Source organism: Streptomyces sp. NBC_01808 (genome assembly GCF_035917395.1).
Lineage (GTDB): Bacteria > Actinomycetota > Actinomycetes > Streptomycetales > Streptomycetaceae > Streptomyces.
Genome location: NZ_CP109072.1, coordinates 3,878,403 through 3,934,341, shown reverse-complemented (window position 1 = coordinate 3,934,341; position 55,939 = coordinate 3,878,403). Strand labels below are relative to the sequence as shown.

The following is a 55,939-nucleotide window of genomic DNA, read 5'->3' as shown; positions in this document are numbered from 1 at the left end:
CGCTCCTTGGTGACCTTGTCGTCGAGCGCCTTGTCGACGGCGGCGTCGTAGCCGCGCAGCAGCCGTACGGGGCCGGTGGCCTCCGCGAGGTGCTCGGTCAGCTTGCGGACGTCCTTGACGGGGAGGCCGAGCAGCTTCTCGTTCTCGGTGAGGCTGTTGCGCCGGCCGACCCACAGTTCGCCCTGGCCGGAGAGCCAGAACTCGCCGTTGGTGCGGTCGGAGCGCGGCAGCAGGTACGCGGTCGCCTCGTGTCCCGGGGTGCCGTCGCCGGTGGTGACGGGCTCCAGGACGAGCACGCCGTCCTCGGTCTGGTCGCCGGTGAGGTAGGCGTAGTCGGAGGAGGGCCGGAAGGGGTATTCGGTGTCGTTGGCCCGGACCTTGAGGTTGCCGGCGGGGATGACGAGGCGTTCGCCGGGGAAGCGCGCGGAGAGCGCGGCGCGGCGCTCCGCGGCGTACGGGGCCTGGGGGAGGAGCTGGAGGTCGTGGCGTTCGGTGTCGGCCCAGCCGGACTTCATGTTCTCGGCGAGCTCGTCGGAGAGGGCCCCGTACAGGCCGTTCTTGCGCTGCTTGACGGGCTTCTCCTCGGCGCCCTCCGCGCCCTCGGCGCCCTCCGCGCCCTCGGCGCCCTCGGCGCCCTCCGCGCCCTCGGCGCCTTCCGCGGTCGCTCCGGGCGCGCTCTCCGCGGGTTCCGCGGTCTCCGCGGTCTCGGGCGTCCGGGTCTGCGGCTGCTCCTGGGTCACGGCTTCCTCCTCTGCGATGCGTCGGCCGCTCCCAGCGTACGGCCGGGGGCGCGCCGCGAAGACCCTGCGAGCAGTGACGTTTCGAACGACGGGGGCCGAGCCGCCGTCCTGCGGGCGGCCGGCCGGTGGCCCGGGGGCGGCCGGTGGCCCGGGGGCGGTCAGCCGGTGAGCTGTACGGCGAGCAGGACGACGTCCTCCGGGTGGTCTGCGCCGTTGTGGGGACCGGCGGGGAGCAGGCGGGCGAGGACGTGGTCGGTGAGCGCTTCCGGGTCGTCGCGTACGGGTGCGGGGGCGGTGGCGGCGGCGTGGTGGAGGCGGGTCATGGCCTGGTCGGTGGGCCGGCCGGTGCGGTGGAGGAGGCCGTCGGTGTAGAGGAGGACGGTTTCTCCTGGCGCCGGGTCGATGGTGACGCTGGGCGCTTCCCAGCAGGTGAGCATGCCCAGCGGCGCGGACAGGGTGGTCTCGGCGTACTCGGTGCGCCAGGGGCCCGTGACGAGCGGCGGGCAGTGTCCGGCGCCGGCGACGACGATGCTGCGGCGGCCGGGCGGGGCGTAGGCGAAGAGGGCGGTGGCGCGGCGGCCGGGTTCGGTGAGCCGCATGAGGAGTTCGAGGTCGGAGAGGACGGCGACGGGGTCTTCGCCTTCCATGACGGCGTACGCGCGCAGCCCGGCGCGCAACTGGCCCATGGCGGCGACGGCGGCGGGTCCGCCGCCGCCCGCGGAGCCGACGGCGAGGCCGAGGGCGCCGTCGGGGAGGGGGAGGACGTCGTAGAAGTCGCCGCCGCCGAGGGGTCCCGTGCGGTGCCGGACGGCGACGCGGGCGCCGGGGACTCGGGGGAGGCGGGCGGGGAGGAGGGCGGCGCGGACGCCGTCGGCGGCGGTGCGGGCGCGGGTGAGGTCGAGGAGCCGGGCGAGGTGGTCGCCGGCGTGGCGGGTGTAGAGGCCGGCGATGCGGCGCTGCCGGTCGGTGGGGCGGGCGGGTCCGTCGTAGAGCCACTCGACGGCGCCGAGGAGGGCGGGGGGTGCGGCGGCCGCGGGGGCGGGGTGGGTGCCGGTGCGGTAGGCGGCTGGGCCGGCCGGTGCGGGTCCCGGTGTCTCCGGGTGTACGGGGCCGGGGGTGCCCCCGGGCTGTCCCGGCAGCGGCTGTCCGGCGTGCGGGTGCGGGTGCGGGTGGGGCCGGCCCGGCGCCGGGGGCCCGGGGGCCGGGGGCCCGGGGGCCGGTGGCCGGGGGGCCGCGGGTCCGTGGTCGGGGTGGCCGGCGTGGTCGGCTTGCGCGGGTCGGGGCGCCGCGGGTCCCTGCGGCCCGTAGCCGGCGTGCCCCGCTCCCGCGTGCCCCGCTCCCGCGTGCCCCGCTCCCGGGTGTGCCGCCCCCGGATGGCCCGCGCCCGGGTGCCCGGCTCCCGGGTGTGTCCGCTGTCCGGTTCCCGTCTGGCCCGGTTGTGCCATGCCCCTCTGGTCCGGCTGTCCCGGCCCCGGGTGTCCCTGTCCCGTCGCCGCGCCCCCCGCAGACCCCCCGTCGCTCCCCGGCCCCGCCGCGCCCGGAGCCCGCGCGGCCCCCGTCCCGGGCCTCGTCGCCGCCTCTGCCCCGGCGCCCGTGGCCGCGAGCGGTACCGCGTAGCCCGCCCCGTAGCCGAGGCGCATGGCGACGTCGCGGTGGCGGGGGTGGAGGTCGGGTTCTGCGGCGAGGTCGGGGCGGCAGACGTCGGCGGGGCGGGTGGCGGCGGGGGCGTCGAGGATGCGCCCGTACGACGTGGACGCGCGTGGCACCGTCTCCATGGCGCCGAGTTCCGCGGCGCCGATGCCGTAGCCGACGCGGGCGTCGGGGCCGCGGCCGTCGGCGGGTTGCAGGACGGCGAAGCCTCGGCGCGCGCCGAGCAGTTCCGCGCCGGCGCGCAGGATCTCGTGCAGCGCCTGTTCCAATTCGGTGGTGCGGGCGAGGCGTCCGGTGAGTTCGTGGAGTGCGGTGAGGTCGCCGGCCCAGGCGGAGAGGCGGTCGTACGAGGCCGCGGGGGACTCGGCGGGGTGGGCGATAGCGGGTCGCAGCAGCCGCTGCAGCTCAATTCCGGCCACATTCGGGAACGGTGGGGTGCTCACCGTCGGCGGCTTTCGCGCAGGGGTTCCGCACCCGCGGCCCGCGTTCCGGCGCGGCCCGTCCGTACGGGCCTGACCGGCACAGGCATCGCGCTCAACAGCATTGCAGACCCCCATCTCATGCTGTACCACTCGCAATAGATCCACATTTACACGGACTGGTGATGCGATGTCCAGTGTTGTCGGCCCGGGTATGGTGGTGTCTGCGGGGCATCTGAGTTTGGCCGAAAACCGATGGGTGCTCTGTTCAACTGCGGTCGACTGGATTTCGACACGGAGGTCCCCACACAAGCCGGCAACGGCAGGAACCCGCCCAGGCGGCAGTGCGTCCTAGAGATACAGAGCCCGGGCCCCGCCGACGCGTGGCGCGCCATCGCACGACCGACGCACGCACCCACGCACCGAAGCAGCGCACCGATGCAGCACAGACACCGCACCGAGACCGCAGTGACTGTATGACCCTCGCAAGGTGAATCGGCCAGCAGACCCTGGTGCCACGGAAGGATGAGCGCTTATGCGCGAATATCCCGGAAAGCGGCGCAGGCGTAACGGGCAGCGGGCGCTGCCGGACGCGGCGCTGACGTTCGCTTCGCAGTGGCAGTGGCCCGTCGTACCCGGAGCGGGCCTGGAACCGCAGCGGCGCAGCCGCCGGGACCGGACGCAGAACAGGACACAGGAGACGACCGCCCAGCCGCGTGACCGCGGCTGCGCGTGCCCCTATGCGGAGTGCGCCGCACCCGGCGCGCATCCCTACGACCCCGGCGTGCTCGCCGCGACGACGGATCCGCGCATGGTGCGCTGGTGGTGGGAGCGGCAGCCGGACGCGCCGGTGCTGCTCGCCACCGGCGGCCGCGCGCCGAGCGCGGTGAGCCTGCCCGCGGTGACCGCGGCGCGGGCGCTGGCCCGGCTGGACCGGCTCGGTGTGCGTACGGGCCCGGTGGTGGCCACGCCGGAGCGCTGGGCGCTGCTGGTGGCCGGCTACGGCTACGAGGAGCTGGGCGAGCTGCTCGGCGAGCTCGGCTGGGTGCCGGCGTCGCTGGGCTTCCACGGCGAGGGCGGCTATCTGGCGCTGCCGCCGTCGCAGACGGGCGCGGGCCGCGTCCGCTGGGAGCGGGCGCCGCGGCCGGCGCCGGACGGCGGGGCGCCGTGGCTGCCGCCGGTGGCGTCGGTGGTCGACGTCCTGGTGGCGGCGGTGGCGGCGGCCCCGGGCGGCGGCAGCAGGTTCGTCGGCTGAACGGGCGCGCATCCGCCGGGCCCGGCGGGGCGTACGAGAGGTGGAGCGGTGCGTACGGGCAGGCATGCCGCAAGGCGGTCCGTACGCGCCGCCTGCCTGCCCCGCGCCGCCGAAATGGCGCTGTGTCCCCGCCTTCGGGGCTTCGCGGTGCGGGGGGAAAAGACCCTGCGCCGTCCCGTGTCCCGGCATGTAAAGACCCGGCCGCTGGCGACGGGGGATGCACCAGCGACCGGGCTACAAGCGACGGTAACAACACTTTGGCGTTTCGCAAATTCGAACGTGGTAATTCCCGTCAAATGATGGACCCGTCATACCGCACGGTATGCCGCTGATCAGCTCAGCGTCACCTGGCGGTTGGCGAGTCCGCCGCGGGCCTTGCGTTCCGTCCCCGTCAGCGGCTCGGTGACGGCCAGCGCCTCCGCCAGCCGCTCCCCGAACTCCGCGGCGGGCTTCTCGCAGTCCTCCGCGGTCATCGACGACGGCAGGTCCCACACCGGCACCACGAGCCCGTGCGCGCGGAACGAGCCGACGAGCCGGGTGTCCTCCGCGAGCTGGGAGTGGCCGGCGGCGTGCAGCCGGGCGAGGGCGTCGAGGAGCTTCTCCTCGGGGTGGGGCATGACCCAGCGCAGGTGGTTCTTCTCCGGCGCCTCGCACCAGTACGCGGCCTCGACGCCGTCGAGGCGGGCGGTGGGGATGGCGGCGGCGTTGGCCCGTTCCAGGGAGGCGGCGACCTCGCCGGACGCCGACTCGGCGTCGTCCAGCCAGAACTCGAACCCGTCGTGCACCACGGGCCGGAGCGCCGCGGAGGTGTCGAGGAGGTCCTGGAGCCGCGGGCCTTCGCCGGTGCCGGTGGGCGCGGCGGGTTCGACGGGGGAGCCGGGGGTGGCGGTCAGCGCGCGGGTGAGGACGTCGGCGAGGTCGCGGCTGATGTCGCCGGAGGCGGTGTCGTTCTGCAGCCCGAGGAGCACCGTGCCGTCGTCGCGGCGCAGCGCGGGCCAGGCCATGGGCAGCACGGTGGCGAGGGTGAGCGACGGTACGTCGTCGGGGAGGCCGGCGGCGAGGGTGAGTTCCGCGGTGCCGGCGGGGACGAGTTCGCGCAGTGCCACCCAGTCGCACTCGCCGGGCAGTCCCTCGAAGGGCCGGCGGACCAGCTCGGTGACGGCCTGCGCGGCGGCGCGGCCGTGGCATGCCTTGTACCGCCGGCCTGAGCCGCACGGGCAGGGCTCGCGGGCGCCGACGACGGGGATGTCGCCGTCGGGCACGGGGGCGGGCTGGGATGCCTTCGTACGGGGGCGGCGCTTCTTCGCCATGGCTGGAATGCTCCGTTCGGGGCGCGGACGGTGTCACGTACCGCCGGAGCCTAGTCCCAGCGCGGGGTCCCCGGGCGCACCGCCCGGGGGCGGTCCCGGGGCCGGGGCGGAGCCGGTGGGGCGTCGGCGCGGGATCCGGGCGGGTCCGGCGCGGGTCCGGCCCCAGGGTCGGCGCGGGTTCAGTGCGGGGGCTGCGCCGGTTCAGCGGCCGGGCAGGGAGGCCCAGACCGTGACCTCGCCGAGGGGGCCCGCGTCGTAGCGCACGCCCCAGTCGCAGGCGAGGGAGGAGATGATGGCCAGCCCGCGGCCGCCCTTGGCGGTGACCGAGGGTGTGGCGGGAAGTGGTCGGGTGGGTCCGCCACCGTCCGTGACGGCGACGGTGACGCGGCCGTCCGGATCGACGTGCCAGTCTGCCCGTACGCGCGTGTCCGCGGTACCGGGGCCGGGGGCGGCGGGCGCCTCCTCCGCGGCCGGGGCGGCGGGCGCGGCGTCCGCGCCGGGCGCCGGGTCCTGGCCCCGCCCGGCGGCGGGGCGGGGGTCCGTCCGGCCGGGTACGAGAACTTCCGCGTCCGCGGTCGCCGCCTCCGTGGCCAGCGGTCTGGCGTGCCTGCACGCGTTGCTGAGCAGCTCGGACAGGACGAGCACGGCGTCGTCCACGGTCGCCTCCGCGGTGCCCCGGGCGCGCAGGTCCGCGCGCAACCGACGGCGCGCGAGCCCCACCCCGTCCGGGCCGTGGGGAACGGCCATGGACGAAGCCGGCGCCTGCTGTGCCACCACGAACATCACCACCCCCAGCGATCTCCTCGCCCCGCAACAGGGAGTCAATGCCCCCGCGGGGTGGATCGGAAACCGGCCAACCGCCGACCGTTGATGGACTCGTTACGTAACCGAACGCAGTGCGCGCGCCGCTGTACTACGTGTAGTCACGCATCGCCGGTCGGCGGTGTGTCGTAGCCGATGCGGTCCAGTTGGGCGCGGACCTGGCGGGGGCGGTTGGTGATGACGGCCTCGACGCCCAGGCGGGCGCACAGGGCGACGTCCTCGGGTTCGTCGACGGTCCACACGTGGACGCGGTGGCCGGCGCGGTGGAGGCGGGCGACGTAGCCGGGGTTGCTGCGGACGATGCGCACGCTCGGGCCCGCGATGCCGACGCCGCGGGGCAGCCGGCCGTCGCGGAAGCGGGGGAGGAGGAACTGCATGAGGAAGACGGTGGGGACGGCGGGCGCGGCGGCGTGGACGCGGTGCAGGGAGCGGGCGGAGAAGCTCATCACCCGGACGAGGGAGGGCTCGCCGCCGTCCTCGTGAGGGCCGGGCGCGGTAAGGGATGCGGCGCCCTTGACGGGCGGGGCGGCCGGGCCCGCGAGGCCGAAGCGGCGCAGCAGTTCGACCAGTTTCTCTTCCACCTGGCCGGCCCAGCGGGTGGGGTGCTTGGTCTCGATGGCGAGCTCCACCCGGCGGCCGGCGTCGGTCACCAGCTCCAGCAGGCGTTCCAGGGTGAGTACCGAGGTACGTTCCCAGTCGGGCTCCTCCGGTGTCTCGCGCTGGCGCCGGCCGATCTCGTCGCGGCGGGCCTCGCGGGCCTTCCAGGAGCCGAAGTCGAGGGCGGCGAGGTCGGCGAGCTCCAAAGCGGAGACGGCGCCGCGGCCGTCGGAGGTACGGTTGACGCGCCTGTCGTGGACACAGACGAGATGGCCGTCGGCGGTGAGCCGCACGTCGCACTCCAGGGCGTCGGCGCCTTCCTCGATGGCCCTGCGGTACGCGACGAGCGTGTGCTCCGGCGCCACCTCGGATGCGCCCCGGTGCGCGACGACGGCGGGGGGACCCGGCTCCGTACGCCCGTATGGCCGATCCGCTGGTGCTTGGCTCACCGGCTCATCGTGCCACCCGGCGCGCCGGGTGGTCCGGCCCTCGTCTGCCACCCAGGGGATGCGCCGGGAATGTCCGAAGTAAAGGATGTCAGCCAAAGACTAGGTGCGGTTTACCGTCCGCTGACAAGCGGTGCGGGACCCTGGTTGGGCGGGTAGGCGCAACTGGCACCTGGCGTGAAACGTGAAGGAGAGAGCTGTGAGCACCGAGAACGACGGCGCGACGCCCCGGCGGCCGGACTTCCCGCCGCCGGACGCGGGAGCGAGGTCTCCGGTCGAGTCTCCTGAGCGCGCGAGCGGCGGAGCCGGCGGCGCCTGGCCGACGGGACCGGAGAGGCCGGGTGGTTCGGACGCTGCCGGCCCTCCGGGTGGCCCGGGTGCCGGGGGGCACGGTGGGGCGCGTACGGAGCAGTTCGCCGCGGTCGGCGCCGCGGGCGGCACGGGCTCCGGCGGCCACACCGGTCCCGCCGGAGGTCAGGCCGGGCCCAGCGGCGCCGCCGGTCCCCCCGGCGGCGCCGGCCCGCAATGGCCCCCGCCCCCGCTGTCGGCGGACACCTCCCCGGCGGGCGCCACACCGGCGAGCCCCGGCCCGGCGGGCTCGCCGCCCCCCACCCAGCCCGGCTGGGGCAGCGCCCCGCCGCCCGGCGGCACCGGCTGGGACTCCGCACCCAGGCCCTCGGGGAACGGCGGCCGGCGCGTGGGCACGGTGGTCACGGCCACCCTCGTCGCCGCGCTGCTCGGCGGTGGCATCGGCGGCGGCATCGGGTACTGGGCGGCCGAGGGCGACGACTCCGGCAGTACGTCCACGACCGTCTCCGGCACGCAGGACGGCCAGAAGATCGAGAACCCGCCCGGTTCCGTCGCCGGCATCGCCGGCAAGGCGCTGCCCAGCGTCGTGACCATCGAGGCCAGCGGCGGCGGCGGTGACGGCGCCTCCGGCGAGGAGGGCGCGGCCACCGGCACCGGCTTCGTCTACGACAAGCAGGGCCACATCCTCACGAACAACCACGTCGTGGCGGGCGCCGAGGGCAGCGGGTCGCTGACGGCGACGTTCTCCAACGGCAAGACGTACGACGCCGAGGTCGTCGGCCAGGCCAGCGGCTACGACGTCGCGGTCATCAAGCTCACCGACGCCTCCGGCGCCAAGCTGGCACCGCTGCCGCTCGGTGACTCCGACAAGGTCGACGTCGGCGACCAGACCATCGCCATCGGCTCGCCGTTCGGCCTGTCGGGCACGGTCACCACCGGCATCGTGAGCGCCAAGAACCGCCCGGTGGCCTCCGGTGACGCGAGCGGCCAGCAGAATTCGTACATGAACGCGCTGCAGACCGACGCCTCCATCAACCCCGGCAACTCCGGCGGCCCGCTGCTGGACCACGACGGGAACGTCATCGGCATCAACTCCGCGATCCGCCCGGCGGACAGCGGCAGCCCGTTCGGCGGCGGCCAGGGCGGCAGCATCGGCCTGGGCTTCGCGATCCCCATCAACCAGGCGGACCGGGTCGCGCAGAACCTCATCGAGACCGGCGAGCCGGTGTACGCGATCATCGGCGTCTCCGTCGACAACTCGTACCAGGGCAAGGGCGCGAAGGTCAGCGAGTCGGGCAGCGACGCGACGGGCGACCCGGTGACGCCGGGCGGTCCCGCGGCCGACGCGGGTCTGCAGCCGGGCGACGTGATCACGAAGCTGGACGACACGATCGTCGACAGCGGACCGACGCTGATCGCCCAACTGTGGGCGCACGAGCCGGGCGACAAGGTGGAGATCACCTACGAACGCGGCGGCGACCAGAAGACGACGCAGCTCACCCTCGGCGAACGCGAGGGCGACGAGGCCTGACGCCCCAGCGCCGGCGCCCCGGCGGCCGGTCACCCCGTGCGGGTGCCCGGCCGCCGGTGTGTGTGTGGGGGGTGAGGGCTGGGGGTTGGGGGCTTCGGCGGTACGGGGCGGGGGGGCACCGGGCTGTGCGCGGCCTGCCGGGACGGGACCGTTTGCGGTCACGGATGGCAGCGGGCGCCCGCGCGGTGCGTAGGGCCCGCGGGGCGGGAGGTCCGGGCCGGGTGCTCGGGGCCGTCCCTCGTCGGCCCCGCCCCTCACCCGGCCCGGACCGGCTCGGCCCGGGGCCCGTCACTGCCCCGGCCGGAACCTCCCCGCACCGGCCCGGCCGCCGAACGGACCCGGCTGCTCGCCGGATCCGGCCGGCCGCCGGACCGCCGGTCAGCCCTTGCGGGCGGCGGCCTCGGCTCGTACCTCCGCCCACGCGGCCTCCTTCAGCGCCATCCGCGCCGACGGCAGCCGGCCGCCCGTCGTCTGCCAGTACGGATGCGTGGACACCCGCACCGACAGCCGCAGCAGTCGCCGCCGCAGGACCGCCGTTTCGCTGGCGCTGTGCCGGGGCTCTTCCGCGAGCCTGCGGTACACCGCGTACCAGTCGCGCTGGGTCTGGACGAGGTCTTCGGGGAAGGTGTGGGTCACGCAGTTATTCTGACACGTGTTCGATTTTCGAGTCACGCGTATTCACCGGATCCCCTCCCGCCACCGCACCGGCGCGCCGCCCCGGCCGACCGAAGACGGCCCGCAGACGGCCCGCGGTGTGCGCGTGTCGCGCGGCGGGCCGCGGCAGAAAACCGTTCGACAGCGCGGGCGTCCGGGGGATGGGATGAGGCGGACCGCAGGCCGGGAGGAGAGTCGTTTGCCGTCCGAGACCACCGCCGGCGCCACCGCAGCCGCGGACAGCCCCGTCGTCACCCCCGTCGTCGCCCCCGCCGTCACCCCCGCCGTCGACGAGGCGCTGGCCAGGCGCCTGCTGGCGGCGCAGTTCCCGCGCTGGGCGCATCTGCCGCTACGCCCCCTGTACCCCGGCGGCTCGGACCACGTGATCTTCCGGCTCGGCGACGCCATGTCCGTACGGCTCCCGCGCGGCGACTGGGCCGCGGGCCAGGCCGAGAAGGAACTCCTCTGGCTGCCCCGCCTCGCCCCGCACCTGCCGCTGGCCGTGCCCGCCCCGCTGGAGGTGGGCGAGCCGGCGTTCGGCTACCCGTGGCACTGGTCGGTGTCCCGCTGGCTCGACGGCCGGACGGCGACCCCCGAAGGACTGGCGGACCCGGTCGAGGCGGCGGCGGACGTGGCGGCGTTCCTGCGCGCGTTGCAGGGCCTCGCGCTGCCGTCCGAGGCGTCGTACGGGCTGCTCTCCCCCGCGGTGCCGCTGGGGGACCGCGACCGTACGACGCGGGCGGCGATCGCGGCGGTGGACGCGGCCGGGGCGTTCGACGCCCGCGCGCTGACGGCGGTGTGGGAGGCGGCCGTCGAGGCGGGGGACCGGGACGGGCCGCCGGTGTGGTTCCACGGCGACATGCACAACGGCAACCTCCTCACCAGCGACGGCCAGTTGAGCGCCGTCCTCGACTTCGGCGGCCTGGGCGTCGGCGACCCGGCCTGCGACCTGGTCATCGCCTGGACCCTGCTGGACGCCGGCCCGCGCGCGGCGTTCCGCGAGGCGCTGGGCGCGGACGACGCGGCGTGGGCGCGGGGGCGGGGCTGGGCGCTGACGACGGCGCTCAGCGCGTACACCGCGTACGCGGCGACGAACCCCCTCGTCGCCCGCAACACGACCCGCCAGATCACCGAAGCCCTGGCGGACACCACGCCGTGACCGCGGCTGCGAGGAGCGAGACGCATGGGCACTGACGGGACGCGCATCGAGCCGGCGAGCGTGGCGGACTTCCACCGCGTGCTCGCCGACCACCCCCGCTACTGGGGCGAGCGCGACATGCGCGCGCTGCATCTGCTGGCGATGGTGCAGGAGTTCGGCGACACCTGCCTGGTCGCCCGCGCCGGGGACGGCATCCGCGGCTACGTCTTCGGCTTCGTCACCCCGTCCCGTACGGGATACGTCCACCTGATCGCCACCCGCGACGACGCCCGCGGCGCGGGACTGGGGCGGCGGCTGTACGGCGCGTTCGCGGCGGCGGCGGCGCGGCAGGGGGCGGAGCGGCTGAAGGCGATCACGTCGGTGGCCAACACGGGGTCGCAGGCGTTCCACCGCGGGCTGGGGTTCACGGCGCGGGTGGAGGAGGACTACGACGGGGCGGGGCGGTCGATGGTGGTGTTCGGCCGGGACCTGCCGCTGTAGCCGGCCTCAGCTCCCGCCTCAGGAGCCGGCACCGCGGGAGCCGGAGTCGGGGCAGGCGTCGTTGGCGAGCCGTTCGGCGTCGCCCTTGACGACGTACACCTCCCAGGGCTCACGCCCGGGTCCGTGCACCCACACCGGGCGGGGCGTCACGAGCCGGTTGAGCGAGACGGAATCCGGGTGCACGCTCAGCGCCGTAGCGAACGGCGGGGCGACGGCCGGTCATCGCCGGGATGCGGGGGAAGCGCACTAGATTCGTCCCGACAAGGCGAAGGAACGAGGCCCCCATGCTCACGGCTGTAGCCACCGCGGCCGACGCGCCGCTCACCCTGACCGAACGCGAGGTGCCCGAGCCCGGGCCGGGTGAGGTGCTCGTCAGGATCATCGCGTGCGGCGTCTGCCATACCGACCTGGACCTGCTCCAGGGCCAGTGGCCCATCGCCCGCTTCCCGGTCGTCCCCGGGCACGAGATTACCGGCGAGGTCGCCGCCCTCGGGCCCGGCGTCTCCTGGCCGGCGGTCGGGACGGCGGTGGGCGCGCAGTTCCTCGGGGACTCGTGCCGGCACTGCGACTACTGCGTACGCGGCGAGCAGATCCTCTGCCCCGCGAAGCGGATCACGGGCATCGTCATGGACGGCGGCTACACCGAGTACGCGGTCCTCAAGGCCGACTTCGTCACGCCGCTGCCCGAGGGGCTCGACCCGGTGGCGGCGGCGCCGCTGATGTGCGCGGGGCTGACGGCGTTCAACAGCCTGCGGCAGGCGGGGACCACCGCGAGTTCGCGGGTCGCCGTGATCGGCACGGGCGGTGTGGGGGCGCTGGCGATCCGGTACGCGGTCGCGATGGGCGCCCGCGTCGCAGCGGTGGGGCGCTCGCCGCACGGCGAGGCGGCAGCCCGCGACCTGGGCGCCGAACGCTACATCGCCACCCGCGACACGGATCCCGCCCAGGCGCTACAGGGCTGGGACGGCGGCGCCGACGTGATCCTGAACGCGGCCCCCTCCACCGCCGCGGCCACCGCAACGCTGACGGGCCTGGCCCCGGACGGCACCCTCGTCCTCTGCGGCTACGACGACACCCCGCTGGTCCTTCCCCCGGGCCCGATGGTCCTGAACCGCCTCCACGTCATGCTGAACCCCTCGGGCTCCCCGCACGACGCCCGCGACACGCTGGCGTTCTCGGCGGCGCACGGCATCGTGCCGGACTACACCCCGATCGGCCTGGAGGGCGCGAACGCAGCCCTGGAAGCGATGGCCAAAACCACCCCACCCAACCGCTCGGTCATCACCTTCGCCTGACGGCACGTCGCGGGGCGCACCTGGGGAGGGGGACGGCTGCCCTGCTGCGCGGCGTCGGGTGCGTGGTCGGCCGCGCCAAGACCGTGCCGCTTCTGGGCTGCGGGGATGGGGCTGCTCGGCGGAGAGTGTGGGATTCGAACCCACGGTGACGGGGTACGCCACGCCGGTTTTCAAGACCGGTCCCTTAGGCCACTCGGGCAACTCTCCCTGCCGTCGCTCCGCGGCGGCAGGGACCAAGGCTAGCGGTTCGGGTGGCGGGGTCGCGTGCGGGATGGGGGTGGGGTGTGGGGGTGGTGGGGCGGGGTCATGCGGAGGTGGCGGCGGTGGGGTCCATCCAGAAGATCTCCCACTGGTGGCCGTCCGGGTCGAGGAAGCTGCGGCCGTACATGAAGCCCTGGTCGTTGGGCTCGTTCGCGACGCCGCCGCCCGCGGCCAGCGCCTTGTCGACGATCTCGTCGACCTCCTCGCGGCTGTCGACGCTCAGGGCGAGGATCGCCTCCGTCGACGTGCCGGCGTCCGCGATCTCCTTCTTCGTGAAGCCCTTGAAGAACGGCTCGGTGAGGAGCATCGCGTAGATGCCGTCGGAGATGACGAGGCAGGTGGCGTTCCCGTCGGTGAAGTTCTCGTCGAAGCGGTAGCCGAGGGCGGTGAAGAAGGCCATCGAGCGGTCCAGGTCCTTCACGGGAAGGTTGACGAAGATCTTGTGCGGCATCGTGGTGGCCCCTCTCCGGGCTGTGGTCGTCGGCTCCTGGAGCACGCTTACACAGGAGTAGACGGCGTGGGGGCGGCCAACTCATCGGTGGGTCGGCCCCTCTCCCCGATTTTTTCACCGAGGGCCTCCCGTCTGCGGTTCTGCGGCGGTTCCCCGTCACCTCGGCATGTGTCTCGCCGCCGATGCCACCGTCGCCGTCGCCTCCCGCTCCGGCAGGCCCGTCGTCATCGCGGCGCGGATCAGCGCTTCCGCTACGTCCCGGCCGTGGCCCGTCTCGTACGCGCGGCAGGCTGCCCAGAACAGGCGGGCGTTGCGTTCGCCGGGGTGGGAGGCGGCGACGAAACGGATCAGGGCGTCCGGCCGGCGTTCCTCTCCCGGAGGGTGCGGGGGCGGCGGCGGGGGGTCCGGTGGGGGCGGGGTGAGGAGGCGGAGCAGGGCTCTCGGGGCGGGGGCCGGGGCGCGGGCGGAGCGGGGGGCCAGGCGGTACGTGCCGTGCAGGGTGCGGGAGCCGGGTCCTGCGAGGTAGCCGCCGGTGCCGCGGACGTCGACGCCGGGCGCCAGGCGGCCCACGGAGTTGGGGACTGTGTGGTCAGGGTGGCCCGTGAGCCAGATGTGACGGCCGCCGCCCGGGGTGAGTATCACCACCGTCGGCGGCAGCACGATCCCGTGCGTCGTGAGCAGCGACTCGAACACTCCCCGCGCGTCCGTCCCCGGTTTCACGTCGAGGTCCAGCCCGATCAGGTGATGCGGCGGCCGGCCGCAGGCGATCCCGTACCCCGTCGCCCAGGGTGCGGCGGCGAAGAGGGTGTGTACCGCGTCGGTGTCCGTCGTCGCGTCGTACACGCCGTGGCCGATGCGCCCGCACTCCCCGCGGCAGGGTACCCGCGGCCAGTCAGCGTGGTGCGGGGAGCGGACCGCGGGCTGTTTCGCGCGGGACAGCGGGAAGACGGGCAGGCCGCGGCGGGCGGCGGCCAGCGCGGCGGTGAGGGCGTGGCTGTGTACGGAGCTGTCCATCCCCCTAGTCTCGTACAAGTGTTCGATACGCGAAAGTGGGCGGCTGTGCGGGTTTACCCGCCGCCGATCATGCCTGCGGGGGAAATGGTTGCAGTTCCGCGAATGTCCGGGGGCGCGTGGGAAACGATGCTCTCGCGACGTCGCACAACCGCCGGAGAGCCGGCCGGACCCCGGTCGGCTCCCGGCAACGGAACCGTCTTCCGTTACATAGGAGGAAGCAGATGGCACGCACTCGCACGGCCCGCATCCTGGCCGCGGCAGCTTCACTGCCGCTCGCTGTCGCGCTCTTCGGAGGGGTCGCGCACGCGGACAACGGGGCCGGAGCGTTCGCCAACGACGACTCCCACTCCGCGGTCGTCGGCCAGCTCGGCGGCGTCGGTGACGACAACTTCGGCAACAACGCCCAGACCCAGCAGGTCAACAACGGCGACGGCGGCTACAACGAGTCCAACACCGCCAACGTCCAGGGCTTCGGCAACGCCGTCGACCAGTCGGACACCGTGATCGCCTTCACCAACATCTGGTAAGGCTCACGCAGTTCGGGGTGCTCATGGGGATGGCCGCGCGGCCGCACCGTCACGGTGCGGCCGCGCGGTCGCGTCCGGGGGTGCGGGTCTGCCCTCGGGGTTCGTCCGGCCCGTACGGGCCCGTGCGTTCCGCGTACGTCCCGCGCCCCCGCGCCCCCGCGTCCCGCGTACGGGCCTCCCGCCGCCCTCCGGACGGCCCACCCCTGCGTGTCGCACCGGCCGACCCGCCCGCACGCGCCGTTCACTGCTCGGCATGCTTCCCCGGCCCCGCCGCACCACCCGCCGCCTTCTCGCCCCGCTCCTCGCCGCCGCCGTCTTCGCCGGCGCGCTCACCGGCAGCCCCGCCACCGCCCCCGCCGACGCGGCCACCGCCACCGCCACCGCCAACGCCCCCGCCGCCCCCGCCGCCGTACCCGAAGACCTCCGCGACCCCCGCGACCTCGGCGCCCACGTCTTCCGCGGCCGCGCCTTCGACACCTGCCACACCCCCTCCCGCGCCGCCATGTCCGCCTGGCGCGCCTCCCCCTACGGCGCCGTCGGCGTCTACTTCGCAGGACGCGGCCGCGCCTGCCCCGAGCAGCCGCACCTCACCCCCTCCTGGCTCCGCGCCGTGCACCGCATGGGCTGGCGCGTGCTCCCCCTCTACGTCGGCTCCCAGTCCCCCTGCGTCGCCGCCGACAACAAGGACCACGTACGCATCGACCCCGCCCGCCCCCGCGGCCAGGGCCGCGCCGAGGCGCGCGACGCCGTGCGCAGCGCCCGCGCGCTCGGCATGGCCCCGCGCAGCGCCCTCTACCTCGACATCGAGCACTTCCGCGGCTCCGCGGCCTGCAAGCGCACGACGCTCACGTACATCCGCGCGTGGAACGAAGAGGTGCGCCGCCTCGGCTGGTTCCCCGGGCTCTACAGCAGCGCGAACTCCGGCATCCGCATGATCGAGCGGGCCCGCCGCGCCGGGCAGGACGGCCTGCCGTCCGTGCTCTGGGTGGCCCGCTGGCGCACCGCGCCCACGCTGTACGGTGAGCCGCACGTCGACCCCGCCGCGTGGCGCCCGCACCGCCGGATCCACCAGTACGCGGGCATGGTCGAGGAGCGGCACGGCGGCAAGCGGATCGTCATCGACCGCAACGTCGTGGACGCGCCGGTCGCGATCACGGGTCCCCGGACGTAGTACCCCGAAGGGTCCGCCGGCCGGCCCTCCACCTACGGGAGGTCCGGCCGGCTCGGCACCTACTCCCCCGGGTGGAGCCCGCATCGCGACCTCCGGCCGATCCGCCGACCCGGGTGCCGCTCCTAGCGTGGAGCCATGTCCACAGCCAGCACCACCGACGCCCCCGCGGCGGCGGACACCGCACGACCGCCCTTGCCGACCTTCGCGGCGTACGTGCACCTGCGGGGGGCGGTGCTGCTGCGCACCGCGCGCTCCCTGACCACCAGCCCGTGGGACGCCGAGGACCTGTTGCAGACCGCGCTGGCGCAGACGTATCTGGCCTGGGACCGGATCGAGGACCCGCGGGCCGTCGACGGCTACGTACGCCGCGCCCTGCTCAACACCCGTACCTCGCAGTGGCGCAAGCGCCGCGTCGACGAGTACGCCGCGGGCGACGACCTCCCCGAGCCCACCCCCGTGCCGGGCCCCGACCCGGCGGAGCACCAGGCGATGCGCGACGCGATGTGGCGCGCGGTTCTGCGGCTGCCTGAGCGGCAGCGGGCGATGGTGGTGCTGCGGTACTACGAGGACCTGAGCGAGGCGCAGACGGCGGCCGTGCTGGGGGTGTCGGTCGGGACGGTGAAGAGCGCGGTCTCGCGGGCGCTCGCGAAGCTCCGGGAGGACACGGGGCTGGGGGAGTTGACGCAGGCGGCGTAGGGGTCGCGCCGCGGCTCCCGTAGGGGATGCGCCGCGGGTTTCGTACGGGCCGCGCGGCGGTGCGGGCCACCGAGTTGGTCAAGGGGCGCCGGCGGCACCGACTTTCTCCCCCGACGATCAGGTCGCGCCCCACAGGCGTACGCTCCCGACGGGGGCGACGGAGCCGTCGCCGTTGCCATCGGTGTCGTCGTCAGCGTCGAATTCGCCGTCGCCGTCGAAGTCGGAGTCGTCGCTCTTGTTGGTACCTGCGGCGAGGGTCTTGCCATCGGGGCTGAACGTCACCGAATTCACGGCAGCGGGGTCGAGCGTGTCACGGATCTTCCAGGAATCCGCCGGATCTCCGTGTGCAGGGCGGGCAGGTTCCCGACTTCCTGTGTCCGGATCATCGTTCCAGAGCCACAGGCTCCCGAACCCGAGCAGAATAATCACCGCTGCCGCACATGCTCCTGCCGCCTGTAGCACACGGGTCCGGGACTTTGTAGCTGCCTTGTCGGTGGTCCCGTCGTTGTCCGACCTCACGCCCGCCCCACCTACACCTTTGAGTCGAAGAACCGACGCACCATCACATCGCTCCGATGCTGAGCATCCAATCCCAACAGAAGCAACTGAAAGCAGCAATGGGCCGGTCCAAGCCACCTGTAACCGGGCGATCAGAGTGACACCGCAGGTTCGGGACCGGTCCCGGACCATGCCCTCGGCGCTGCGGCCGGTACATGTCCTCGCGTTCCCTCGCCCCGCGTCGGCCACCAGGTCCAGGACGAGCAGGTTCGCCCAGGACGAGGCGGCGCCGGCCCGGCCGGCGAGGGCAAGAGCCACCGCGGCGAGAGTCGACCGCAACCGCTCCGTCCACCGGCTGTGCCGCCGGGTCAGCCCCGGCAACTGCTCAACGAAAGTCCGCCGAGCCACGAAGACTCCGGACAGAAGAACCGCCGAACTCGCAGTTGCAGGACCACCAGACGTCCCCCACTCGGCACGTCCTTAGGAAACCGCAGGTAAGAGCTGTGCACCTGGGTCGAATCGCTCCCACAGTCCGGGCATGCCGCCCCGGCTGCCGTACTGCAGACATAGTTGCCTATCGCCTCGTGACTCACGTCCAGCGACAGCACCGACACGTCCACGATGGACGATGACAGCAGGCCCTCCAGGCGGGGCGACGTCTCTTCCACGACGCCGCGCTGTCGACCACACCAAGATCGGCCCTGATCATTCTCAGGCAACTTCCCGAAGCCTGATCGGAGCATCAGCCGTCACTCAGCGTGCGCGCATCACGGAAAGCGAGCCAGAACCGAAACTCGTGAGCATTCCGGCCCGACGCTCGCCTCCGAACGCTTCCCAAACCGGTGTCGAAGTGCTGTCCGCTCTCACGCACAGAGCCGGGCCTGCGCGGGGGACGTACACGGGGCTACGCGGGGGGCTACGCGGGCGGACAGTCACCCCTCCCGAGGTAGTGACAAGGTGCGCGGGCACCACGAGAATCGGCGCCACCGTCTACTGGTGCGTAACAGCCGCGTATCTCTGCGTGTCTTACCCCCGGGAGGCCCTCCGTGCTGAGCACGATGCAGGACGTACCGCTGACCATCTCGCGGATCGTGACCCACGGCTCGACCATCCACGGCGCCGCCAGGGTCCTCACCTGGACCGGATCCGGCGAGCCCCCGCAGTCCAGGACCTACGCCGAGGTCGGCGCCCGCGCCGCGCAGCTCGCGTACGCGCTCCGCGACGAACTCGGCGTACGGCAGCAGGAGCCGGTCGGCACCCTCATGTGGAACAACGCCGAGCACCTGGAGGCGTACCTCGCGCTGCCCGCCATGGGCTCCGTCCTCCACACCCTCAACCTCCGCCTCGACCCGCGCCAGCTCGTCTGGATCATCAACCACGCCCGTGACCGCGTCCTCCTCGCCAACGGGACCCTCCTCCCCCTCCTCGCCCCGCTGCTGCCGCACCTCCCCGCCGTCGAGCACGTCGTCGTCGCGGGACCCGGCGACCGCGCGGCCCTCGACGGCACCCACGTCACCGTCCACGACTACGAGGAACTCCTCGCCGGCCGCCCCGAGTCGTACGACTGGGCCGTCCTCGACGAACGCGAGGCGGCCGCCCTCTGCTACACCTCCGGCACCACCGGCGACCCCAAGGGCACCCTCTACAGCCACCGCTCCGTCTACCTGCACTCCCTCGGGGTCCTCGCCGCCGAGTCCTTCGGCATCACGGTCCACGACCTCGCGCTGCCGATCGTGCCGATGTTCCACGTCAACGCCTGGGGGCTGCCGCACGCGGCCTTCATGGCCGGTACGTCCCTGCTGATGCCCGACCGCTTCCTCCAGCCAGGACCGATCGCCGACATGATGGAGACCTGCCGGCCCACCATCAGCGGCGCCGTCCCCACCATCTGGCAGGCCCTGCTCAACGAGCTCGACGCCCGCCCCCGCGACGTCTCCTCGCTGCGCACCGCCATCGTCGGCGGCACCGCCTGCCCGCCCCAGCTCATGAAGGGGTTCGACGAGCGGCACGGCATCCGCGTCGTGCAGGCGTGGGGCATGACGGAGACCTCGCCGCTGGGCTGCATCGCGCACCCGCCGGCCGGTCTCGAACCGGCGGAGGAGTACCCGTACCGGCTGAAGCAGGGCCGCTTCCCCGCCTCCGTGGAGGCGCGGCTGCGCGGCCCCGACGGGAGCCTGCTGCCGAAGGACGGCGAGTCGGCGGGGGAGCTGGAGGTACGCGGGCCGTGGATCGCGGGCGCGTACTACGGCGGCGCGGACGGGGAGCCGTTCCGGCCGGAGGACAAGTTCAGCGAGGACGGCTGGCTGCGCACGGGCGACGTCGGCACGATCACGGCCGACGGCTATCTGACGCTGACGGACCGGGCGAAGGACGTCATCAAGTCGGGCGGCGAGTGGATCTCGTCGATGGAGCTGGAGAACCACCTGATGGCCCACCCCGACGTCGCGGAGGCGGCGGTCATCGCCGTACCCGACGAGACGTGGGAGGAACGGCCGCTGGCGGCGGTGGTGCTGCGCGAGGGCGCGGAGGTGACGGACGAGGAGCTGCGGACGTATCTGGGGGAGCGGATCGCGAAGTGGCAGTTGCCGGAGCGGTGGGCGCGGATCGGTGAGGTGCCGAAGACGAGCGTGGGGAAGTTCGACAAGAAGGTGCTGCGGCGGCGGTACGCGGACGGGGAGCTGACGGTGACGCGGTTGTGAGGGGGCCGGGGTCGAGGGGTGTGCACCCGTGGACGGCCGCCGTGCCGTCTACGTGGTGCCGATCTTGGCCAGCAGGTCGACGATTCGGTTCTGCACCTCGGCGCTCGTCGACCGCTCCGCCAGGAACAGCACCGTCTCCCCCGACCGCAGCCGCGGCAGTTCCGCGCGGTTGATGTCGACGGCCGTGTAGACCACCATCGGGGTCCGGTTGAGCATCCCGTTCGCGTTCAGCCAGTCCACGATGCCCGTACGCCGGCGGCGGATCCGCATCAGGTCCATCACGACCAGGTTCGGCCGGAAGCGCGTCGCCAGGTCCACCGCCGCCTCGTCCGACGTGGCGTGCATGACCTGCATGCCGCGCCGCTCCAGCGTCGCCGCCAGCGCGTCCGCGATGTCGGGGTTCTCCTCGAAGAGGAGCACGCGCGGCGGGTGCTGCTCGCTGTCGCGCGGCGCCAGCGCCTTCAGCAGGACCGCCGGGTCCGCCCCGTACGCCGCCTCCCGCGTCGCCTGCCCGAGACCGGCCGTGACCAGCACCGGTACGGACGCCGCCACCGCCGCCTTGCGCAGCGACTGCAGCGCGGTGCGGGTGATCGGGCCGGTCAGCGGGTCCACGAAGAGACCGGCGGGGGAGACGGAGATCTGCGCGTCCAGCTCCTCGCGGGAGTGGACGACGACGGGGCGGTAGTTGCGCGCGGTCAGCGCCTGCTGGGTGGCGGCGTCGGGCTCGGGCCAGACGAGCAGCCGGCGCGGGTTGTCCAGCGGCTCGGGGGGCATCTCGTCGTCGAGCCGCAGCGGGGTCGTCTCGGGGTCCTGCGCGGCGACCTCGATGACGCCGTGGCGCCCGTCGAGCGGCTCGGGGCCCTCGGCGGCGGAGGCGTCGGGAGCCCCTATGGCGAAGGCGCGCCCGATGGCGTCCCGCCGGGGGGTGGTGCCGGGGCGGGGCGCGGGGCGGTGGGGGGCGTGGGGCGCGTGGGGTGCATGCTGCTGCGGGGGCGCTTCCGCGGGGGGCGGGTTGCCGCCGCGCGGGGGCGCGCCGTCCCCGGGGGACCCGGCGCCGAGGCGGCGCCGGCGGCCGCCGGTGTGCTCGTCGGCGGAGTCGTACGGGTCGTGGGCGGGGGCGTGCGCGGGGTCGCCGGCGGCGTAGGGGTCGTACGCGGAGTCGTGGGCGGGGTCGTACGGGTCGTGGGGGTCGTGGGTTCGGGCTCCGGCGGGGGTGTTCCGGCTGTGGGTGCCGGTGCCGGTGCCGGTGCCGGTGCCGGTGGTCTGGCTGTGGGTGCCGCGGGGGTCCCGGGGGGTGTCCTCGGGGCGGTTCTGGGGACCCGGGCCGTTCCGGGGGCCTTGGCCGCCTTGGCCGCCTTGGGTGCCCTGGCCGCCTTGGGAGGGCGGGCCGCCTTGGCCGCCCTGGGTGCCCTGGCCGCCTTGCGTCGGTGAGCCGGGCTGGTCGACGTAGGCGACGCCCTGCCCGAGGGTGCGCACACTGATGGGGCCCGACTGCTGCGCCGGCAACTCCGGCATCGCCGGGGTCGCGGCGGAGCGGGCGAAGCGGGTGGCGCCGCCGCGGCCGGCCGGGGTCGGGGCGGAGCCGGACGCGGCCGGGCGGGGTCCGGGGGCGTCGGCGGGGGTGGCCTGGGCGTGGGCGGGGTCCGGGGCGTTGCGGGGCGGCGCCTGGGGCGCGGCCGCGGGCGGGGTGTCCTGTGCGGGGACCGTGGGCGGGGCGGGGGTGGCCTGGGCGGCGGCGGGGTCGGCGGTCGCGCGGCGCGGGTCGACGCCGCGGGCGGGGGTCTGCATCCCGTGCCGCGGGTCTACGGGCACGGGGGTGTGGCCGGAGGCGTGGGGGCCGGCGGCGGGGGCCTGGGCGGCTGGGCCTTGGGCGGCGGGGGCCTGCGGGCCGTGCTGGCGGGGGACGTTGCCGCCGTGGGTGCGGGGGTCGCCTTGCGTACGGGGGTCGTCCTGGGCGCGCCGGTCGCGGGGGTCGTCCTGCGGGCGGCCGTCGCCCTGCGTACGGGGGTCGTGCTGGGCGGGCACGGCGGGGGTGGGGGCGCCGCGCCGGGGCTGCGGGGTGTCCGGAGTGCCGTGGCCGGGGTGCGGCGTCTGCGAGGCGCGTACGGTGCGGACCTCGCCCGTGTCGTCGCCGGTGGCGGCGCCGCGGTTGCCGTCGTGGGGGTAGGGGCCGGTGTCGGGGTCCTGCACGGGGCGGCCGGTGCCCCGGCGGGGCCGGGGGGTGTAGGGGGGCGGGGCGTCGTCGTAGCCGCCGGGGTTCTGGGAGCGGGGATGAGGACCGGTGTCCGGGTCGGGGGTCGCGGGACCGGGGGGCAGCGCGGGCGCGGCCTGCGGGGCGTCGGCGGGTGCGGCGGGGCGGCGGCGCCGCCCGGTGGGGTGCTGCGGCTGCGCAGGACCGATACCGCCGGGAGGCACGGGGGTGCCCTGGACGTTCCGTACGCCGGGGTCGGTGGTGCCCTGGGGCAGTTGCGGCGCCCCGGAGTTCTGCCCGGCGGGCAGGGCGGCGGGGTGCCCGGCCCCGCCCCGGTGCCCGGCGGGATCGGCGGGCTCCAGCCGCCCGGCGGAAACCGCGCCACCGGTGTCGCCCTGGGCAACGGAGGGCCCGCGCCAGGCAGTTGCGGGCTCGTCGTACGCCCCGGCCGGGCCGTGGGGGCCGCCGGGTTCTGCGTATCCGCCGGGGTCGCCCTGCGCACGTGCGGGGCCGCGGCCGGGGGGTGTCTCGTCGTACGCTCCGCTGCCGGCCGGGCCGTCGGGGCCCGCGTAGCCGGCGTCGTCGTACTCGCCGGGGGCGGGCGGCCCCGCGTACCCGCCGGAGTCGTTCCGGCTACGGGACCTGCCGTCGCCCGGGTGCGCCGCGTCGTCGTACTCGCCTGTGGCCGGGTCGCCGGGGTCGCCCCGGCCCGCGTAGGCGCCCGGGTTGCCGCGCGTCCGGGGGCCGGGCGCGGCCGAGTTGTCGTACTCGCCCGCCGGGGCGTCGGGGTCCGCGTACCCGCCCCGGTCGTCGCGCGTGCCGGGGCGGCCCGCCGGGGCGTCGTGTCCGCCGGGCAACTGCCGTGCACGGGAAGGGCCGCGGCCCGCGCCGTCGTACTCACCCGGGCCCGCCGTGTACGCGGGCCCGCCCCGGCGACCGCGCGCCGGGTGGCCGCCGGGGGCCGCCGGGTCGTCGTACTCGGCGGGGTCCAGCGGTTCGACGTGGCCGGGGGTGTGGCCCGTACGCGAAGGGTGGTCTACCGGCTCGGCATGCGCACCCGGGCCCATGCGGGCGCCGGGGCCGGTGTGGGCGGTGGGGCCGCCGGGAGGCAAGGGGCCGGGACCGGCCGGGCCGTTGGGGCCGACCGGTCCGCCGGGGCCACCGGGCGCCGCGGGGCCGACCGGCCCGCCCGGCGCGCCGGGTCCGCCCGGTCCTGCCTGACCACCGCCTGGTCCGCCGTGCCCGCCTGGTCCGCCGCGCCCTCCCGGGCCACCCGGACCTCCGGGCCCCATCGGACCTCCGGGCCCCATCGGACCTCCGGGCCCCATCGGGCCGTCCGGTCCCTCGGGCCCATCCGGGCCGTCGAACCCGCCCTGACCGCCGCGCCCGCCCGGGCGACCCCGGCCGCCACGTCCCTGCGGCCCGCCGGTACCGCCCTGACCGCCCGTTCCGTCAGGCCCACTTGGGCCGCCGCGCCCGCCGGGGCCGTGACCCTCGTCGTACGCGTCAGGACCGCCGCCGCGGCCCTCAGGACCGCCGTATCCGCCTGCGCCCGCCGGTACGCCCGGACCGCCGTCACCCTCCGGCCCGGCCGCTCCGCCACGTCCACCAGGGACGCGGTGACCTTCACGCTCACCCGAACCGTCGTACGCACCTTGGCCACCGCGCTCCGCGGGGCCGCCGGGCGCGGCGGGTCCGTCGTATCCGCCCTGGCCGCCGCGCTCTCCGGGGCCACCCGGAGCGGCATGCCCCTCGAAGTCGGCCGGTCCGCCCGGCCCGCTCTCGGGTCCTTCCGGCCCGGCCGGGCCACGTCCTACGGGCCTGCGGCGGCCGCCCGTCGCGGGTTCGCCCGACTCGGGGCGGTCCTGCTGCTGTTGGCTGCCCGGCCCCTGGCCCACGGGCCGGCGGCGACGGCCGCGACCTTGCGTACCGGGGAGGGCGTGCCCGACCGCCGCCGCGCCGGTGTCCACGACGCCGGCCTCGCCCGCGTCGCCCGTACCGCCCGCCGCTGCGCCGGCCCCGTCCTGCGCCCCGTCCTGCGCGCCGTTCCGTGCGCCGTCCGCGTCGCCGCCCCCCGGCGCCGGCGCACCGCTCCCGCCGTCGTACGCGCCCTGCGCCCTCTCCGGCACCGCCCGCCGCCGGCGTCCACCGGCCCCGCTCGTGCCGTGCGGCGGCGTCGGGCCACCGGGAGCCGCCTGCCCGGCGACGCCGCCGACCGCCTCGGGCGCCGCCGCACCCTGCGGCGTACCGTGCCCGGGCGTGTGACCCGGGTCCTGGGCAACCGCCGGCCCACCGGCCTCCGTCGCACCGGCCCCGCGACCGCCTACCGCACCCGCACCGCCGCGCCCCGCACCGTCATCCGCGCCCTGCCCCGGCGGCAGCCCCGCCACCGCGACGCCCTCCGAGGGCGCCCCCGCACCGGGCCCACCGGGAGCCCCGGCACCCGCCGGCACCCCCGCCGCCGGTGTCGCCCCGCGCCGGCGCCGGCCCGTACCCGTGCCCGTACCGCCGACACCCGTACCGCGCGGGGGTGTTCCCGCTCCGTCGCCCGACTCCTCGGCGGGGGGAGCAGCGCGCCGCCGCCGCCCACCGCCCGTGCGCCCGGCAGAACCGCCACCGGCAGCACCGCCACCGGAAGCCCCGCCCCCGGCCGTACCGTCCCCTGCAGCGCCACCCGAACCACCCGCGGACCCGGCCGCCCCACCGGGCACGGCCAACTCGCCCGAAGCTCCCGCGCCACCCGAAGACCCCGACGATCCAGAAGCCCCGGACGACCCCGAAGACCCCGACGCCCCCCGCCCCGGCGCCTCCGCGCCCGGCATGACCGTCGTCTCGTTCCCCGTGTCCCGGCCGCGCCCCGACGTCTCCCGCCCCCGCGCCACCCGCGCCGCAGGACCCGCCGCCTGCACCGGCACCTCCAGCAGATACGCACCGCCGCTCTGCCCCGGCACCTCGTGCGTCTGCAGTATCCCGCCGTGCAGCAGCGCCACGCCCCGCGCAAGCGGCTCGTGCACCGAACCCGCCCCGGTCGCCGCCCCCGCACCGGCGGATCCCGTACGACCGCCACCGACCCCCCGCGGCCCCTGCACCTCTATCCGGACCACATCGCCCCGCCGGGCCGCCGCCACCACCACCGGCGCGTCCGACGCCCCCGCCGTCCGCTGCCCCGTGGCGTCGATCCCCGCGACCTCCGCGATCAGGTGCGCCAGCGCCAGCGCCAGCCACCGCCCGTCCGCCTCGATCTCCATCTGCGGCGCGTGCACCACGAACTGCGCCCGCCCGGGGCCGATCAGCTCGTCCGCACCCTCGGTCGCGGCGTGCACCACGTCCTCAAGGTTCACCGTCTCCATCGCGAGACGCGCCTTGCCGGTGTCCAGCCGCTGGAAGTCGAGCACGCTGTCGATGAGCGCGGTCATCCGCCCGTAGCCGGCGGAGAGGTGGCGCAGCGTCTGGTTGGCCTCGGGCCAGAGCTGCCCGGCCGGGTCGTCGACGAGCGTGTTCAGCTCCGCGCGGAGCGTGTCGAGCGGGCCGCGCAGCGCGACGTCGAGCACCGCCTGCAACTGCGCGAGCCGGGCCTCCAGCGCGTCGCGCCGCCGCCGGTCGGTGAAGGCGAGGACGGCGCCGACGAGTTGGTCGCCGTCGCGCACCGGGGCGGTCGTCATGTCCACCGGCACCGGCTGCCCGTCGCGGCCCCAGAGCACCTGGCCGCGTACGCGGTGCTTGCGCCCCGAGCGCAGGGTGTCGGCGATCGGGGTCTCCTCGTACGGCAGGGGGGTGCCGTCGGGGCGGGAGTGGTGGACGAGGGGGTGGAGGTCGGCGCCGCCGAGTTCGCTGGCGCGGTAGCCGAGGATCTGCGCGGCGGAGGGGTTGACGAGGACGACCTTGCCGGTGGTGTCCGTGCCGACGATGCCCTCGGCGGCGGCGCGCAGGATCATCTCGGTCTGCCGGCGCTGCCGGTGCAGCTCGGCCTCGACCTCGGCGGAGCCCGTGAGGTCCCGTACGACGAGCATCAGCAGCTCGTCGCCCGTGTAGTGGTGGCCGGGCGCGTACGGGGACTCGCCGCCGGGGCCGTCCTCCAGGTCGGCGCTGGTGACCTCGGCGGGGAAGGCGCTGCCGTCGGTGCGGCGGGCGGCCAGGCGCAGCGGCTTCGTCCGCTCCTCGGGGCGCAGCCCCGCGTCGGGCGCGACGGAACCGGCGGAGTCGCCGCGGGGGCGGCGCATGGAACCGGGGATGAGCTGCGGGTCGAAGTCCGGCAGCAGGTCGAGCAGCCCGCGGCCGACGACCGCCGCGCCGGGCCGCTCGAAGGTCTCCAGCGCGACGCGGTTGGCGGCGACGACGGTGCCGTTGGTGTCGACGAGGAGCAGCGCGTCGGGGAGCGCGTCGAGTATGGCGGCGAGGCGAGCAGCGCCTCGGGATGGCCGGCTGCTCACGACGAACTTCCTCCTCGACGACCGTTCTTGCTGTGCGGTGCGGCCTGCCTACGCGCCGTCGCGCTTCCCGTACGCACCGCGTTCACCCCGTGCGCGCCGGTGGCCGTGCCACGAGAGGAGTCTACGGTCCCCCGTTGCCCGGGGGACGGCGGATGAGAATCGTCACGCCGCCACCACAACTCCGCCGGGTGCCACCGGGGAGCGGCCGGAGGGGCCCGGCGGCCGTGCCGTCCGCCGAACGGTACGGGCAGTACGGCCCAGCGCGGCAACTGCCCGGCGCCGGCGGCAGGGTAGGTGAAGAACGGAACCGGGGGACGGGCGGCACGAAGACGGAACGCGACGATTCCGGCAGCCGGGAAAGCCGCGCGCCACCGCCCTGGCGTCGGTCGCGCCGCCGTTCGTGCTGCTGGTCGTCGGCGGTTTCTTCACCGGCTGGACACAGATCCCGATCCCGCCGGGTGCGGTGGCGTAGAAGCACACCGCCCGGCGGAAGCGCCCCAACGCAACAAATCGCACGTACCTCCCAACGGCCCCCGGCCCTCCCCGCCGTACCTCTGCCACGGGCGAATCTGCCGCGGGCAAAGATCCCTCCCCTTCCGGCCGCCTCCGGCCGACGGTGGAAGCAAGGCAAGCAGCACCCGTCCATGAGGGAGGCACGATGACACCAGCGGCCCGCACCGCACTGACACCGCGCGCGGAAGAAGAGGACGCACCGCCCCCGTCGAGGTTCGACGACCACCTGGCCGCCCAACTCCTCGGCCAGCGCATCGTCCTCCTCGGCACCGAGGTCACCGACGCCTCCGCGAACCGCGTCTGCGCGCAGCTCCTCCTCCTGTCCGCCGAGGACCCGCGCACCGACATCGCGCTCTACGTCAACAGCCCCGGCGGCTCCGTCCACGCCGGACTCGCCATCTACGACACGATGCGGCTGATCCCCAACGACGTGGCGACGCTCGCCATGGGCTTCGCCGCCAGCATGGGGCAGTTCCTGCTCACGGTCGGCACGAAGGGCAAGCGCTTCGCGCTGCCGCACGCGCGCATCATGATGCACCAGCCCTCCGCGGGCATCGGCGGCAGCGCGGCCGACATCGAGATCCAGGCGGACAACCTCGCGTACAGCAAGACGCTGATGGAACGCCTCCTCGCCGAGCACACGGGCCAGGACCAGGCGACGATCTCGCGCGACGGCGACCGCGACCGGTGGTTCACGGCGGGGCAGGCGAAGGAGTACGGGATGGTGGACCAGGTCGTCGAGTCGCTGGCCGACATCCGCCCGGCAGGTTCGAAGCGACGGATGGGGCTGTGACCATGAGCCAGTACACGATCCCGAACGTGGTCGAGCGCACGGCGCACGGCGAGCGCGCGTACGACATCTACAGCCGGCTGCTCTCGGAACGGATCATCTTCCTCGGCACCGAGATCGACGACGGCGTCGCGAACGTCGTCATCGCCCAGCTCCTCCACCTGGAGTCGGCGAGCCCCGGCAGCGAGATCTCGATCTACATCAACTCGCCCGGCGGCTCGTACACCTCGCTGATGGCGATCTACGACACGATGACGTTCGTCGGCGCCCCCATCTCCACGTACTGCGTCGGGCAGGCGGCGTCCACCGCGGCGGTGCTGCTCGCGGGCGGGGAGAAGGGCCGCCGCTTCGTACTGGAACACGCGCGGGTCCTGCTGGGCCAGCCGGCGAGCGGCGTGCGGCGCGGCACGGTGTCCGACCTGAGCCTGGAGGCGAAGGAGATCCTGCGGATCCGGACGCAGATGGAGGAGGTGCTGGCGCGGCACACGGGCCACGAGGTGGCGACGCTGCGGGCGGACACGGACAGGGACAAGGTGTTCACCGCGCAGGACGCGGTGGCGTACGGCCTGGCGGACCAGGTGATCAGCAAGCGCCAGTTGTGAGGGGCCGGCACAGCGGGGACGCCCCGCTGTGCCGCCACTTCAGGCGGATCAGGCGGCGAGCCGCACGTCGCCGGGGCGCGAACGGGCGCTGGGCAGTTCGGTGACGGAGGAGAGCCCGGCGGGCCGCTCCCGGTCGTGTATGGCGGAGAGGCGGACGATCTCGCCGTGCACGAGCGCGAGCAGGTCGGCCAGCCGGAGCCCGAGCGCCTGCGCGGCGGCGGCGAGGACTTCGGACGAGGCTTCCTTCAGCCCGCGTTCGACCTCGGAGAGGTACGGCATGGAGATCCGCGCGGCGTCGGCGACGTCCTTCAACGTACGCTCCTGGGCCAGCCGCTCCCGCCGCAGCACACCCCCGACGACCTGCCGCCACAGCGGCTCGCGCCCGTCGGCCGCCTCGGGCGCGGGGGGACGCAGGGGGAGGACGCGGGCGGGGCGGTTCGGCGCGTGGTGGGTCACGGTCTCAGCCTAGGCGGGCGGGGCGAGGAGGGAAGGGGTGGGCGATCTGCCAACGGCAGAATCGCCGAAGGCGAACGGAGGGGGAGGCCCCGCACAGAAGAACCTCCGGGACCCGACTCCCAAGCAGCGACTCCGTGACTCCCCATTCCGGACTCACTGCCGCCCCTGAGCCTCCCGGGCCGCATCCTCGACCTTCCGCCGGTAGGACTCCCACCAGGCGCGATCGCCGTCCGGCATGTTGTCGTTGCCCTGCCGCATCCCGGCGGCGCCGTCGACCAGCTCGCGGACGATGTCGGCGTGCCCGGCGTGCCGGTGGGTCTCGGCGAGCATGTGGACGAGCACGCGGTGCAGCGACACCTCGGCCCCGTCCTCGGGCCAGTGCGGCACGCGCCCGAGGTCGTCCAGGGCGAACGCCTCGATCGTCGCGTCGGAGTGCGCGCAGGCGCGCTCGTAGAGATGGACGATGTCCTCGCGGGACTCGTCGGCGGTGGCCCACATGTCGACGTTGGGCACCTCGGCGTCCGGACCGTCGAGCCAGGGCACCGTCTCGCCGAAGGGGCGCCCGAAGGTGTCGCCGAAGTACGCGGTCTCGCAGCCGATCAGGTGCTTGACGAGCCCGAGCAGGTTGGTGGCGGTCGGCGTCAGCGGACGCCGTGCCTCGTACTCGGACAGCCCGTCGAGCTTCCAGAGCAGCGCTTCGCGCGCGGCCCGCAGATAGCGGTGGAGGTCCGCCTTGGGATCGGTGTCGGCCATGCCCACCAGCATCGCACTGCACCCGACCGCACGAGCGGAGGGCCACCACCCGCCCGCGCCGGGGCCGCCGCCCGTAGGATCGGGGGCATGTACTTCTTCCACCTGCGCTAGGCGCCGTCGGCGAGGCGAGGATCCCCCGTCGCCGACGAGGCGGGGCGGCGTGGCGCCGTCCCGGGCCTTGGCGTGGGAGAAGAACGGTCATCATGCGCGACGACGCACACTTCGTCGCTCGGTCCGCACGCGGTCTGGAACCGCAGTTGGCGGCCGAGATCCTGCAACGCGAACTGGGCAGCATCACCGCGGTCGGACACCGCTCCGTGCACTTCAGGGCCTGGCGCCCGTACGACACGGGGGTGACGGGGCTGCGGACGGCGGACGACGTGTTTCTGCTGGCGGCGAGGGGGAGGGACGTAGGAACGAGAAAATCAGGCGTCCCGGGACTGACAGAACTCGCCTCGAAAACTGACTCGGCGAGATTGATCCAGCACCGCAACACCCTGCTGGGGAACACCGTCAAACCCCCGGGGCTGGAGGTATCCGCATCCTTCCTGGGGAGGCGGAGCTTCAACAGGTACGACGTGGAGGACGCGGTCGGCAACGCACTGGCGGCGCGACTGAAGGTGCCGTACCACCCGCGCCGCACGAAGGGCGCACCCCCGCCGGACTACGCGTCGTGGCGCCTGACGCTGGACGGCACCGAGGCGACGCTGATGCTCCGCATCACCCCGCGCCCGCTCCACCGCCGCCCGTACAAGCAGGCGACGGTACGGGGAACACTGCACCCGCCGCTGGCGGCGGCGATGACGAGACTGGCGGACATCGGCCGGGGCCACACGGTCCTGGACCCGTGCTGCGGGGCGGGAACGGTGCTGATTGAGGCGGCACTGGCCCACCCGGAGGCGGGACAGTACCGGGGCTACGACATAGACGAGACCGCACTGAAGGCGGCAAGCGCGAACAAGAGAATGGCGGCGGCAGTCCGCATCCACCTCGAACGGGCAGACGCAGGCAGACTCCCCCTCCCGGACGGAACGGTCGACCGCATCGTGTGCAACCCCCCGTGGGGCACCCAGGTCGAGGCAAAGGCCCGCATGGCCAAGGCCCCCGCGGCCTGGTGGCGAGAACTCCACCGCCTCCTCACCCCCACCGGCACCGCAGTACTCCTCCTCCCCACCCCAACCCCCCTGCTCCCCGCCCTCCAAGCGGGCCTACTCCCCACCCACACCCAACGCATCCACCTCTCCGGCACCCCCACGTACCTGATCAAACTGGAACCCGGAAACCCGCGATGACACAACTCCTCCTCAGCACCAGCGGAGTGTTCGGCGAAGTCTCCGCCTTGTCGGCGTCGTTGGCCGCGCCCTTGTGAAGACCACGCACGGCGAAGGCCGTCCGAGGGTGAAACCAACCGATTCCGGTGGAGGTCATTCCAAGACAACAGCGACGGTCAAGAAGCGTCGGCCCGGCGCACGGAGGGATCTCCCCGCCGCAGGAGCCCCTGGGGCCGCTCCCTGCCCGGCCGCCGCTGCGCCTCCGCTACGCGGGGCCGCAGCCGCAACTGTGGCGGGGGATGAGGGTTGCGGTGGCCGGGGGCTCTTGCGTGGTGCCGTTGAGGAGGAGGTCTACGGCGCGTTGGGCCATGGCCCGTAGGGGTTGTTCCGTGGCCGTCAGGGCCGGGGCCGTGTACGCCGCGTCGGGTGTGCCGTCGAGGCTGACGACGGCCAGCCGTTCGGGTACGGGAACGCCGTGGGCCCTGGCCCCGGCGAGGACGCCGATGGCCTGTTCGTCCGTTGCCGTGACGAGCGCCGCGGGCATCGCGCCCTCGCCGATCAAGCACCCGGTCAGGTCGGCCGCCGCGGCACGCGCATACGCGCAGCGCAGCAGCAGCGGCGGCCGGGAGCCGCCGGCCCCTGTGACCGCCGCCTCCCATGCGGCCCGGCGCCGGCCGACGGGGCCGGCGTCCTGCGGTCCTGCGAGGAAGGCGACGTCGGCGTGTCCGTGTTCGCGCAGGTGCGCGACGGCCTGCCGGACCGCGGCATCGTTGTCCGCCGTCACCGCCGCGACCCCCACCCCTTCCGGCTGGTTGTGGACGTACACCGCCGGGACGCCGGCCCGTTCCGCCTCGGCCGTGACGTCCGCCCCGCCGTCCGCGGAGACAATGACCAGCCCGTCGACCTGGGCGGTGAGGAACCGTTCGGAGAGGTGCTTCTGCCGGTCGGGCGAGTACCCCGCGTTGCCGATCAGTGTCAGCTTCTCGTGCAGCTCAAGAGCCTGCTCGACGTGCCGGGCCAGTGCCCCGAAGTAGGGGTTGGAGGCGTCGGCAAGGATGAGCCCGACCACGCCGGTGGTGCGTGATCGCAGGGCGCGGGCGATGCGGTTGGGCCGGTAGCCGAGTTCTGCCGCGGCGGCGAGGACACGGTCGCGGGTGTCCGCCGCGACCGGCCGGGGGCCGTTGTTCATCACGTAGCTGACGACCGCGGTGGAGGTCCCGGCCGTGCGGGCCACGTCCGCCAGCGTCGGCGCCTTGGCTTCTCGTCTCGTCATAGGTCTTGCATCGTCTCATCTAAACGATTAGATATGAAGCGTGAACGGATTCTCTCCAGGCCGCGTGATGGCCGTCGGCTCGGTCAATCTCGACCGGATCCTGCGCTGTCCCGTCCTTCCCTCTCCGGGCGAAACGGTCCTGGTGGCCTCTCTTGCAGAGGGCTTCGGCGGAAAGGGCGCCAATCAGGCCGTGGCTGCCGCCACCATGGGGGCCGCCACGCATCTGGTGGCCAAGGTCGGCGGCGATGCCGACGGCCTCAAGGCACTGGCCGATCTGCGAAACGCCTCGGTCGACGTCGACACGGTGATCACCGACGTTTCCGCCCCGACCGGCCAGGCACTGGTCATGGTGGACCCGGACGGCGAGAACGGCATCGCCGTGATCAGCGGCGCCAACGCACTGCTCTCGGCCCGGGACGTCACCGACGCCCTGACGGTGCTCAGGCCGCATACGGCGGACGTGGTCCTCACCAGCGGCGAGGTCCCGCGTCCCTGCCTTCAGGCCGTCGCCGACCACCTCCCGCCGGGTACGCGCTGGGTGCACAACGCCGCCCCGGCCGGCGCCCTGCCCGTATGGTCCGACGACCGTCGGCCGGTGCTGGTGGTCAACGAAGTCGAGGCCCGGCAGCTCACCGGGGCCGACAACTCCCGATCCGCCGCCCGGATCCTGGGCCGGACGGCCTCCGGCGCGGTCGTCACCCTGGGCGGCGGCGGGGCACTGGTCGACCAGGGCGGGGAGTGCGAGCACCTCCCCGCCCCCACCGTGACCGTCATCGACACCACCGGCGCAGGAGACGTCTTCTGCGGCGTGCTTGCCGCGGAACTCGCCCATGGCCGCCCCCTCGTCGCCGCGGCGGCCGCCGCGACGGCCGCGGGCGCCTTCGCCGTCACCGCGCCCGGCGCCCGGGGCGCCCTCCCGCGCCCCCGCGACCTCGTCCGCATGCGGTCCCGCTGACCCACGGCACTTCCGCCACACCCACCCCACCCGTCATGAACGGAGCACGTCCATGCCCGCCCTGCCCCTGATCATCGACTCTGACACCGGGTCCGACGACGCGGTCGCGCTGCTGCTCGCCACCGCCAGCGGACTCGGCGACATCAGGGCGGTGACCACCGTGGCCGGCAATGTTCCCGTCGAGACCGGAACCCGCAACGCTCTCATCTCCCTGGAAACCGCGGGCCGCACCGACATCCCCGTCCACCCCGGCTGCGCCCGGCCGATGACGCGCACGCTGTCCAGCGCGCAGCACGTACACGGCCAGGACGGCATGGGCGACATCGGCCTGCCCGACCCCAGCGCATCCTGCAAGAGCACTCACGCGGTGGAGGTGCTGCTGTCCCACCCGCGCGAGAACCCCGGGGAGTTGACGCTGGTGACGCTCGCGCCGCTCACCAACATCGCTGCCGCTCTGCTGCGCGACCCGGACCTGTTCACCCGCTACCGGCACGTGTACTGCATGGCGGGCGCCGCCGACCTGCGCGGCAACATCTCCGCCACCGGCGAGTTCAACGTCTGGGCGGACCCCGAGGCCGCGAAGATCGTGACGCAGGCCGCCACGCCGGACAAGGTCACGTGGATCGGCTGGGACGTCTCCCGCAAGGACGCGGTCATGACCCCGGCCGACCAGCGGCACCTGGAGGACATCGGCACCCCGATGGCGACGTTCGCGCACCGCATCAACCGCACCGTGGCCGACTGGGCCCGCGACGTCACCGGGCTGGCCGGCTACGACCTGCCCGACCCCGTCGCCATGGCCGTGGCGCTCAAGCCCGACCTGATCACCGAGCAGGAGCAGACGTACGTCGACATCTCCGTCGCCGACGAGACCCGCGGCCAGATGATCATCGACCGGCGCGTGTCCGCCCCCGCCCCCAACCTCACCCTGGTCCGCCGCGTGGACGAGGCCGGGTTCAAGAAACTCCTCTTCGACACCGTCAGCACCCTCGCCCCGCCCGCACCCGCAGCCGCTCTCTGATCGGGACCACCTTCATGAGCACTCCTCCCGCGCCGATCCCGCGCTACGAACTCCACTGCCACCTCGACGGCTCCGTCCGCCCGGCCACCCTTGCCGACCTCGCCCGCGAACAGGGCATCACCCTGGACCGCCCGGTTGAGGACCTGGTCGTGGCCCCCGACCCCTGCGGCAGCCTGACCACGTACCTCACGTACCTCGACCTTCCCATCCGACTCCTGCAGACCCCGCACGCCCTCGCCCGGGCCGCCCGGGAACTGGTCGAGGACTGGAAGGCCGACGGTGTCGTCCACGGCGAGGTCCGCTTCGCCCCGCAGTTGCACGGCGATCAGGGCATGACCCTGGACGAGGCCGTGCGGGCCGTTGCCGAGGGGCTGGCACGCGGACGGGCCGACACGGGCGTGGCCACCGGGCTGCTGCTGTGCTGTCTGCGCCACCAGAGCCCGGACGAGAGTCTGGCCGTCGCCGAGACCGCCCTGCGGCAGCGCGATGTCGTCGCCGGACTCGACCTGGCCGGCGACGAGTCGCGGTACCCGGCCCTGCCGCACCGCGCCGCCTTCGACCTCGCCCACAGCGCGGGTCTGCCCTGCACCGTGCACGCCGGGGAGGGTGCGGCCGCGGGCCCCGAGAGCATGTGGGAGGCCATCGACGTCCTCGGCGCCCGCCGCATCGGCCACGGTGTGCGCTGCACGTCCGACAGCGCGCTCCTCGACCGGCTGCGTACGGACCGGATCGCGCTGGAGATGTGCCCCCTCAGCAACGTGGGGACCGGCGCCGTGTCCAGCCTCGCCGAGCACCCCGCCACCGTCCTGCTGACGGACGGACTGCCGGTCACCATCAGCACCGACATCCGCACCACCGCCGCCACCACCCTCCAGCGCGAATTCGACGCCCTGCGGGACACCAACGGCTGGACCGGCAAGCACGAATCCCTCGCCCAGGAAAACGCCGCCCGGGCCTCCTTCACCCTCCCAGCCGCCTGATCCAACGGCCGCGGTTGACGCCCACGGGAACCGTGGGCCGGGGACAGGAGACGAGCACCGGTGACGCCTGACGTCAATGATTCCCGGAGTAATCGACCACGGAGTCGGCCTCGGCCATGGTGGTGCCATGACCTCGGACATCCCCCACCCCGCTGACCTCCTGCGCGCCATGCCGTTCGCGGTGCGCCTGGGAATCGACCTCACCGAGGCGACCGCGGAGCGCGCGACCGGCACCCTGCCCTGGTCCTCCGGCCTGTGCACGGCCGGCGCGGCGCTCCACGGCGGTGCGCTGATAGCCCTCGCGGACACCGTCGGCGCCGTGTGCGCCTACCTGAATCTGCCGCAAGGAGCCGACACGTCCACCCTTGAGTCCAAGACCAACTTCTTCCGGCCGGTTCGCGCGGGCACCGCACAGGCAGTGGCACGTCCTCTGCACGTCGGGAGGTCCGTCATCGTCGTACAGACCGATGTGTTCGAGACGCAGGAGCGGGTGCTGGTGGGGCAGACGACGCAAACGCAGACGGTCATCACGGCCAGACGCGCGGCACCCCGCACGCAACAAGTCCCCGAGAACACGCCGGTCCCCGGGTGAGGAGAAGAGACGCACCCCATGTGCGGTGACCGAGCCGCTGCCGCCGAAGCCGGAGCTCAGGACCCGGCACCCTGGGCGTAAGCGGCGCTGCGCGGCGTACGGCTACGAACCGCGGGCCGTCGCTCTCGCCGGTGGACGCAACCGCAGGCGGGTCGCCAAGGAGCGTCGTCAGCTCCACCCCGAGACCGTTCGCCAGGGCGTGGAGTGTCGGGAGGCGTGCTGAGTGCTTCCGGCCCTGCTCAAGATGGCGGATCACGTCAACGGACACACCGGAGCGCTCGGCCAGAGCCTCTTGCGTCAGGGACGCCAGACGGCGGAGACGACGGAGGGTCCGTCCCAGGTCTTCGTTTGCCACGCTGTCACGGTACGCCCGGCCGGGGCCGCGATGAGCGTTGCTGTACGCCATGCAAAAGACCCTCTGGACGATCTCCAGGGGGCCTTTGAGCTGTGCGCGCTCGGCAGGATTCGAACCTGCAACCTTCTGATCCGTAGCTCTACAAGGATCGGGCACTTACGGTCGTACAGGCCGTCAGCGCGGCAGTGAGGGGCGTTGACGGGCGTAGTTGGTGGGGTAGTTGCTGTGCTTTGCTGCTGTACCGCAGCTCGTGGCGGACATCTGCATGTGAGGCTCAGAACACAGGGCGCTCTCAAGGGTGGCTGCTAGCGAGCATGAGCGAGTCCCCCAGCCCTGCCTACGGACCGGACCCGGCCGTGAGTCGTTTCTCCTGAGCACTCGCCTTCCGTGGCGCGGGCCGGTGGACCTGGTCGGAGCGGGGCGGAGAGAGGAGCAGCGGCCCGGGGAGCCTGGCCGCGCGGCGAGCGGTAGCGGGCCGCCTTGAAGTCGTAGAGAAGGTTGTGGCTTTGTTCCACGGGAGCGGATAGCGCCTGGACACGATATGGGGCAGCACCCGAAGCACTGCGGAAGTCGAACTGTCCATGGCTTCGGGCAGTGCGGGGCCCGTGCCGCGTTGGCAGGGGCCCCGCGGCGCAATCAGCAGAGGAGCGCCGGGACCTGCCCTCGAAGAGCAGCACCCTGGCCAGGATGGCTTATCGTCTGCTGATGGCCTGACAGCCCGGCCTCACTTCAGGTGCCGGGTGAAGAACCGGGCCGCGCCCTCCCCTGCGAACTGCGGGACGCCGGTGTGCCCGCCCATATTGGCGTGCAGGGACTTCTCCTTGGAGCCGAAGGCGTCGAACAGGTCCAGGGCCGCCTGCCGGTCGTTGCCTTCGTCGTCCCACTGCAGCAGGACGTGCAGCGGAATGGTGACCTGGCGGGCCTCCTCGAAGATGGCGCGAGGCACGAAGCTCCCGGCGAAGAGACCGGCGGCCACGATGCGCGGCTCGACCACCGCAAGCCGGATACCGATGGAGATCACTCCCCCCGAGTACCCGACCGGGCCGCCGATGTCGGGCAGCGACAGGAGGGCGTCGAGGGCTGCCTGCCATTCCGGGACCGCTTTGTCGACGAGCGGGAGGGTGAGGGCGTCGATGATCTCGTCGCTGACCGGCTCTCCTGCTTTCATGGCCCGGCGCAGGTCGGCGCGGGCCTGCTCGGCGGTGGCCCAACGGGGCCGGTCACCGCTCCCGGGGAGCTCGATGGTGGCCGCGGCGAAGCCGTCCGCCGCGGCGTGCTGGGCCCGCGCCACCAGTCGGGGGTACATCTTGTGCAGTCCGAGCGGGGGGTGGCCGAGCAGGATCAGCGGTGCCGGTGCGGATGCGGGCGTCCACAGGATGCCGGGGATGTCGCCGAGGACGAATTTGCGTTCGAGGAGATCGTCGAGGCGCTGTTCGGAAGTGAAGTGAAGGGCCATGGTCGTGCCTTTCGGGAGTGCGCTTGAACGGCGCTCCCGGACGACCTATCGCCCGACCGTGACCCCGGAGGAGAGCACCCACGTCGATACGTTCACGGGTACCACCTCCTCGTTCTCTCGCACGGCCTCCGCGAAGGTAGCAGCGGCCGTCGTTGACCGCCAATCGGTTTTTGCGCGGGCACCGTATGCAGAGCTACTTGGGGCCTCGTCGCGGCTTCCCGAGGCGAGGTCCTGCGACGGCGGGGCGCGCTGGGGCGCCGTCGTTTCTCATGAACATCGAACACGACGCGCCGCTGACACCTCCCCATCTCATGTACTGGTGCTGTCGGTTCTCGTGGACAAAGCCGTGGGTAGCGGGTCGACCTGGACGAGTCTCACGCCGTCATGTGCCCGCACGGCCGGCGGCGATGCGGTGTCGAGCGCGTCCAGGACGCGGATCGCGTAAGCCTCGTCGGCGAGTTCGGTGACCTCGGCGCGGGTGGCCCAGCGAAGGGCGTAGGTCTCGTCTCCCGTGGTCGGTGTGCCGTCGATGGCCTCGCAACGGAAGACGAGCGAGACGACCAGACCCGGCATGTTCTTGTACACGCCGGTGAGGGTGGCGGGGAGGGCGATCTTGAGGCCCGTTTCCTCCAGGACCTCGCGCTGAAGCGCTTCGGGGACCGTCTCGCCGGGCTCAAGGATGCCGCCCGGTGGTTCCCACTGGCCGTTGTCGCGTCGCTGGATGAGCAGGGCCCTGCCCTCGTGGTCGACGATGACTCCGGCGACGCTCACGGAGTGGGGGCGCTCTGCGGTACTCACGGTCCTCGGCCCCCTCGGCTGCCTGACCGGCCGCCTTGGCCGTGTCGGCTGGTGCTGTCGTGGCACCGCATGCGAAAAGCCCCGCAGGGGTGGCTGCGGGGCTTTCGGTCGGTGCGCGCTCGGCAGGATTCGAACCTGCAACCTTCTGATCCGTAGTCAGATGCTCTATCCGTTAAGCTACGAGCGCCCGCTTTCGGGCATTAGCGGCCCGGCTGCGTTGCGGGCACAACTTTACATGACCCTCCGCGCCAGGTGAAATCCGATTCCCGCACCCCCGCCGACCTGCGCAAACCCGTGGTCCACCGGGCATGCAGAGAGCCCGCGCCGTACGGCACGGGCTCGCTGGTCGGGTGGCGGAGGCGGAGGGATTTGAACCCTCGATGGGGGGTAAACCCCAAACCGCATTAGCAGTGCGGCGCCATAGACCAGACTAGGCGACGCCTCCCGCACATCTGCCGGTCAAGCAGGTGTGTGCAGATGATGGCACAGGCGGCAGGGCCGCTGCCAATCGCACCTACCGTACCGGTCACCGGGCCGTGGGGGCAAAGGGCTTGTCGGGGTGTGGGGTCGGGGCGAAGGGGAGGAGGCGGGGCGGAGCGGGCATAGCATCGGTGTACGGGCCGTTTCGGTTCGTAGGCCTGTGGTCACGATGCGACAGCACCGCTGGGAGGCGCACGATGGCGTCCGTCCGCCGGAAGGTCCGCGGCGCCCGCGTGAGCATCTGGCTCACCGGGCGGGCGAAGGTGCGGCGCAGGGGGTACGCGCCTGCCGTGGGGGAGGCCGGCGGGCTGGATCTGGGGAAGATCGTCGCGGCCACCGTGCGGTTGCTCGACGCCGAAGGGCTGGGGCGGCTGTCGATGCGCCGGCTCGCCGCTGAGCTGGGCGTCACGGCCATGTCCGTCTACTGGTACGTCGACACCAAGGACGAACTCCTGGAGCTGGCCCTCGACCACGCCTACGCCGAGCTGGACCTCCCCGCCGAGGACGGCGGCGACTGGGCCGCCCAGCTCCGGCAGCTCGCGCACGAGCACCGGCGCATCCTCGTCGCGCACCCCTGGGTCTCCCGGCTCGCCGGCGAGTATCTCAACGTCGGGCCGCACGCCATGGCCTGCGTCGCCGCCGCGCAGCGCGCGATGCGGCGGGCCGGGTTGCCGGAGGAGTGCCTGACGGGCGGGCTCTCGCTGCTGTTTCCGTTCTCGTACGGGTTCGGGGGCGCGGGCGGGCGCCTGGCGGAGCTGGGCGAGGATTACGGTGCGTTCGTACGGGCCCTGCGGGAGCATCCCGAGTACGTGCAGCCGCCCGCCGCGGGTGCGTGGGCGCCGGGCCTCCCCCCGCCCCCCGAGCCAGGACCCGACGGCCCCGCCGCCGACGTTCCCGCCCCCGATGTCCCCGTCGTCTCCGGGCACGAGCAGCGTGACCGCGACTTCGCCTTCGCCCTTGAGTGCGTCCTCGCCGGTATGGCCGCCATGCGCGACCGCGTCGCCGAGCAGGTCCGGCCGACCATCACCCCCGCGTGAGTTCCTCGACCCGCCGCTCCGCCGCCCCCGTCTGCTGCAGGCCGCTGCGCGTCCGCAGCGCGACCTCCTTGATGCACGCCACCATCACGAACGCCAGCAGCGCCGCCGGCGCCGCGTACAGGAAGATGTCCGCCAGACCGTGCCCGTACGAGCTCTCCACCACCGTCCGCACCGGCACCGGCAGCTCCGCGAGGTTCGGGATCGCCGTGCCGTCGCCGCCCGCCTCGCCGGCGGCGCGGGCCGGCGGGATGCCGAGGTCGTGGAGGCCGTCGCGCATGTAGCCGGAGATGCGGCCGCCGAGGATCGCGCCGAGGGCGGAGACGCCGACCGCGCCGCCGAGGGAGCGGAAGAACGCGACCGCCGAGCTGGCGGCGCCGAGGTCGGCGGGGTCGACCTGGTTCTGGGTGCAGAGCACCAGGTTCTGCATCATCATGCCGATGCCCGTGCCGAGCGCCGCCATGTAGATCGCGATGTGCCAGTAAGGGGTGTCGTAGCGCATCGTGCCCAGCAGGCTGAGCCCCGAGGTGAGCAGCAGCCCGCCGGCGACGAGCCAGACCTTCCAGCGGCCGGTACGGGTGATGACCCACCCCGAGATCGTCGACGACAGGAAGATCCCCATGATCATGGGGATGGTCAGCAGGCCCGACTTCGTCGGGCTCTCGCCGCGCGCGAGCTGGAAGTACTGGCTGAGGAAGACCGTCGCGCCGAACATCGCGATGCCGACGAAGAGGGACGCGAGCGAGGCGAGGGTGATGGTGCGGTTGCGGAAGAGGCGTAGCGGAAGGACCGGCTCCGGCACCCAGGTCTCGACCCACAGGAACGCCAGCCCCAGCGCGACCGCGCCGCCGGTCATCGCGAACGTCTGCCAGGACAGCCACGCGTACGACTCGCCCGCCAGCGTGACCCAGATCAGCAGCAGCGAGACGGACGCGCTCATCAGCATCGCGCCGCGCCAGTCGATCGACACCTTCTTGCGCACCACCGGCAGCCGCAGGGTCTTCTGGAGTACGACGAGCGCGAGGATGGCGAACGGGATGCCGATGTAGAAGCACCAGCGCCAGCCCAGCCAGCTGGTGTCGGTGATCACGCCGCCGAGGACGGGACCGCCGACGGTGGCGACGGCGAAGGTGGCGCCGAGGTAGCCGCTGTAACGGCCGCGTTCGCGCGGGGAGATCATCGCGGCGAGGATGATCTGCGCGAGCGCGCTGAGGCCGCCGACGCCGATGCCCTGGACGACGCGGCAGGCGATGAGCATGCCCGTGCTCTGGCTGAGGCCGGCGACGATCGATCCTGCGACGTAGATCACGAGGGCCGACTGGACCAGGAGCTTCTTGCTCGCGAGGTCGGCGAGCTTGCCCCAGAGGGGCGTGGAGGCGGTCATCGCGAGCAGGGCGGCGGTGACGACCCAGCTGTACGCGCTCTGCGTGCCGTCGAGGTCCGCGATGATCCGGGGCAGGGCGTTGCTGACGATGGTCGAGGAGAGGATGGCCACGAACATGCCGAGCAGCAGGCCGGAGAGGGCCTCCAGTATCTGCCGGTGGGTCATGCCGGGAGATTCGGCTTTAGTTTGTTGCACTAAGCAACAGTATGACGAATGGTTGCCGAAGGCAATCGACGTCGGGTCGGTGCCGGCGCGGGCGAGCGGAAGGGGGGCTTCCCCCCGCTGACAGGCGTCCGGGGCGTTCGCTAGTGTCCTGCCCCATGGCTCACAATCCGCAAGGTCAACAGCCCGATCCCCACTACGACCCGGCCGGGAGCACGCAGATGTTCCGCGCGTTCGTGGACGAGGGCGGCGGCCCGCAGGCGCGGGGGCCGCAGCAGCCGGCGGCCGCGGCGGCGAGTTCGGGGCCGCGGGTGGGGATGATCATCGGGATCGTCGTCGCGGTGGCGGTGCTGGCGGGAGTGGTGTGGCTCGCGGTGGGATGAGCCGGGAGCCGGGGCCTGATCCGAGGGCCGGGGGCCTGAATTCGGGGTCCCGGGCGCTGAGTTCGCGTCCCCGCGTACGGAGTCCGCGCCGCGCGCTTCCGTAGTGCCCGCCGGGGTCAGGGGGCGTTTACGCCGCCGTCTCGCCTTCCCGCGCTTCCGTAGACGCGGCTTACGGCGCCGTCTACGGGATCCGGGCGTACGGCGTACGAGCTGGGGCCGGCCCCGCGCCGGCCCCGTCGTCAGTCCGCGATCAGCCCTGCCCGAAGCTGCGCCAGCGTCCGCGTCAGCAGCCGCGACACGTGCATCTGCGAGATGCCCACCTCGTCGCCGATCTGGGACTGCGTCATGTTCCCGAAGAACCGCAGCATGATGATCCGCCGCTCCCGCGCCGGGAGTTGAGCCAGCAGCGGCTTCAGCGACTCGCGGTACTCCACGCCCTCAAGCGCCGTGTCCTCGTACCCGAGGCGGTCCGCGAGCGAGCCCTCGCCGCCGTCCTCCTCCGGGGCCGGGGAATCGAGGGAGCTGGCCGTGTACGCGTTGCCCACGGCGAGGCCGTCGACCACGTCCTCGTCGGACACCCCGAGGTACTGGGCGAGCTCGGGCACGGTCGGGGAGCGGTCCAGCTGCTGCGCGAGGTCGTCGCTCGCCTTGGTGAGCGCCAGGCGCAGCTCCTGGAGCCGGCGCGGGACGCGCACGGACCAGCTCGTGTCCCGGAAGTAGCGCTTGATCTCGCCGATGACCGTGGGCATGGCGAAGGTCGGGAACTCGGTGCCGCGCTGGCAGTCGAACCTGTCGATCGCCTTGATCAGGCCGATCGTGCCGACCTGGACGATGTCCTCCATGGGCTCGTTACGGCTGCGGAAGCGGGCCGCGGCGTAGCGCACGAGGGGCAGGTTCAGCTCGATCAGGGTGTCGCGCACGTACGACCGCTCGGGGCTGTCCCCGGGGGGCAACTCGGCGAGGCGGAGGAAGAGGGCGCGGGAGAGCGTACGGGTGTCGATGCTGCCGGAGGGGGCGGCATCGGGCTCCGGGGCGGCGTCGTCCGCCGGGGCGGCGGGGGCCGGGATGGCCGGGGCGGCGGCGTCGGGCGGGTTCTGGGGTGCCGCGGCCCCGAGGGGTGGTGGCGGTGCCGGTGGCGCCGGGGCGTGGCCGGCGGCGGCCGGGCCGGGGGACGGGCCGCCCGGGGACGGGTCCAGGATGCGGTCCGGGCCCTGGGCCGTGGCGGCCGGGGCGTCGGGGAAAGCCGCTTGTGCGCCGAGAGGCGCGACTTCGGTGAGCATCTGCGAGCTGCCCAGTTCTGCGGACATGCCACCCCCTTGAGGTCGCGGACGGTTCCAGGCCGCCCCTCCCCTTGCCCCGGCGGGAACCTGGACTCCCGCCGGACCGCCGAGAGAAGCAGCCTCCGACTGACTTACCGGGTGCCGGGGCATGCCAAACACCGTTCCAGCAGAATGTCACAAGTCGGCAACGCGCTGTAGCGCCAAGTCGACATATACGCGCAGATACGGAGCCTGCGCGTCAGGGATGACCTCGAAGAGTCCTACCCGATCCGGTTAGGAATCGATCCGGTTTGCGGATCGCAGCCGTGCGAAGCTGCGCGACAGCAGCCGGGAGACGTGCATCTGGGACAGCCCGAGCTCGGCGCTGATCTGCGACTGGGTCATGTTGCGGTAGTAGCGCAGCATGAGGATGCGCTGTTCGCGCTCCGGCAGTTGGACGAGGAGGTGGCGTACGAGGTCGCGGTGCTCGACGCCGGCCAGCGCCGGGTCCTCGTACCCGAGCCGGTCCAGCAGGCCCGGCATGCCGTCGCCCTCCTGGGCGGCTTCGAGGGAGGTGGCGTAGTACGAGCGGCCGGCCTCGCGGCAGGCCCGCACCTCCTCCTCGCCGATCTTCAGGTGTGCGGCGATCTCGGCGGTGGTGGGCGCGCGGCCGTGCCGTACGGTCAGGTCCTCGGTGGCGCCGCTGACCTGGGCCCACAGCTCGTGCAGCCGGCGGGGGACGTGGACGGTGCGCACATTGTCCCTGAAGTAACGTTTGATCTCGCCGATCACGGTGGGCATGGCGAAGGTCGGGAACTGCACGCCGCGGGCCGGGTCGAAGCGGTCGATGGCGTGGATGAGGCCGATGGTGCCGACCTGGAGGACGTCCTCCATGGGCTCGTTGCGGCTGCGGAAGCGGGCGGCGGCGTAGCGCACGAGGGGGAGGTTGGCCTCGATGAGCGCGGTACGGACGCGGGTGTGCTCGGGGGTGCCGGGTTCGAGCGCGGTGAGCTCGGCGAAGAGGGCGCGGGTGAGGGCGCGGGAGTCGGGTTTGCGGGGGGCGTCGGGGTCGCCGGGATCACCGGAGTCGCCGGCTTCGCCGGGGGCGGGGTCGGGGTCGGACGCCGCTGCGGGCTCGGCGCGGGCGGCCGGGGGTCCCGGGGCGGCCGACGCGGAGGCGGGGGCGGCCGTGGCTGCCGTCGTGGAGGCCGGGGCCGGGGCGGGTGCTGGGGGCGAGGCCGGTGCCGGGGGAGAGTCCGGGCTGGAGGCGGGTGGACCGGGGGCGGGCGGGGCCGTACGAGCGGACAACGGCTGCACCACACCACCACCCCTTCGCGACCACGTGACGTACGACCGGCGCCACGGCGCGTAGCGCAGACGGGCCCGGCAAAATCCGGAAAAGCGGTCATAGCATCACAAGAGATGCGCACTCTGTGCAAGCACCGTAATTTGCCGTGTTGGCGGCCAGTTGGCCGCCGCCACGTGCCCGGGACGGGGGCCGTTCGGCCAGGCAGGAGGGCTGATCGCGTACGGGCGTACGGGGCCGATCGCGTGGTCGGCGATCACCCGGGTGGGCAGCCGCCGCGGGGCGGCGGCCCCGGGCGGGCAACGCCCCGCGTCACTCCGAGGAGGAGGCGTCGTCGAGCAGGTCGGACATCACGTTCCCGATGGCCCTGGCGAGCTCCGATATCCACTCGAAGACGACCTGCACGAGGTCGGCCGCCTGCGAGGGGGAGCTGATGATCGAGTAGATGGCGAAGAGCCCGAGGAGCCCCAGCGCTATCTTCTTGTAGTCCACGAGCGTCGATGCCTCCCCTGTGCGGCACACGCCCGTTCCCACTCTCTCCCCAGGCGCAGTCGCATGATTCTATCCGCGCTTGGAACCGTACCCATGTTTTATGGACTAAAGGCCCGGTCACAGGGGGCTTTTGCGTCTCCCGCCCGCGGCCGTGCGCGGCGCAGCATGGACGGTGAGCCCCGCCGGGTCTGCAGGACCCCGGCAGGCTCGGGGCGGGCCCTCTGCGCGTCCACCGCGGCTACTCCCCCCTCGCTGCGGCGGGTCGTAGGGCCCGCCCTCCGCGGGGGGAGGCGGCCGGTTCCCCCCGGGGCCGCCTCCCCCTCCGCCGTCCGCCTGCGGCGCGGGCGTTCGCCATCGGGCTCCAGATGCCGGCGGCCTTTCCGTGGATGGAGTCCTGCCCGGACGGCTCGTACACGCTCTGGCTGCGCGATGCCGCCGTCACCTCCCGGGCCACGGCGGACTACGGAAGCCTCGGCGTCGAGGAGGCGAGCACCGCGGTCACCCGGGTCTTCCTCGGCGGTGTGCTCGCGACGTGAGCCTGATGCCCGTCCGCCGGGTCAGGCGCCGACGCCGCGTTCGGCGAAGACCTCGCGGACCACGCGGATGGCATTGAGCGCTCGGGGGAATCCCGCGTACGGGACGGCCTGGATGACGCTCTCGACCACCTGCCGGGGCGACAGGCCCACATTCAGCGCAGCGTTGACGTGCACCTGTTGCTGCGGCGCAGTGTCACCGAGGCCGATGAGGCCGCCCAGGGTGACCAGTTGCCGCTGGGGCAGGTCCAGCCCGGGCCGGGAATATACGTCGCCGAACGTGAACTCCACGATGTACCGGCCGAGATCCGGCGCCACGTCCCGAAGGGACTCGATCACCTCCAGACCGTGTTCGCCGTCGATCCGGACCAGCATGTCCTCGCCGCGCCCGTAGCGGTCGCCGCCCGGGTCCACCACGATCGGGTCGATGCGCTCGTGTCGTTCCTCGAAGACCGTACGGGCGGTGGTCAGCGCATTCAGCGCGCGCGGCAGGCCGGCGAACGGAACCAGCTGGATCAGCGCTTCGACGATCTGCGCCGCGTCGAGTCCGGAGTGCAGGCCGGCATCGATGTGAAAGTGCAACTGCGACGCGGTGTCCCCGGCGGCGGCGAGTGCGGCGACGATGACCAACTGCCGCTGTACGACATCCAGTCCGGGACGGGAGTGTACGTCGCCGTACGCGAACTCGACCACGAAGCGCCCGAGGTCGGGCGCGATGTCGTCCAGGGCCTTCACCGAGGCGAGGGCGTCCGGACCGGCGACCTGCTTCATCCGCGCCAGGCCGCGCGCGTACCGCATGGTTCCGCCCTCCTCGTGCGCGCCGGCCGGCTTCGCCGCGACGAGGGATGCCGCCACGGCGCCGGCGCCGCCGGCGAATGAGTAGCGCAGCAGCGCACGCCGTCCTTCGGGCTTACCCTCCGGTATCTCCATCCTTCTCCTCCAGAACTCGTTCGTAGTGCGCGATCTTGTCTTCGATGGCGGCGAGGCTGCGCCTCACGGCCTCGTGCTCGCCTCGGACCCGGGTCTCATGCCGGCGCAACAGCTCCAGCCGGTCCCGGACGGTGGCGTCCCCGCCGCGTCGCAGCTTGGCGAAGAGCAGCATCTGGCGGATGGGCATCGCGGTCGTTCTCAGCCGCAGCAAGAAGGCCAGCCAGGCCAGGTCCGACTGCCGGTAGCGGCGGTGTCCGTCCGGTGCCCGGTCAACGGGGTCGATGAGCCCGATGCGTTCGTAGTAGCGGAGCGTGGTGGGCTTCAGCCCTGTCTGCTCCGACGTCTCGGCGATGGTCAGGACCTTCTCGGTCTGCATGGTGGTCATGCAGCGGACGCTAGGGGTTGTAGTGCACTCCAAGGCAACCGCGAGGGCTAAGAAGTCAGCCGGTCACCTCGAAGACCGCGGAGTCGCCCCAGGTCGCCGTGTACAGCTCGCCGGCGCTGTCGAGACCGAGCGCCACCGGGGAGTCGAGATCGCGCATCACGGACTCGGCCGAGCCGTCGGCGCGTACGAGTTTGATCTCCCCGGCTGCGCGGTCGGTCACGAACAGGTCCCCGTCGGGGTCGACGACGATGCCCACCCCCGGGCCCGCGACCTCCTGGGAATGGGCCTGCGGCCGACCCCCGGGTCGGATGCGGGCGATGCCGCCGTCATAGTTCGCGACGTACACGGTGCCGTCCGCGTCCGCGGCCACGCCCACCGGCGTGCTCAGGCCCCCGGCCAGCCGGCTGGTCATGCCCTCCGGGTCGACCCGGATGATCTCGTCGCTCGCCCGGTTGGCGACGAGTAGGTTCTGCCCCGGATCGAAGGCGATACCGGTGGGGGTGTGGAAGCCTGCGGCGAACTCCGTCTTCTCACCCGCGGCGGTGGACCTGTAGACCACGTCCGCGCCGTAGTCGGCGACGTACAGCGCGCCCGATTCGTCCACCGCGAGACCCGCAGGCGCGTCCAGCCCGTCGAGATAGGTGGAGCGCCCGCCGTCCGGGCTGATGCGTTCCACCGTGCCCGCAGACCAGTTCGAGACGTACATCGCACCGTCCGGGCCGAATACCAGGCCGGTGGGGGACGAGAAGCCGGTGTGGCCGGCCTTCGTCTCCCGCATGCCGGCCGAGGGGGACTCCGTGCCACGTTGCGGCACGTCCCCTCCGCCGCCGCACGCCGCAGCGGCTGCGGCGGCGGGCAGAAGGCCGCCCGCGATGAGTCTCGTCAGGATGGGGCGCATGATCACCTCGTGCTGAAGGGGCTGCGACGGTGCAATCCCGGCAACATACGAGTTGCAGCGCGCTACAACGCAAGCGCCAAAGTCGCCGGCAAACGCCGCGGGCAGCGGGGTTTCTACCGATGCAGAGCCCGCGGCAAAACCCACACCCAAGCCCTCCTCCGCCCTCGCCCGCCACCGCATCAGCGTCCTGTTCGCAACGCTCCGCGACGGCACCTTCTACGAACCCCGGACACCCCAGACCGCTTGACGAAAGACATAAAGGCACCCCGCGCCGGGGTCCTGGGGCGTGTCCGGCGGCTGTGGGCCGTCGTACGGCGCGGACTCGGATGTGGCCGCCCGCAAGCGCCCCGGGGGTCACGGCTGGTTGGTCATCCCGTTGACCGGTGTGCGGACGGCTGGCCGGGAGACCTCGTCAAGCCGGGCGCGGGCCTCGGGCGGTAGCTCGAAGTCCAGCCCCTGGAGGTTGCCTTCGAGTTGCTCCACGGTGCGGGGGCCGACGATGACGGAGGTCACGTCCGGGTGCCGCCGCACCCAGGCCAGCGCGACGGCTGTGGGGGTGGTGCCGAGTTCCGTGGCTGTCCTCTCCACCTCGTCGGCGATCGCGAGGTTGGGCTCATTGAGCAGGCCGGCGGCCCACGCGCGGGCCATGGGCAACGGCGATGCCTGCAGCCGGCCCATCCGGGTGTCCGCGTCCGGTGCGGCACCGCTGCGGTACCGGCCGGTGAGCACCCCTCCGCCGAGCGGTGACCAGACCAGTGTGCCGAGGCCGTGGCGGCGGCAGACCGGCAGGATCTCCGTCTCGATGGTTCGCGCGAGCAGCGAGTATTGCGGCTGGAGGCTGATGAAGGGCGTGGCGCCCGTCCGCTGGGCCGCCCACTGAGACTCCACGATCTGGGCGGCGCTGAAGTTCGAGCAGCCTGCGTAGCGGACCTTGCCGGAGCGAATGAACCCGTCGAGCGTCGCGATGGTCTCCTCGATGGGCGTCGCCTCGTCCCACTGGTGGCACTGGTAGAGGTCGACGTAGTCGGTGCCGAGGCGATGCAGGCTCGCCTCTAGTGCCCGGGTCAGATGCGCCCGCGACAGTCCTCTCTCATTGGGGCCGGGTCCCTGGGGCAGGTACGCCTTGGTGGCCAGCACGACGGAGTCCCGCTTGCCCTTGAGCGCTCGGCCGACGATCCGCTCGGACTCGCCGCCGGCATAGCCGTCGGCGGTGTCGATGACGTTGCCGCCGGCGTCCAGGAAGGTTCCGACGATGCGCGTGGCCTCGGCCTCGCCGCAGCTTGCGACGCTACCGCCGGTGCCGAAGTTCATGGTTCCCAGACAGGCCGAGGACACGTGGAGTCCTGACCGGCCGAGCGTTGCGAACTGCATCGTCTGGACCTCCTGTAGTATCGGAACGCACGTTCCGGAACCGCACGTTACGGAACACCTGTTCCGCTTGTCAACCGGGGCAAGGAGACGATGACCGACGACACGCGGCCAAAGCGCGCCGACGCACAGCGGAACCAGGCCCGGGTCCTGGAGGCCGCCGAGGCCGTCCTGGCCCGTGACGGGCTGTCCGCCTCGATGCGCACGATCGCCGAGCAGGCGGGGGTCGGACTGGGCACGATCTACCGGCACTTCCCCACTCAGGCGGCCCTCTACCAGGCGGTCATCATGGACCGAGTGCAGCGCCTCGTCGCCGAGGCGGGCCGGCTGGCGGCCGCGGCGGAGCCGGGTCCGGCGTTCTTCGCGTTCTTCGACGGCATCGTGGAGAACGCGACCCGCAAGAAGGTCCTCGCCGACGCGGTCGCCGACGCCGGCCTCGATCCCAAGGCCGGGACGGCGGACGTCGCCGCGGACATGCGGGCGGCGATCGCCGGGCTGCTGGCCCGGGCCCAGGCGGACGGCGCGGTCCGCGAAGACCTGCAGATGGCCGAGTTGCTGGCGCTGCTCAGCGCGACCTGCCTCGCCGCGGAGCGCAACCAGTGGAGCCGCGAGCTGCGCATCAGAACCCTGGCCGTCGTCTTCGACGGACTCCGCCGCACACCGCACGACAACGAGTGAGTTCCTCAGCCAGTTGTGATCGGCGATCGCGGCGAGGTCGGCTGCGCGGAGCCGGCCGACCAGGTCGTCGTGACGACAGGCGGTGATCTCTGAGCCGCGGGCCGGGAGAGCGGCGGAGGTTCACAGCAGCCGCCCTTTGATGTAGGTCAGGGCGATGACCAGCAGCCGCTTCGTCGTCGAGTTCACCTTCGGCGACGTGTACTCCCGGGCCGGTCTGGATCTGCCCCGGCGACAGCTCGTCACGCTGGGCGGCCTTCGCCATGCTCTGCGGCGTCGCCCCACTGCCCGCCTCATCCGGCCGAACCCACCGCCACCGCCTCAACCGCGGCGGCGACCGGGCCGCGAACGCGGCCCTCTACCGGATCGTGCTCTGCCGCCTGCGCGGCGACCCACACACCCGCACCTACATGGAACGACGAACCAAACAGGGCCTGTCGAAGAAAGAGATCATCCGCTGCCCCAAACGGTTCGGCGCCCGCGAGATCTACCACGTCCTGACCACCACAAACACCACAACAGCGGCCCGAGGCACCTCACAACCGCTGCCTGACATCCATAGGAGCATCCCACCTGTCCGGGCGCGCTCCGGCGGTCAGCGGACATCCACGCCTCCTCCCCGCGGGAGCGACGGCGGGCCGTGGATGCCACCTGTCCTCTCCGGTCTCACCCGGCCGTGCTCGTGGTGCGGCGGTGGGTGGAGCGGCGGTCGTCGATGGCGGCCCAGCGGTCTCCGTAGACGACTTCCTTGATGCCGGGCTCCTGCAGGAAGTCGTGCGGGAATCCGAGCGATACTGCGCTGGCCTCGTCGAGCCGCGCCACGGCGTCGGCGTCCAGTTCGACGTCGACGGCCGCGACGTTGTCGCGGAGCTGGCTCTCGCGGGTGGCGCCGACGATGGGGATGATGTTGCCGGGGCGGCTGCGCAGCCAGGCGAGCGCCACCTGCGCCGGGCTCCAGCCGCCCTGCCCGGCGATCTCCAGTACGGCGGCGACGACCTCCTCCTCGTTGTGGTCCGACCGGTTGTCCCAGTCGTGGACGTCCAGGCGCCCGTTCTCGCCGCGGTGGTACTTGCCCGTCAGCTTGCCGGCCGCCAGCGGGCCCCAGGCCAGCACGGCGAGGTCGAAGGCGCGCGCCTGCGGCAGCAACTCGCGCTCGGGGGTGCGCTCCAGCAGGTTGTAGCGCATCTGGGAGCCCGCGAAGGGCGTCCAGCCTTTCAGCTCGGCCAGCGTGCCCGCCTGCGCGATCTCCCAGGCGGGCCAGTCGGAGACGCCGACGTAGAGCACCTTTCCGGCCCGTACAAGGTCGTCGAGGGCCCGCATCACCTCCTCGACCGGGGTGAAGTTGTCCCGGGCGTGCACCCACAACACGTCGACATAGTCGGTGCGCAGCCGCCGCAGGCTCGCTTCCACCGACTGGACGAGGTTCTTGCGGTGGCTGCCGGCCGCGTTCACATCACCCGGTCGGGTGGCGGAGTTGTACTTGGTGGCCAGCACGAAGCGTGCGGCACACGGCTGCCCGGCGCTGCTCTTCTTCATCCTGTTCGCACGCCAGCTCGGCGGCGTAGTCGCGCAGCAGGTCGTGCAGGACGAACCTGCCCGGCGCACGCTCGTCGAGCACGCTGGCCCGCGTCAGCTCACGCAGCAGAACGCGAGTCTGAGGCAGCCCGGTACTGGCCAGGGCGGCTGCCGCGCCGGTGCTCAGCTCCGGCCCGGGGTGCAAACCGAGCAAACGGAACAGCCGGGCAGCGGGAGGGCTCAGAATGCGGTACGACCAGGAGAACACCGTCCGTACGTCCGCGATCAGCTCGCTGCCGACCCACTCGGGCAGCCCGTCCGCCAGTGCGCCGAGCGTGATGCCCGGACGGGCGGCCAGGTGAGCGGCGGCCAGGGCCAGGGCCAGCGGCAGCCGCACACATCCGTTCACGACATCGGCCACCGCCCCCTCCCGGCCTTCCAACTGCTCGTCCGCCAGGCGCCGGACGAGCAGTTGCCGCGCCTCTTCGGTGCTGAAGGGCTCCAGCACGATCTGGTCCGCGCCGGTGGCGGCCACCAGGTCGGGAAGCTGACGCCTGCTGGTGATCAGGGTGGCGCAACCCGAGGCTCCAGGGAGCAACGGCAGTACCTGATCGGCGTCGCGGGCGTTGTCGAGGATCACCAGGATCCGCCGGCCCGTCAGCAGGCTGCGGAACAGTCCGGTACGCGCGTCGGTGCCTTCGGGGATCTGGCTGTCCGGGATTCGCAGCGCCTGCAGGAAGCCGCGCAACGCCTCGGCCGGCTCGGTGGGGCTGTCCGCCGCCGCGAAACCGCGCAGGTTCACGTACAACTGCCCGTCGGGAAAGCGGTCCGCCACCCGATGTCCCCAGTGGAGCGCCAGCGCGGTCTTCCCCACCCCGGCGGTACCGACCACGGCACTGATCGCCGCACCGGAAGACACTTCCCCCGCGACCGGCAACAGGCGCTCCAGACGACACAGATACGTCTCCCGGCCAGTGAACCCGGCCACGTCCGGAGGCAGTTGCGCGGGCCGAATGGCGGGCAGGGCGGCGAGAGGCGGTGCCTTGGGCTCCTCCGCCCCGGCCGGGGGGACGCCGGGCTTCTGCTCTTCGGACGGGGGGGCCTGCGGATCCGGACCCTGGTCGAGGCCAGGGCTCCGGCGGAGGATCTGCTCGTGCAGCCGGCGCAGCTCCGGGCCGGGCTCCTCGCCGATCTCCTCGACGAGCGACCGGCGCGCCCGGGCGTACACCTGGAGGGCGTCGGCCTGCCGCCCGGAACGGTAGAGCGCCAGCATCAACTGCCCCGCCAGCGGCTCCGCCAACGGGTGCTCCACGACCTCGGCCGACAAGCCCGCCACCGACTCCGCATGCCGGCCCAGCTCCAGCTCCAGGTCGTACCGCTCGGTCAGCAGCGTGACCCGCTCACGCTCCAACCCGGTCCGCACCTGCTCCGCCCACTGACCGCGCAGCCCGGCCAGCGGCGTGCCGCGCCACAGCGCGGTCGCCTCGCCGAGCAGTTGCAGCGCCCGCTCCGGGTCGCCGGCCCGTTCCGACCGTCCCTTGCCGGCCAGTGCGCGGGCGCGTAGCAGATCGACGCTCTCGGGGGCGATGTCCAGCACATACCCGCCGTCGCCACGGCGCAGCACCGGCACGTCCGGGTCCTCCCCCGAAGCCTGCCGCAACAGCCGGCGCAGCCGGGAGACATAGCTGTAGAGCGCATCGCGCGCGACGTCGGCTGACTCGTCGTGCCAGGCGTGCCTGATCAGCATCTCCACCATGACCGGCCGGCCCGGGGACATCGCCAGCACGGCCAGCACGCACCGTTGCTGCGGCGGCCCCAGTGCGTACAGCCGACCGTCCGCCCCGCGCAGCTCCACGGGGCCCAGCAGTCGCAGTTCGGTCACTCCGTCGATCCTCCCGTTGCTCTGCTGCCGCTCGTCGGGCTACTGCAGTGTGGGCGCCGCCGCTCTGGGGCGTCTCCGACCGGACAGCCCTGATCGGTGATGCGGGGTTGGCTCGCCGCCCCGGGGCGGCGCACGGTCGTCTTCTGAGTGGGTGGTGTCCTCGGCACGGCACTACGCAGTCCGGCTGCGGCGGTAGTCAACGTCGTCTGTTACCTAGTGTGATGCGTCCCGGGGGCCAAACGCCCCGGACGATGAGGAGACCGTGACCAAAGAAGAACAACCGTCGTCCATCACACTGCCGCGTGCGCGTGCTCACCTCACCGGTCACCACGGCGCGGCAACAGGTATCGGGCTTGCCCGGCTCCGGCCTCGTACAGGACCGGATGTGGGCACCGAGACGGGGCCCGGCAGCTCGCCGAGGCCGTCGAGTTGGTCGCGCGGCACGCGGAGGCGGTGGCCGAGCGGCCCCAGGTGTTCGTAAACCTGGTGCCCGACCACGTGATCGTGCACCGGATGCACCCGATATCCGCCGAGCGCACCCTCGTGGAGTGCGACCGGCTCTACGACCGGTCGGTGGTGGAGTCCGGACAGGACCTGACCCGTTTGGTGGAACTGTTCCACCGGGTCAACACCCAGGACCTCGCCGCCTGTGGGCGCACCCAACCGGCCATGGGCTCCCGGGCGTACCCCGACGGGGGCGTGCTGGTGCCCAGCGAGCACCACATCGGTGGGTTCCACGCGTGGGTGCTGAGCAGGCTGGGAATTCAGGCGGGCGCCGGCCGGGTCGGGAGGGTGAACGGGGGACGGGGGGCGCCTGCCCCCGCCCCGGGGGCAGATGGACCGAGGGCCACGTCCACGACGCCAACCGGTTCGTCCGTCCACCCGTCCACCGTCCGCCCGTCAGGAGAACCCCTCCGGCATGTGCATCTTCCCGCCCCCGTGCGGCCCGCCGGCCACGTAGACCGTGGACCCGGTCATGAAGGAGAACGCATCGGCCTGCGCAAGGGAGACGACCGAGCGTGCGATCTCTTCCGGCGTCGCCAGGCGTTCCATCCCGTCCACGTTGAGTGGACCCCAGGCTTCCTTGAACTCCTCCCACTGCTCGTCGGAGATGCCCTCGAGACGCACCAGCGCGGTGTCGGTGGTGCCGGGCAGGATCGCGTTGACGCGGATTCCCCGGGTTCCGTAGTCGAGCGCCGCCGTCTTGATGATCCCGTCGATGGCGTGCTTGCTGGCGGTGTAGGCGGTGCCCGCGGGGCGCACCGAGCCCGAGGAGGTGCAGATGATGACACCGCCGCCGGTCCTGAGCATGTGCGGCACCTGGTATTTGATCGACAGGAAGACGCCGCGGGCGTTGGTGCGGTGGACGTCCTCCCAGGTCTCGAGATCGAGTTCGTGCAGGGGCGCGGTGCGGGTGATGCCCGCGTTGTTGAACGCCACGTCGATCCGCCCGTAGATGCGCACGGTGTCGTCCACGAACTTCTTGACCTGTTCGGGGACGCGCACATCGGCCCGCAGGTAGGTGGCGTCTCCTCCCGCGGCACGGATCTCGCTCTCGACCTTCCTGCCCAGTTCCGTGCGGCGTCCGCAGAAACTGACCTTGGCGCCCTCCGCGGCGAAGGCCCGGGCGGTCGCCTCGCCGATGCCGGAGGTGGCGCCGGTGATGAGAACCACCTGGTCGCGGAACCTGCCCGGTGCGGTGTCGTCCGACGCGGCCCCGGTCCCCGCCGGGGTACTGTCCTCGGCCGCCGTGCTGCCGGCGGCGCGTGCGCTGGCGATGGTTCCCGCACCCGCCGCGCCCACCGTGGCCGCACCCAGCACGGCGCCGAGTACGGCCCGGCGCCGCGGCGGGGCGTCGTCCTCGGCCGCGCCGCCCGGCCCGGCGCCGATCGCCCCGGCGCTGTCCGGCTGGCGCACCGCTCCTGTCCGCTCGATGTCATCGCTGGTCACGGGGGCCTCCTAGGCAACTGATGTGTTCACGCGCTGTCGCACCGCGGTGCCGTGTGCGCCGTTCGCGTCGTCGCCTCGCCAGCCTCACCCCGGAGCGCTCAGGGCACCTCCTGCGGCCGGCCCGAGCGCCTGGCCAGTAGCAGGAGATGCCGTCCTCCAGCAGGAGGAGGGCGCGCGCGGAGGCGGCTCGTACAGTGGGGCGCATGGTCCGGGTGCTGTTGCGCTGGGAGTTCGCGGGTGACTTCAGGGCCCTGCGGCTCGTGGTGCTGCCCTTGGTGCCCGGGTTCCTCCTGCTGCACACCCCCGGCCGGCAGCCCTCGCCGGTGGACTGGGCGCTCGGTCTGAGCGCGGCACTGCTGAGCCTGGCCTCCGGTCGGATCCCGCTGACGGTGACCGTGGGGCAGTCCGCCCTCGTCGCGATCACCAGCGCGTTCGCGGACGCCAGCCCGGTCATCGTGAAGGTCATGGCCAGCGTCGCCCTGCTGGAACTCGCGGTGCGGCGCTGGGGAGTACCGACGATCTGCGGCGCAGCCTCGTTGACCGGTGCCTATGTCGTGGCCATCGCTGACACGCCGGTGTCCGCCCTGGCCTCGCTGGGCTACAAGGTGGCCTTGGTGCTGGGTGCGCCGGTGCTGCTGGGCGCGTATGTGCGGTCGTTGCAGGACGTCGCCCGGCTTGCCAGGCAACACGCCGCCGAGGAACGGATCCGGCACGAGGCCGGTGTCCGCGAGGCCCAGCTCGCCGAGCGGACCGTGATCGCCCGCGAGCTCCACGACATCGTCGCCCACCACATGGCGGCGATGGTGCTCCATGTCGGCGTCGCCCGTCATGTGATGCCGCGCCTCGAACCCGCCGTCGGCCAGGTCCTCGACGACGTCCACCG

Annotated in this window: 50 protein-coding genes, 3 tRNA genes and 4 pseudogenes (2 of these 57 only partly in view); 24 read left to right on the top strand and 33 right to left on the bottom strand. The window is 73.4% G+C overall.

Annotated features, from left to right (window positions below; all coding sequences use genetic code 11):
* Positions 1-740, bottom strand: partial view of an aminopeptidase P family protein gene (locus tag OG946_RS17070; RefSeq protein WP_326796948.1) — the beginning only. Its footprint begins 856 nt before the window's first position; only the first 740 of its 1,596 coding nucleotides appear in the window; it begins with the start codon at positions 738-740; its stop codon lies off the left edge, out of view.
* Positions 741-898: 158 nt separating this feature from the next.
* Positions 899-2,809 carry a SpoIIE family protein phosphatase gene (locus OG946_RS17065; RefSeq protein ID WP_442814394.1) on the bottom strand — a complete coding sequence of 637 codons (1,911 nt, stop codon included), beginning with the start codon at positions 2,807-2,809 and terminating at the stop codon, positions 899-901.
* A gap of 535 nt (positions 2,810-3,344) precedes the next feature.
* Here OG946_RS17065 and OG946_RS17060 point away from each other — a divergent pair.
* On the top strand, positions 3,345-4,064 hold the full coding sequence (locus tag OG946_RS17060; protein ID WP_326796947.1) for a bifunctional DNA primase/polymerase: 720 nt from the start codon (positions 3,345-3,347) through the stop codon (positions 4,062-4,064).
* Positions 4,065-4,396: 332 nt separating this feature from the next.
* Here the strand turns inward: OG946_RS17060 and OG946_RS17055 are convergent, their stop codons facing one another.
* The 3 genes from OG946_RS17055 to OG946_RS17045 all read right to left on the bottom strand — a co-directional run bounded on the left by OG946_RS17055 (position 4,397) and on the right by OG946_RS17045 (position 7,242).
* Positions 4,397-5,374 carry a DUF5926 family protein gene (locus OG946_RS17055; protein WP_326796946.1) on the bottom strand — a complete coding sequence of 326 codons (978 nt, stop codon included), beginning with the start codon at positions 5,372-5,374 and terminating at the stop codon, positions 4,397-4,399.
* Between the two features lie 201 nt (positions 5,375-5,575).
* On the bottom strand, positions 5,576-6,163 hold the full coding sequence (locus OG946_RS17050) for an ATP-binding protein (RefSeq protein WP_442814393.1): 588 nt from the start codon (positions 6,161-6,163) through the stop codon (positions 5,576-5,578).
* 134 nt (positions 6,164-6,297) lie between these two features.
* Positions 6,298-7,242, bottom strand: a complete 945-nt coding sequence (locus OG946_RS17045; RefSeq protein ID WP_326796945.1) for a glycerophosphodiester phosphodiesterase family protein — start codon at positions 7,240-7,242, stop codon at positions 6,298-6,300.
* 196 nt (positions 7,243-7,438) lie between these two features.
* Between OG946_RS17045 and OG946_RS17040 the strand changes: the two genes are divergently transcribed.
* On the top strand, positions 7,439-9,079 hold the full coding sequence (locus tag OG946_RS17040; RefSeq protein ID WP_326796944.1) for a S1C family serine protease: 1,641 nt from the start codon (positions 7,439-7,441) through the stop codon (positions 9,077-9,079).
* A 378-nt stretch (positions 9,080-9,457) separates the two neighbouring features.
* Here the strand turns inward: OG946_RS17040 and OG946_RS17035 are convergent, their stop codons facing one another.
* Positions 9,458-9,715, bottom strand: a complete 258-nt coding sequence (locus OG946_RS17035) for a hypothetical protein (protein ID WP_326796943.1) — start codon at positions 9,713-9,715, stop codon at positions 9,458-9,460.
* 217 nt (positions 9,716-9,932) lie between these two features.
* On the opposite strand from OG946_RS17035, the gene OG946_RS17030 reads away from it, so the two are divergent.
* A complete protein-coding gene (locus OG946_RS17030) occupies positions 9,933-10,892 on the top strand; it encodes an aminoglycoside phosphotransferase family protein (RefSeq protein WP_326796942.1) in 960 nt (319 codons plus the stop codon).
* 24 nt (positions 10,893-10,916) lie between these two features.
* The gene (locus OG946_RS17025; RefSeq protein WP_326796941.1) at positions 10,917-11,372 is read left to right on the top strand and encodes a GNAT family N-acetyltransferase; all 456 of its coding nucleotides are present in this window, start codon (positions 10,917-10,919) and stop codon (positions 11,370-11,372) included.
* An 18-nt stretch (positions 11,373-11,390) separates the two neighbouring features.
* Here the strand turns inward: OG946_RS17025 and OG946_RS17020 are convergent, their stop codons facing one another.
* Positions 11,391-11,555, bottom strand: coding sequence for a hypothetical protein (locus OG946_RS17020; protein WP_442814392.1), 165 nt, complete (start codon positions 11,553-11,555; stop codon positions 11,391-11,393).
* Positions 11,556-11,656: 101 nt separating this feature from the next.
* Here OG946_RS17020 and OG946_RS17015 point away from each other — a divergent pair, with 101 nt between their 5' ends.
* Positions 11,657-12,667, top strand: a complete 1,011-nt coding sequence (locus OG946_RS17015; RefSeq protein ID WP_326796940.1) for an alcohol dehydrogenase catalytic domain-containing protein — start codon at positions 11,657-11,659, stop codon at positions 12,665-12,667.
* A gap of 119 nt (positions 12,668-12,786) precedes the next feature.
* Here OG946_RS17015 and OG946_RS17010 read toward each other — a convergent pair.
* The 3 genes from OG946_RS17010 to OG946_RS17000 all read right to left on the bottom strand — a co-directional run bounded on the left by OG946_RS17010 (position 12,787) and on the right by OG946_RS17000 (position 14,393).
* A tRNA-Ser gene (locus OG946_RS17010) sits at positions 12,787-12,874 on the bottom strand.
* 97 nt (positions 12,875-12,971) lie between these two features.
* Complete coding sequence (locus tag OG946_RS17005) at positions 12,972-13,379, bottom strand: VOC family protein (RefSeq protein ID WP_326796939.1); 408 nt, start codon at positions 13,377-13,379, stop codon at positions 12,972-12,974.
* A gap of 156 nt (positions 13,380-13,535) precedes the next feature.
* On the bottom strand, positions 13,536-14,393 hold the full coding sequence (locus OG946_RS17000) for a bifunctional DNA primase/polymerase (RefSeq protein WP_326796938.1): 858 nt from the start codon (positions 14,391-14,393) through the stop codon (positions 13,536-13,538).
* A gap of 221 nt (positions 14,394-14,614) precedes the next feature.
* Between OG946_RS17000 and OG946_RS16995 the strand changes: the two genes are divergently transcribed.
* The 3 genes from OG946_RS16995 (at position 14,615) to OG946_RS16985 (ending at position 16,787) form a co-directional block, all read left to right on the top strand.
* Positions 14,615-14,920: a hypothetical protein gene (locus OG946_RS16995; RefSeq protein ID WP_206337702.1), complete on the top strand. Its 306-nt coding sequence runs from the start codon at positions 14,615-14,617 to the stop codon at positions 14,918-14,920.
* A 253-nt stretch (positions 14,921-15,173) separates the two neighbouring features.
* Positions 15,174-16,091 (top strand): glycoside hydrolase domain-containing protein, encoded by a 918-nt coding sequence (locus OG946_RS16990; RefSeq protein WP_326796937.1) that lies wholly within the window; start codon positions 15,174-15,176, stop codon positions 16,089-16,091.
* Between the two features lie 135 nt (positions 16,092-16,226).
* Positions 16,227-16,787 carry a SigE family RNA polymerase sigma factor gene (locus OG946_RS16985; RefSeq protein WP_326796936.1) on the top strand — a complete coding sequence of 187 codons (561 nt, stop codon included), beginning with the start codon at positions 16,227-16,229 and terminating at the stop codon, positions 16,785-16,787.
* A gap of 117 nt (positions 16,788-16,904) precedes the next feature.
* Here OG946_RS16985 and OG946_RS16980 read toward each other — a convergent pair whose 3' ends face one another.
* Together OG946_RS16980 and OG946_RS16975 are read right to left on the bottom strand one after the other, a co-directional pair.
* Complete coding sequence (locus OG946_RS16980) at positions 16,905-17,216, bottom strand: hypothetical protein (RefSeq protein ID WP_326796935.1); 312 nt, start codon at positions 17,214-17,216, stop codon at positions 16,905-16,907.
* 437 nt (positions 17,217-17,653) lie between these two features.
* Complete coding sequence (locus OG946_RS16975) at positions 17,654-18,028, bottom strand: transposase family protein (protein WP_326796934.1); 375 nt, start codon at positions 18,026-18,028, stop codon at positions 17,654-17,656.
* 303 nt (positions 18,029-18,331) lie between these two features.
* Here OG946_RS16975 and OG946_RS16970 point away from each other — a divergent pair, with 303 nt between their 5' ends.
* Positions 18,332-19,984 carry a long-chain fatty acid--CoA ligase gene (locus OG946_RS16970; protein ID WP_326796933.1) on the top strand — a complete coding sequence of 551 codons (1,653 nt, stop codon included), beginning with the start codon at positions 18,332-18,334 and terminating at the stop codon, positions 19,982-19,984.
* 48 nt (positions 19,985-20,032) lie between these two features.
* On the opposite strand, the gene OG946_RS16965 is transcribed toward OG946_RS16970, so the two are convergent.
* Positions 20,033-26,605 (bottom strand): PAS domain-containing protein, encoded by a 6,573-nt coding sequence (locus tag OG946_RS16965; protein ID WP_326796932.1) that lies wholly within the window; start codon positions 26,603-26,605, stop codon positions 20,033-20,035.
* A 658-nt stretch (positions 26,606-27,263) separates the two neighbouring features.
* Here OG946_RS16965 and OG946_RS16960 point away from each other — a divergent pair.
* Both OG946_RS16960 and OG946_RS16955 read left to right on the top strand, forming a co-directional pair.
* Positions 27,264-27,911 (top strand): ClpP family protease, encoded by a 648-nt coding sequence (locus OG946_RS16960; RefSeq protein WP_326796931.1) that lies wholly within the window; start codon positions 27,264-27,266, stop codon positions 27,909-27,911.
* Positions 27,912-27,913: 2 nt separating this feature from the next.
* The gene (locus OG946_RS16955; RefSeq protein WP_326796930.1) at positions 27,914-28,510 is read left to right on the top strand and encodes a ClpP family protease; all 597 of its coding nucleotides are present in this window, start codon (positions 27,914-27,916) and stop codon (positions 28,508-28,510) included.
* 48 nt (positions 28,511-28,558) lie between these two features.
* On the opposite strand, the gene OG946_RS16950 is transcribed toward OG946_RS16955, so the two are convergent.
* Complete coding sequence (locus tag OG946_RS16950; protein WP_326796929.1) at positions 28,559-28,966, bottom strand: helix-turn-helix domain-containing protein; 408 nt, start codon at positions 28,964-28,966, stop codon at positions 28,559-28,561.
* Between the two features lie 153 nt (positions 28,967-29,119).
* Positions 29,120-29,719, bottom strand: a complete 600-nt coding sequence (locus OG946_RS16945; RefSeq protein ID WP_326796928.1) for a DinB family protein — start codon at positions 29,717-29,719, stop codon at positions 29,120-29,122.
* 203 nt (positions 29,720-29,922) lie between these two features.
* On the opposite strand from OG946_RS16945, the gene OG946_RS16940 reads away from it, so the two are divergent.
* Positions 29,923-31,011: a methyltransferase domain-containing protein gene (locus OG946_RS16940; protein WP_326796927.1), complete on the top strand. Its 1,089-nt coding sequence runs from the start codon at positions 29,923-29,925 to the stop codon at positions 31,009-31,011.
* Between the two features lie 244 nt (positions 31,012-31,255).
* Here the strand turns inward: OG946_RS16940 and OG946_RS16935 are convergent, their stop codons facing one another.
* Positions 31,256-32,263, bottom strand: coding sequence for a LacI family DNA-binding transcriptional regulator (locus OG946_RS16935; RefSeq protein WP_326796926.1), 1,008 nt, complete (start codon positions 32,261-32,263; stop codon positions 31,256-31,258).
* 67 nt (positions 32,264-32,330) lie between these two features.
* On the opposite strand from OG946_RS16935, the gene OG946_RS16930 reads away from it, so the two are divergent.
* The 4 genes from OG946_RS16930 (at position 32,331) to OG946_RS16915 (ending at position 35,811) form a co-directional block, all read left to right on the top strand.
* Complete coding sequence (locus OG946_RS16930; RefSeq protein ID WP_326800277.1) at positions 32,331-33,218, top strand: ribokinase; 888 nt, start codon at positions 32,331-32,333, stop codon at positions 33,216-33,218.
* A 52-nt stretch (positions 33,219-33,270) separates the two neighbouring features.
* Complete coding sequence (locus OG946_RS16925) at positions 33,271-34,239, top strand: nucleoside hydrolase (RefSeq protein WP_326796925.1); 969 nt, start codon at positions 33,271-33,273, stop codon at positions 34,237-34,239.
* Between the two features lie 14 nt (positions 34,240-34,253).
* Entirely contained in the window at positions 34,254-35,219 is a 966-nt protein-coding gene (gene add / locus OG946_RS16920) for an adenosine deaminase (RefSeq protein WP_326796924.1), read from the top strand.
* Positions 35,220-35,346: 127 nt separating this feature from the next.
* Positions 35,347-35,811, top strand: coding sequence for a PaaI family thioesterase (locus OG946_RS16915; RefSeq protein ID WP_326796923.1), 465 nt, complete (start codon positions 35,347-35,349; stop codon positions 35,809-35,811).
* Between the two features lie 37 nt (positions 35,812-35,848).
* Here the strand turns inward: OG946_RS16915 and OG946_RS16910 are convergent.
* From OG946_RS16910 to OG946_RS16890, 5 genes and pseudogenes are all read right to left on the bottom strand, one after another.
* Positions 35,849-36,166, bottom strand: a pseudogene (locus OG946_RS16910) (helix-turn-helix domain-containing protein); the annotation flags it as partial.
* Between the two features lie 724 nt (positions 36,167-36,890).
* Positions 36,891-37,622 carry an alpha/beta hydrolase gene (locus OG946_RS16905; protein WP_326796922.1) on the bottom strand — a complete coding sequence of 244 codons (732 nt, stop codon included), beginning with the start codon at positions 37,620-37,622 and terminating at the stop codon, positions 36,891-36,893.
* A 309-nt stretch (positions 37,623-37,931) separates the two neighbouring features.
* The gene (locus OG946_RS16900; protein WP_326800276.1) at positions 37,932-38,393 is read right to left on the bottom strand and encodes an NUDIX hydrolase; all 462 of its coding nucleotides are present in this window, start codon (positions 38,391-38,393) and stop codon (positions 37,932-37,934) included.
* Positions 38,394-38,534: 141 nt separating this feature from the next.
* A tRNA-Arg gene (locus OG946_RS16895) sits at positions 38,535-38,607 on the bottom strand.
* 164 nt (positions 38,608-38,771) lie between these two features.
* Positions 38,772-38,865 (bottom strand) — tRNA-Ser (locus OG946_RS16890).
* A 232-nt stretch (positions 38,866-39,097) separates the two neighbouring features.
* Between OG946_RS16890 and OG946_RS16885 the strand changes: the two genes are divergently transcribed.
* Complete coding sequence (locus OG946_RS16885; protein ID WP_326796921.1) at positions 39,098-39,937, top strand: TetR/AcrR family transcriptional regulator; 840 nt, start codon at positions 39,098-39,100, stop codon at positions 39,935-39,937.
* Here the strand turns inward: OG946_RS16885 and OG946_RS16880 are convergent.
* Entirely contained in the window at positions 39,924-41,483 is a 1,560-nt protein-coding gene (locus OG946_RS16880) for an MDR family MFS transporter (protein WP_326796920.1), read from the bottom strand. The two genes, OG946_RS16885 and OG946_RS16880, sit on opposite strands and share 14 nt — an antisense overlap.
* Before the next feature lie 155 nt (positions 41,484-41,638).
* Between OG946_RS16880 and OG946_RS16875 the strand changes: the two genes are divergently transcribed.
* Positions 41,639-41,863 carry a hypothetical protein gene (locus OG946_RS16875; RefSeq protein ID WP_326796919.1) on the top strand — a complete coding sequence of 75 codons (225 nt, stop codon included), beginning with the start codon at positions 41,639-41,641 and terminating at the stop codon, positions 41,861-41,863.
* A 239-nt stretch (positions 41,864-42,102) separates the two neighbouring features.
* Here the strand turns inward: OG946_RS16875 and OG946_RS16870 are convergent, their stop codons facing one another.
* The 3 genes from OG946_RS16870 to OG946_RS16860 all read right to left on the bottom strand — a co-directional run bounded on the left by OG946_RS16870 (position 42,103) and on the right by OG946_RS16860 (position 44,920).
* Positions 42,103-43,170: an RNA polymerase sigma factor SigF gene (locus OG946_RS16870; RefSeq protein ID WP_326796918.1), complete on the bottom strand. Its 1,068-nt coding sequence runs from the start codon at positions 43,168-43,170 to the stop codon at positions 42,103-42,105.
* 246 nt (positions 43,171-43,416) lie between these two features.
* Positions 43,417-44,430 (bottom strand): RNA polymerase sigma factor SigF, encoded by a 1,014-nt coding sequence (locus OG946_RS16865; protein WP_326796917.1) that lies wholly within the window; start codon positions 44,428-44,430, stop codon positions 43,417-43,419.
* Positions 44,431-44,740: 310 nt separating this feature from the next.
* Positions 44,741-44,920, bottom strand: a complete 180-nt coding sequence (locus OG946_RS16860; protein ID WP_326796916.1) for a hypothetical protein — start codon at positions 44,918-44,920, stop codon at positions 44,741-44,743.
* A 386-nt stretch (positions 44,921-45,306) separates the two neighbouring features.
* On the opposite strand from OG946_RS16860, the gene OG946_RS16855 reads away from it, so the two are divergent.
* Positions 45,307-45,456 carry a hypothetical protein gene (locus OG946_RS16855; protein WP_326796915.1) on the top strand — a complete coding sequence of 50 codons (150 nt, stop codon included), beginning with the start codon at positions 45,307-45,309 and terminating at the stop codon, positions 45,454-45,456.
* A 21-nt stretch (positions 45,457-45,477) separates the two neighbouring features.
* Here OG946_RS16855 and OG946_RS16850 read toward each other — a convergent pair whose 3' ends face one another.
* From OG946_RS16850 to OG946_RS16840, 3 genes are read right to left on the bottom strand one after another with little or no spacing between them, the layout of a single operon-like run.
* Positions 45,478-46,383 (bottom strand): carboxymuconolactone decarboxylase family protein, encoded by a 906-nt coding sequence (locus OG946_RS16850; RefSeq protein ID WP_326796914.1) that lies wholly within the window; start codon positions 46,381-46,383, stop codon positions 45,478-45,480.
* The gene (locus tag OG946_RS16845) at positions 46,364-46,768 is read right to left on the bottom strand and encodes a MerR family transcriptional regulator (RefSeq protein WP_326796913.1); all 405 of its coding nucleotides are present in this window, start codon (positions 46,766-46,768) and stop codon (positions 46,364-46,366) included. The genes OG946_RS16850 and OG946_RS16845 overlap by 20 nt, the downstream gene beginning before the upstream one ends.
* Before the next feature lie 55 nt (positions 46,769-46,823).
* A complete protein-coding gene (locus OG946_RS16840) occupies positions 46,824-47,546 on the bottom strand; it encodes a Vgb family protein (RefSeq protein WP_326796912.1) in 723 nt (240 codons plus the stop codon).
* A 231-nt stretch (positions 47,547-47,777) separates the two neighbouring features.
* Here OG946_RS16840 and OG946_RS16835 point away from each other — a divergent pair.
* Positions 47,778-47,913 (top strand): annotated as a pseudogene (locus OG946_RS16835) (IS110 family transposase); the annotation flags it as partial.
* Positions 47,914-48,020: 107 nt separating this feature from the next.
* On the opposite strand, the gene OG946_RS16830 reads toward OG946_RS16835, so the two are convergent.
* Positions 48,021-49,037, bottom strand: coding sequence for an aldo/keto reductase (locus tag OG946_RS16830; protein ID WP_326796911.1), 1,017 nt, complete (start codon positions 49,035-49,037; stop codon positions 48,021-48,023).
* A gap of 90 nt (positions 49,038-49,127) precedes the next feature.
* Here OG946_RS16830 and OG946_RS16825 point away from each other — a divergent pair, with 90 nt between their 5' ends.
* Complete coding sequence (locus OG946_RS16825) at positions 49,128-49,712, top strand: TetR/AcrR family transcriptional regulator (RefSeq protein WP_326796910.1); 585 nt, start codon at positions 49,128-49,130, stop codon at positions 49,710-49,712.
* Between the two features lie 120 nt (positions 49,713-49,832).
* Here OG946_RS16825 and OG946_RS16820 read toward each other — a convergent pair whose 3' ends face one another.
* Positions 49,833-49,955, bottom strand: coding sequence for a hypothetical protein (locus OG946_RS16820; RefSeq protein WP_326796909.1), 123 nt, complete (start codon positions 49,953-49,955; stop codon positions 49,833-49,835).
* Here OG946_RS16820 and OG946_RS16815 point away from each other — a divergent pair.
* Positions 49,940-50,212: pseudogene (locus OG946_RS16815) on the top strand (transposase); the annotation flags it as partial. The gene OG946_RS16820 and the pseudogene OG946_RS16815 overlap by 16 nt on opposite strands.
* Positions 50,213-50,375: 163 nt before the next feature.
* Here OG946_RS16815 and OG946_RS16810 read toward each other — a convergent pair.
* Positions 50,376-51,245, bottom strand: a complete 870-nt coding sequence (locus tag OG946_RS16810) for an aldo/keto reductase (protein WP_326796908.1) — start codon at positions 51,243-51,245, stop codon at positions 50,376-50,378.
* Positions 51,163-53,106: an AfsR/SARP family transcriptional regulator gene (locus OG946_RS16805; protein WP_326796907.1), complete on the bottom strand. Its 1,944-nt coding sequence runs from the start codon at positions 53,104-53,106 to the stop codon at positions 51,163-51,165. Before OG946_RS16805 ends, OG946_RS16810 begins: the two co-directional genes overlap by 83 nt.
* Before the next feature lie 456 nt (positions 53,107-53,562).
* Between OG946_RS16805 and OG946_RS16800 the strand changes: the two are divergent.
* Positions 53,563-53,868 (top strand): annotated as a pseudogene (locus OG946_RS16800) (SRPBCC family protein); the annotation flags it as partial.
* A 138-nt stretch (positions 53,869-54,006) separates the two neighbouring features.
* On the opposite strand, the gene OG946_RS16795 reads toward OG946_RS16800, so the two are convergent.
* On the bottom strand, positions 54,007-55,056 hold the full coding sequence (locus OG946_RS16795) for an SDR family NAD(P)-dependent oxidoreductase (protein WP_326796906.1): 1,050 nt from the start codon (positions 55,054-55,056) through the stop codon (positions 54,007-54,009).
* 203 nt (positions 55,057-55,259) lie between these two features.
* Between OG946_RS16795 and OG946_RS16790 the strand changes: the two genes are divergently transcribed.
* Positions 55,260-55,939 carry the 5' portion of a sensor histidine kinase gene (locus OG946_RS16790; RefSeq protein ID WP_326796905.1) on the top strand. The gene runs 544 nt beyond the window's last position, so only the first 680 of its 1,224 coding nucleotides appear in the window; its start codon is at positions 55,260-55,262; the stop codon falls past the right edge of the window.

Excerpts from the sequence above, each read along its gene's own strand:
- OG946_RS17060 (WP_326796947.1), top strand. The coding sequence starts at position 3,345 with ATGCGCGAATATCCCGGAAAGCGGCGCAGGCGTAACGGGCAGCGGGCG.
- OG946_RS17055 (WP_326796946.1), bottom strand. The coding sequence starts at position 5,374 with ATGGCGAAGAAGCGCCGCCCCCGTACGAAGGCATCCCAGCCCGCCCCC.
- OG946_RS17025 (WP_326796941.1), top strand. The coding sequence starts at position 10,917 with ATGGGCACTGACGGGACGCGCATCGAGCCGGCGAGCGTGGCGGACTTC.
- OG946_RS17015 (WP_326796940.1), top strand. The coding sequence starts at position 11,657 with ATGCTCACGGCTGTAGCCACCGCGGCCGACGCGCCGCTCACCCTGACC.
- OG946_RS17005 (WP_326796939.1), bottom strand. The coding sequence starts at position 13,379 with ATGCCGCACAAGATCTTCGTCAACCTTCCCGTGAAGGACCTGGACCGC.
- OG946_RS17000 (WP_326796938.1), bottom strand. The coding sequence starts at position 14,393 with ATGGACAGCTCCGTACACAGCCACGCCCTCACCGCCGCGCTGGCCGCC.
- OG946_RS16995 (WP_206337702.1), top strand. The coding sequence starts at position 14,615 with ATGGCACGCACTCGCACGGCCCGCATCCTGGCCGCGGCAGCTTCACTG.
- OG946_RS16990 (WP_326796937.1), top strand. The coding sequence starts at position 15,174 with ATGCTTCCCCGGCCCCGCCGCACCACCCGCCGCCTTCTCGCCCCGCTC.
- OG946_RS16985 (WP_326796936.1), top strand. The coding sequence starts at position 16,227 with ATGTCCACAGCCAGCACCACCGACGCCCCCGCGGCGGCGGACACCGCA.
- OG946_RS16975 (WP_326796934.1), bottom strand. The coding sequence starts at position 18,028 with ATGCTCCGATCAGGCTTCGGGAAGTTGCCTGAGAATGATCAGGGCCGA.
- OG946_RS16960 (WP_326796931.1), top strand. The coding sequence starts at position 27,264 with ATGACACCAGCGGCCCGCACCGCACTGACACCGCGCGCGGAAGAAGAG.
- OG946_RS16955 (WP_326796930.1), top strand. The coding sequence starts at position 27,914 with ATGAGCCAGTACACGATCCCGAACGTGGTCGAGCGCACGGCGCACGGC.
- OG946_RS16945 (WP_326796928.1), bottom strand. The coding sequence starts at position 29,719 with ATGGCCGACACCGATCCCAAGGCGGACCTCCACCGCTATCTGCGGGCC.
- OG946_RS16940 (WP_326796927.1), top strand. The coding sequence starts at position 29,923 with ATGCGCGACGACGCACACTTCGTCGCTCGGTCCGCACGCGGTCTGGAA.
- OG946_RS16935 (WP_326796926.1), bottom strand. The coding sequence starts at position 32,263 with ATGACGAGACGAGAAGCCAAGGCGCCGACGCTGGCGGACGTGGCCCGC.
- OG946_RS16930 (WP_326800277.1), top strand. The coding sequence starts at position 32,331 with ATGGCCGTCGGCTCGGTCAATCTCGACCGGATCCTGCGCTGTCCCGTC.
- OG946_RS16925 (WP_326796925.1), top strand. The coding sequence starts at position 33,271 with ATGCCCGCCCTGCCCCTGATCATCGACTCTGACACCGGGTCCGACGAC.
- add (WP_326796924.1), top strand. The coding sequence starts at position 34,254 with ATGAGCACTCCTCCCGCGCCGATCCCGCGCTACGAACTCCACTGCCAC.
- OG946_RS16915 (WP_326796923.1), top strand. The coding sequence starts at position 35,347 with ATGACCTCGGACATCCCCCACCCCGCTGACCTCCTGCGCGCCATGCCG.
- OG946_RS16905 (WP_326796922.1), bottom strand. The coding sequence starts at position 37,622 with ATGGCCCTTCACTTCACTTCCGAACAGCGCCTCGACGATCTCCTCGAA.
- OG946_RS16885 (WP_326796921.1), top strand. The coding sequence starts at position 39,098 with ATGGCGTCCGTCCGCCGGAAGGTCCGCGGCGCCCGCGTGAGCATCTGG.
- OG946_RS16880 (WP_326796920.1), bottom strand. The coding sequence starts at position 41,483 with ATGACCCACCGGCAGATACTGGAGGCCCTCTCCGGCCTGCTGCTCGGC.
- OG946_RS16875 (WP_326796919.1), top strand. The coding sequence starts at position 41,639 with ATGGCTCACAATCCGCAAGGTCAACAGCCCGATCCCCACTACGACCCG.
- OG946_RS16870 (WP_326796918.1), bottom strand. The coding sequence starts at position 43,170 with ATGTCCGCAGAACTGGGCAGCTCGCAGATGCTCACCGAAGTCGCGCCT.
- OG946_RS16855 (WP_326796915.1), top strand. The coding sequence starts at position 45,307 with ATGGAGTCCTGCCCGGACGGCTCGTACACGCTCTGGCTGCGCGATGCC.
- OG946_RS16850 (WP_326796914.1), bottom strand. The coding sequence starts at position 46,383 with ATGGAGATACCGGAGGGTAAGCCCGAAGGACGGCGTGCGCTGCTGCGC.
- OG946_RS16845 (WP_326796913.1), bottom strand. The coding sequence starts at position 46,768 with ATGACCACCATGCAGACCGAGAAGGTCCTGACCATCGCCGAGACGTCG.
- OG946_RS16840 (WP_326796912.1), bottom strand. The coding sequence starts at position 47,546 with ATGCGGGAGACGAAGGCCGGCCACACCGGCTTCTCGTCCCCCACCGGC.
- OG946_RS16830 (WP_326796911.1), bottom strand. The coding sequence starts at position 49,037 with ATGCAGTTCGCAACGCTCGGCCGGTCAGGACTCCACGTGTCCTCGGCC.
- OG946_RS16825 (WP_326796910.1), top strand. The coding sequence starts at position 49,128 with ATGACCGACGACACGCGGCCAAAGCGCGCCGACGCACAGCGGAACCAG.
- OG946_RS16810 (WP_326796908.1), bottom strand. The coding sequence starts at position 51,245 with ATGAAGAAGAGCAGCGCCGGGCAGCCGTGTGCCGCACGCTTCGTGCTG.